This is a genomic window from Burkholderia sp. Bp9143 (assembly GCF_003853645.1).
GTDB lineage: Bacteria > Pseudomonadota > Gammaproteobacteria > Burkholderiales > Burkholderiaceae > Burkholderia.
On sequence record NZ_QTPO01000058.1, the window covers coordinates 1 to 53745 of the forward strand.

At 57.9% G+C, this 53745-nt stretch carries 47 protein-coding genes and 2 pseudogenes; 21 read left to right on the forward strand and 28 right to left on the reverse strand.

The features are described 5' to 3' along the window. Nucleotides 1–470: 470 nt before the first annotated feature. The 9 genes from DIE23_RS32695 to DIE23_RS32735 form a co-directional block, all read right to left on the reverse strand. Entirely contained in the window at nucleotides 471–1625 is a 1155-nt protein-coding gene (locus DIE23_RS32695; protein WP_124616168.1) for an IS110 family transposase, read from the reverse strand. Between the two features lie 105 nt (nucleotides 1626–1730). Further along, entirely contained in the window at nucleotides 1731–4166 is a 2436-nt protein-coding gene (locus DIE23_RS32700) for an RND family transporter (protein WP_221623368.1), read from the reverse strand. A gap of 25 nt (nucleotides 4167–4191) precedes the next feature. Further along, nucleotides 4192–5331 carry a YCF48-related protein gene (locus tag DIE23_RS32705; protein ID WP_260436274.1) on the reverse strand — a complete coding sequence of 380 codons (1140 nt, stop codon included), beginning with the start codon at nucleotides 5329–5331 and terminating at the stop codon, nucleotides 4192–4194. Between the two features lie 996 nt (nucleotides 5332–6327). Continuing rightward, nucleotides 6328–7092: a 2-oxo acid dehydrogenase subunit E2 gene (locus tag DIE23_RS32710; protein WP_124616171.1), complete on the reverse strand. Its 765-nt coding sequence runs from the start codon at nucleotides 7090–7092 to the stop codon at nucleotides 6328–6330. Nucleotides 7093–7105: 13 nt separating this feature from the next. After that, on the reverse strand, nucleotides 7106–7336 hold the full coding sequence (locus DIE23_RS32715; protein ID WP_124616173.1) for a biotin/lipoyl-containing protein: 231 nt from the start codon (nucleotides 7334–7336) through the stop codon (nucleotides 7106–7108). 34 nt (nucleotides 7337–7370) lie between these two features. Then, nucleotides 7371–8354 (reverse strand): alpha-ketoacid dehydrogenase subunit beta, encoded by a 984-nt coding sequence (locus DIE23_RS32720; protein WP_124616175.1) that lies wholly within the window; start codon nucleotides 8352–8354, stop codon nucleotides 7371–7373. Then, nucleotides 8351–9340, reverse strand: coding sequence for a thiamine pyrophosphate-dependent dehydrogenase E1 component subunit alpha (locus DIE23_RS32725; RefSeq protein ID WP_124616177.1), 990 nt, complete (start codon nucleotides 9338–9340; stop codon nucleotides 8351–8353). Before DIE23_RS32725 ends, DIE23_RS32720 begins: the two co-directional genes overlap by 4 nt. Before the next feature lie 762 nt (nucleotides 9341–10102). Further along, a complete protein-coding gene (locus tag DIE23_RS32730; RefSeq protein ID WP_185646583.1) occupies nucleotides 10103–10534 on the reverse strand; it encodes a tyrosine-protein phosphatase in 432 nt (143 codons plus the stop codon). Between the two features lie 169 nt (nucleotides 10535–10703). Further along, nucleotides 10704–11849, reverse strand: coding sequence for a porin (locus DIE23_RS32735; protein ID WP_124616182.1), 1146 nt, complete (start codon nucleotides 11847–11849; stop codon nucleotides 10704–10706). 367 nt (nucleotides 11850–12216) lie between these two features. Here DIE23_RS32735 and DIE23_RS32740 point away from each other — a divergent pair. Beyond that, nucleotides 12217–12826 (forward strand): annotated as a pseudogene (locus DIE23_RS32740) (transposase). Nucleotides 12827–13614: 788 nt separating this feature from the next. Here DIE23_RS32740 and DIE23_RS40900 read toward each other — a convergent pair. The 9 genes from DIE23_RS40900 to DIE23_RS32775 form a co-directional block, all read right to left on the reverse strand. Next, nucleotides 13615–13851, reverse strand: coding sequence for an amino acid permease C-terminal domain-containing protein (locus DIE23_RS40900; protein ID WP_409364263.1), 237 nt, complete (start codon nucleotides 13849–13851; stop codon nucleotides 13615–13617). Nucleotides 13852–13929: 78 nt separating this feature from the next. Beyond that, nucleotides 13930–14514 (reverse strand): APC family permease, encoded by a 585-nt coding sequence (locus DIE23_RS40905; protein ID WP_409364264.1) that lies wholly within the window; start codon nucleotides 14512–14514, stop codon nucleotides 13930–13932. Nucleotides 14515–14702: 188 nt separating this feature from the next. After that, nucleotides 14703–14939, reverse strand: coding sequence for a hypothetical protein (locus tag DIE23_RS40910; RefSeq protein WP_409364265.1), 237 nt, complete (start codon nucleotides 14937–14939; stop codon nucleotides 14703–14705). A 186-nt stretch (nucleotides 14940–15125) separates the two neighbouring features. Beyond that, nucleotides 15126–16433: a dicarboxylate/amino acid:cation symporter gene (locus DIE23_RS32750; protein ID WP_124616184.1), complete on the reverse strand. Its 1308-nt coding sequence runs from the start codon at nucleotides 16431–16433 to the stop codon at nucleotides 15126–15128. A gap of 303 nt (nucleotides 16434–16736) precedes the next feature. Beyond that, the gene (gene ggt / locus DIE23_RS32755; protein ID WP_124616185.1) at nucleotides 16737–18512 is read right to left on the reverse strand and encodes a gamma-glutamyltransferase; all 1776 of its coding nucleotides are present in this window, start codon (nucleotides 18510–18512) and stop codon (nucleotides 16737–16739) included. A gap of 338 nt (nucleotides 18513–18850) precedes the next feature. Continuing rightward, entirely contained in the window at nucleotides 18851–19873 is a 1023-nt protein-coding gene (locus DIE23_RS32760) for a D-cysteine desulfhydrase family protein (protein ID WP_124616187.1), read from the reverse strand. Nucleotides 19874–20110: 237 nt separating this feature from the next. Beyond that, nucleotides 20111–20488 carry a RidA family protein gene (locus DIE23_RS32765; protein WP_124616189.1) on the reverse strand — a complete coding sequence of 126 codons (378 nt, stop codon included), beginning with the start codon at nucleotides 20486–20488 and terminating at the stop codon, nucleotides 20111–20113. Nucleotides 20489–20648: 160 nt separating this feature from the next. After that, complete coding sequence (locus tag DIE23_RS32770) at nucleotides 20649–21368, reverse strand: aspartate/glutamate racemase family protein (protein ID WP_124616191.1); 720 nt, start codon at nucleotides 21366–21368, stop codon at nucleotides 20649–20651. A gap of 145 nt (nucleotides 21369–21513) precedes the next feature. After that, nucleotides 21514–22215, reverse strand: coding sequence for a glutamine amidotransferase (locus tag DIE23_RS32775; protein WP_221623369.1), 702 nt, complete (start codon nucleotides 22213–22215; stop codon nucleotides 21514–21516). A gap of 154 nt (nucleotides 22216–22369) precedes the next feature. Here DIE23_RS32775 and DIE23_RS32780 point away from each other — a divergent pair, with 154 nt between their 5' ends. Beyond that, nucleotides 22370–23233: a LysR family transcriptional regulator gene (locus DIE23_RS32780; protein WP_124616195.1), complete on the forward strand. Its 864-nt coding sequence runs from the start codon at nucleotides 22370–22372 to the stop codon at nucleotides 23231–23233. Between the two features lie 33 nt (nucleotides 23234–23266). Here DIE23_RS32780 and DIE23_RS39915 read toward each other — a convergent pair whose 3' ends face one another. The 4 genes from DIE23_RS39915 to DIE23_RS32800 form a co-directional block, all read right to left on the reverse strand. After that, on the reverse strand, nucleotides 23267–23602 hold the full coding sequence (locus DIE23_RS39915) for a PDDEXK nuclease domain-containing protein (RefSeq protein ID WP_221623372.1): 336 nt from the start codon (nucleotides 23600–23602) through the stop codon (nucleotides 23267–23269). 518 nt (nucleotides 23603–24120) lie between these two features. Beyond that, nucleotides 24121–24570: a hypothetical protein gene (locus tag DIE23_RS32790; RefSeq protein WP_124616197.1), complete on the reverse strand. Its 450-nt coding sequence runs from the start codon at nucleotides 24568–24570 to the stop codon at nucleotides 24121–24123. Between the two features lie 123 nt (nucleotides 24571–24693). After that, the gene (locus DIE23_RS32795; RefSeq protein ID WP_124616199.1) at nucleotides 24694–24900 is read right to left on the reverse strand and encodes a hypothetical protein; all 207 of its coding nucleotides are present in this window, start codon (nucleotides 24898–24900) and stop codon (nucleotides 24694–24696) included. Nucleotides 24901–24937: 37 nt separating this feature from the next. Then, on the reverse strand, nucleotides 24938–25186 hold the full coding sequence (locus DIE23_RS32800; RefSeq protein WP_124616201.1) for a hypothetical protein: 249 nt from the start codon (nucleotides 25184–25186) through the stop codon (nucleotides 24938–24940). A 506-nt stretch (nucleotides 25187–25692) separates the two neighbouring features. On the opposite strand from DIE23_RS32800, the pseudogene DIE23_RS40490 reads away from it, so the two are divergent. Then, nucleotides 25693–25827: pseudogene (locus DIE23_RS40490) on the forward strand (TetR family transcriptional regulator); the annotation flags it as partial. A 171-nt stretch (nucleotides 25828–25998) separates the two neighbouring features. Here DIE23_RS40490 and DIE23_RS32810 read toward each other — a convergent pair. Genes DIE23_RS32810 through DIE23_RS32815 form a run of 3 tightly spaced genes read right to left on the reverse strand, consistent with a single transcriptional unit; the run spans nucleotide 25999 to nucleotide 28269 of the window. Next, nucleotides 25999–27471, reverse strand: coding sequence for a transposase (locus tag DIE23_RS32810; RefSeq protein WP_260436280.1), 1473 nt, complete (start codon nucleotides 27469–27471; stop codon nucleotides 25999–26001). After that, nucleotides 27419–27631, reverse strand: coding sequence for a hypothetical protein (locus DIE23_RS40495; RefSeq protein ID WP_260436276.1), 213 nt, complete (start codon nucleotides 27629–27631; stop codon nucleotides 27419–27421). Before DIE23_RS40495 ends, DIE23_RS32810 begins: the two co-directional genes overlap by 53 nt. Further along, on the reverse strand, nucleotides 27628–28269 hold the full coding sequence (locus DIE23_RS32815) for a hypothetical protein (RefSeq protein WP_124616205.1): 642 nt from the start codon (nucleotides 28267–28269) through the stop codon (nucleotides 27628–27630). Before DIE23_RS32815 ends, DIE23_RS40495 begins: the two co-directional genes overlap by 4 nt. A 1017-nt stretch (nucleotides 28270–29286) precedes the next feature. Between DIE23_RS32815 and DIE23_RS39770 the strand changes: the two genes are divergently transcribed. The 4 genes from DIE23_RS39770 (at nucleotide 29287) to DIE23_RS32825 (ending at nucleotide 33906) form a co-directional block, all read left to right on the forward strand. Further along, on the forward strand, nucleotides 29287–29454 hold the full coding sequence (locus tag DIE23_RS39770) for a hypothetical protein (protein WP_185646584.1): 168 nt from the start codon (nucleotides 29287–29289) through the stop codon (nucleotides 29452–29454). Between the two features lie 1473 nt (nucleotides 29455–30927). Next, nucleotides 30928–31104, forward strand: coding sequence for a hypothetical protein (locus DIE23_RS39775; protein ID WP_185646585.1), 177 nt, complete (start codon nucleotides 30928–30930; stop codon nucleotides 31102–31104). A gap of 1064 nt (nucleotides 31105–32168) precedes the next feature. Further along, nucleotides 32169–32840 carry a ParA family protein gene (locus tag DIE23_RS32820; protein ID WP_124616207.1) on the forward strand — a complete coding sequence of 224 codons (672 nt, stop codon included), beginning with the start codon at nucleotides 32169–32171 and terminating at the stop codon, nucleotides 32838–32840. Nucleotide 32841: 1 nt separating this feature from the next. Continuing rightward, nucleotides 32842–33906 (forward strand): ParB/RepB/Spo0J family partition protein, encoded by a 1065-nt coding sequence (locus DIE23_RS32825; protein WP_124616209.1) that lies wholly within the window; start codon nucleotides 32842–32844, stop codon nucleotides 33904–33906. A 165-nt stretch (nucleotides 33907–34071) separates the two neighbouring features. Here DIE23_RS32825 and DIE23_RS32830 read toward each other — a convergent pair whose 3' ends face one another. The 3 genes from DIE23_RS32830 to DIE23_RS32840 form a co-directional block, all read right to left on the reverse strand. Then, nucleotides 34072–35376: a replication initiation protein gene (locus tag DIE23_RS32830; protein WP_260436277.1), complete on the reverse strand. Its 1305-nt coding sequence runs from the start codon at nucleotides 35374–35376 to the stop codon at nucleotides 34072–34074. A 1376-nt stretch (nucleotides 35377–36752) separates the two neighbouring features. Further along, the gene (locus DIE23_RS32835; protein ID WP_124616213.1) at nucleotides 36753–37316 is read right to left on the reverse strand and encodes a hypothetical protein; all 564 of its coding nucleotides are present in this window, start codon (nucleotides 37314–37316) and stop codon (nucleotides 36753–36755) included. 216 nt (nucleotides 37317–37532) lie between these two features. Next, nucleotides 37533–38081 carry a hypothetical protein gene (locus tag DIE23_RS32840; protein WP_124616214.1) on the reverse strand — a complete coding sequence of 183 codons (549 nt, stop codon included), beginning with the start codon at nucleotides 38079–38081 and terminating at the stop codon, nucleotides 37533–37535. Nucleotides 38082–38364: 283 nt separating this feature from the next. On the opposite strand from DIE23_RS32840, the gene DIE23_RS32845 reads away from it, so the two are divergent. Genes DIE23_RS32845 through DIE23_RS32910 form a run of 14 tightly spaced genes read left to right on the forward strand, consistent with a single transcriptional unit; the run spans nucleotide 38365 to nucleotide 53021 of the window. Continuing rightward, entirely contained in the window at nucleotides 38365–39081 is a 717-nt protein-coding gene (locus tag DIE23_RS32845; protein ID WP_124616216.1) for a type IV secretion system protein, read from the forward strand. Beyond that, nucleotides 39078–39959: a TrbG/VirB9 family P-type conjugative transfer protein gene (locus tag DIE23_RS32850; RefSeq protein ID WP_124616218.1), complete on the forward strand. Its 882-nt coding sequence runs from the start codon at nucleotides 39078–39080 to the stop codon at nucleotides 39957–39959. The genes DIE23_RS32845 and DIE23_RS32850 overlap by 4 nt, the downstream gene beginning before the upstream one ends. A gap of 9 nt (nucleotides 39960–39968) precedes the next feature. Next, nucleotides 39969–41228 (forward strand): TrbI/VirB10 family protein, encoded by a 1260-nt coding sequence (locus DIE23_RS32855; protein ID WP_124616220.1) that lies wholly within the window; start codon nucleotides 39969–39971, stop codon nucleotides 41226–41228. Continuing rightward, nucleotides 41225–42034 carry a transglycosylase SLT domain-containing protein gene (locus DIE23_RS32860; protein ID WP_124616222.1) on the forward strand — a complete coding sequence of 270 codons (810 nt, stop codon included), beginning with the start codon at nucleotides 41225–41227 and terminating at the stop codon, nucleotides 42032–42034. The genes DIE23_RS32855 and DIE23_RS32860 overlap by 4 nt, the downstream gene beginning before the upstream one ends. After that, a complete protein-coding gene (locus DIE23_RS32865; protein WP_124616224.1) occupies nucleotides 42031–43335 on the forward strand; it encodes a TrbG/VirB9 family P-type conjugative transfer protein in 1305 nt (434 codons plus the stop codon). Before DIE23_RS32860 ends, DIE23_RS32865 begins: the two co-directional genes overlap by 4 nt. After that, nucleotides 43332–43754 (forward strand): lytic transglycosylase domain-containing protein, encoded by a 423-nt coding sequence (locus DIE23_RS32870; protein ID WP_124616226.1) that lies wholly within the window; start codon nucleotides 43332–43334, stop codon nucleotides 43752–43754. Before DIE23_RS32865 ends, DIE23_RS32870 begins: the two co-directional genes overlap by 4 nt. Before the next feature lie 2 nt (nucleotides 43755–43756). Next, nucleotides 43757–44278 carry a TcpQ domain-containing protein gene (locus tag DIE23_RS32875; RefSeq protein WP_124616228.1) on the forward strand — a complete coding sequence of 174 codons (522 nt, stop codon included), beginning with the start codon at nucleotides 43757–43759 and terminating at the stop codon, nucleotides 44276–44278. 5 nt (nucleotides 44279–44283) lie between these two features. Beyond that, nucleotides 44284–45894, forward strand: coding sequence for a type II secretory pathway protein (locus DIE23_RS32880; RefSeq protein ID WP_124616230.1), 1611 nt, complete (start codon nucleotides 44284–44286; stop codon nucleotides 45892–45894). 4 nt (nucleotides 45895–45898) lie between these two features. Then, a complete protein-coding gene (locus tag DIE23_RS32885) occupies nucleotides 45899–47230 on the forward strand; it encodes a type 4b pilus protein PilO2 (RefSeq protein WP_124616247.1) in 1332 nt (443 codons plus the stop codon). Continuing rightward, nucleotides 47223–47801 carry a hypothetical protein gene (locus tag DIE23_RS32890; RefSeq protein WP_260436278.1) on the forward strand — a complete coding sequence of 193 codons (579 nt, stop codon included), beginning with the start codon at nucleotides 47223–47225 and terminating at the stop codon, nucleotides 47799–47801. Before DIE23_RS32885 ends, DIE23_RS32890 begins: the two co-directional genes overlap by 8 nt. After that, nucleotides 47798–50065, forward strand: coding sequence for an ATPase, T2SS/T4P/T4SS family (locus DIE23_RS32895; protein WP_124616234.1), 2268 nt, complete (start codon nucleotides 47798–47800; stop codon nucleotides 50063–50065). Before DIE23_RS32890 ends, DIE23_RS32895 begins: the two co-directional genes overlap by 4 nt. After that, nucleotides 50062–51195: a type II secretion system protein gene (locus tag DIE23_RS32900; protein WP_124616236.1), complete on the forward strand. Its 1134-nt coding sequence runs from the start codon at nucleotides 50062–50064 to the stop codon at nucleotides 51193–51195. The genes DIE23_RS32895 and DIE23_RS32900 overlap by 4 nt, the downstream gene beginning before the upstream one ends. A gap of 8 nt (nucleotides 51196–51203) precedes the next feature. Next, a complete protein-coding gene (locus DIE23_RS32905) occupies nucleotides 51204–51797 on the forward strand; it encodes a type 4 pilus major pilin (protein ID WP_124616237.1) in 594 nt (197 codons plus the stop codon). Between the two features lie 9 nt (nucleotides 51798–51806). Next, nucleotides 51807–53021: a hypothetical protein gene (locus DIE23_RS32910; RefSeq protein WP_124616239.1), complete on the forward strand. Its 1215-nt coding sequence runs from the start codon at nucleotides 51807–51809 to the stop codon at nucleotides 53019–53021. Nucleotides 53022–53745: the final 724 nt, after the last annotated feature.

Consider the following 53745-nt stretch of genomic DNA (forward strand, 5'->3'; position numbering starts at 1 on the left):
CCCTGCAATTCTCACAACCTCATTTGGCGTTCGGAACCACGCCACATAAGGCGCTCACGATTGTTCATGGTCGACTACCAAGCAAGCGCTCATTGCGCTGGCACGGCGACGCTGCGACGTCCTGTTCGCCATGCCGCGCGACGGCACCATTTACCAACCCAAGTCAGCCCCTTCTATGAGCGAGCCGCTGTCAAGATCGCATTTGCCAGCATATTCACGTGTCTGCGTGCGTCTGGTCTGAAGTCGCCGTTGCGCTCGTGAGACGAACCAGCATCTCACCACCTTCTATCCGCTGGTGTGTCGCCAGCCTTATCCTGTATGCGCGTTACGCCGGAATCTTTTCCGGGAGCATGCCCCATCTAAAACATCGGTTACGTCATTAACCCAGGGGCTGAACGGGCATGTTCCCTTCAAACCGTCATACGTCCGTTTCGCGGGGGCGTGATTGCCTTCTTGCGATATCTCGTTGGTCACACTGGCTTCAGTTGCGCGCCTTCAGGGATTGACCCGTCCTTCAGGTAGCGCCACAGCGCAATCGCAAGACGTCGCGCCACCGCGACGATCGCAATGCGCCGAGCGCGCCGGTTCGGTCCCGTGCCCTGGGTGCGTTGGTTGAACCACTGCGTCAGCGCGCTGCCGGGCTGGTAACGCAGCCAGGTCCACGCCATCTCGACCAATAACGCGCGCACCCGCCGGTTGCCCTGTTTGCTGATGCCTTGATCGACCTGGCTTTCACCACTGTCGTAGGGCTGCGGCACCAGCCCGACGCACGCGCCGACTTCACGGCGGTTGTTGAAGTCCCGCCAGAACAGCTCGAGGGCGAGGCGTGACGCGCCTATTTCGCCAATCCCCTGCAGACGCGCCAGCGCATCGCAACGCTGGCGCGCGAGTGCTGGTACGTTCGTCTGTCGTGTCTTCTCCAGCGCCGCAAGTTGCTGTTCGACAAGTGCCAGCCGTTCGCACTCGCGCAGCAGCCGCTTCCGCAATTCCGGCGGCAGCGGCGCGCCGTCGTGGCAGCGCACCTCGTCGCGCTCGAGCCGGCCGGCGAAGGCCCGATGATCGACCGCATCCCAGCAGCCGAGCGTGGCCAGCAGCTTGCGCATCCGGTCGCGGTGCTGCAAGACTTCCTTCTGCAATTGCCCGCGCTCGCGCATCAATTGGCGCGATGCCTCATCCTGCGGCGACGGCACGCGCACCACGTGCATGCGGTCGCGCTCGCCGCGCAGCCACGCACGCAGGTTGAAGACGAGCTTGATGACATCGAGCCGGTCGGTCTCGGCGCGTCGCTGATGGCGTTCGACCGGAATGCTGGCCGGATCGACAACGTAGCAGTCGATGTGTCGGGAATGCAGCGCGCGACAGATCCAGAACGCGTCTTGCCCAGCCTCATAGCTCATGGCGATCCGTACGTCTGCCGGCAACGACCACTTCTCTTTGTGCGCGTCGATCAGGTCCAGCACTGCCTGCAGACGCGTCGCGGCCTGCGGCTGTGCGACCGTGTGCACGGACGGCTTCTCGCGCCGACCGTCGTGAAGCGCGACTTTCCATTTGGCCGCTGCCAGTTCCAGCGACACTGCCAGCACCAGTTCGTCACCACTACCCGTGTACACCTGATCGGTACGCATGATGTTCTCCTCTGAGCAAACCCCAGCACGCCAATTTTAGGCGTCAGCTTGTCGAGGCCTTCGCTTCATAGGATCTAACGCTTGACGAAGGACATAGCCCCCCCCTTACAAACTAACTGCTCCAGACAATTTTCGATGGCCAACATTCCTTAGCAGGAAGTATGACAGCGCTGGAATGAGTACAAGTGCGCTTACCATGTTCCAGAGGAACATAAATGTAAGCAAGATGCCCATGTCCGCCTGAAACTTAATTGGAGACCAAGCCCAAGTCACCACGCCTGCAGCAAGCGTCACACCCACTAGACCCACAACCTTTCCAGTAAATCCGACGGCGACTTTGTATGCTTGTTTCAAGGTAGCGCCACGCCGTTGATACGCAAGCTGGACACTGAGGAGATAGAGAGCGTAATCGACACCGATACCCACCCCAAGCGCCACGACCGGCAGAGTTGCGACTTTTACACCAACTCCAAGGCCAGCCATAACGGCTTCCGCGAGAAGAGAAGTCAAAGCCAACGGGAGTACCGCCACAACTATCGCACGCCAACTCCGGAATGTAATCGCACAAAGCAAGATCACCGCACCATATACATAAAGCAACATTGTACGGTTGGCCTGCTTAACAACAATGTTCGTCGCAGCCGCCACCCCCGCACTCCCTGCCGCGAGCATAAACTTGCGGTCCGCCGTATCGTGCTTTGCGGCGAAAGCACCGGCAGCGTTAGTAACTCGATTCAGCGTCTCCGCTCTATGATCCGACAAGTAAGCAATTACAGGAATCAACGAGCAATCCTCGTTTAGATACTCGGAATTCCATCCCAACGCACTGTTGATCTGTGGATCAATAAGTCCCTGACTCTCGCTAATCGTCATCCATTTCGGGTTTCCTTCGAACGATCCCATCGTATAAGAACGCACCGTGTCGGCGAGCGACACCGTCCGTTGAACGCCAGGCACCTGAGCGAGAGTCCACGCCAATCGATCGGTCTCGATAAGATTCTCGTAAGAGCTACATTTGTTCGACGACGTCTTCACCATAACTGCAAACTCGTCGCTCGATACGCCATAGTGGCCGGTGAGGAATGCATTATCCAAATTATAGCGAGAATTCGGTCGCAGCTCCGGAGCGCCAGGGTCAAGGTCGCCCACCTTCAGACCTAGGCTACCGGCATAGCCAACGACTGCGAGAACTATTGCTACGACAACTGCCCCAATCGCCCACGGCTTTTCGGTAAATCGATCGAGAAAGTTCCAAATATGTCCAGCTCCCTTACCGCCTGCCTCCTTCATGTCCTGCCGAAGCGAACGCTTCGCCGCCGACTTGCTGACACCTACATATGAAAGCAACACAGGCAGCAAAATGAGGTTCGTGAAGATCAGAATTCCAACGCCGAGACTAGCCGTAATTGCAAGCTCTCGAATAATTGGAATATCTATAATAGTTAGGACAGCAAATCCTACTGCGTCAGCAATCAAGGCGGTCATACCGGCGAGGAATAGGCGACGATAGGTATAGCGAGCTGCCACCCACCGATGAGTTCCGCGCCCCACATCCAGCATAATGCCATTCATCTTCTGTGCACCATGGGATACGCCAATGGCAAACACCAGAAACGGCACCAGGATAGAAAACGGATCGATACTGATTTCCAGAATAGCAACTATGCCAAGTTGCCATACGACGGCGATAAGTGAGCACACGACCACAAGAATCGTGCTGCGTGCACAACGCGTGAACAGATAAATAATGATACTTGCGATAGCAGCAGCAGCAAGAAAAAAGTACATGACCTTCGCTAGACCGCCGATCAGATCGCCCACCAATTTGGCAAATCCGACGATATGAATTCGAACAACAGATTTTCCGTCAGCCCCAGTCTTGCTGTATTTTGCTCGAATATTCTCCAGTGCGGAAGATAACGCTTGATAGTCGACCGGTTTTCCTTGAGAATCTGCCGCCAAAAGTGGAACAACAATCATGCTCGATTTATAGTCGTTGGCCACCAGGCTACCCACCAATCCGGCCCGTGCGATGTTGATACGCAACTGGTCGATCGACGCCGCTGATCCATTGAACTTGTCGGGCAGAACAGGGCCGCCAGCAAAACCCTCTTCGGTTACCTCTGTCCAGCGTACGACCGGGCTGAAAATCGACTTCATCCAGGTGCGATTCACCCCAGGCAGTAAAAAAACCTCATCGTTAATTTTGCCCAAAGCGTCAAGATATGCGGGGTCAAAGATGTCGCCCCGCGGGTTCTCCACTGCGATCCGCACGGTGTCGCCCAACCCCCGCAACTCGCGTCGGTTTTCCAAGAAATTCTTGATATAGGATTGACCACGCGGCAGCATCGAATCGTAACTGGCGCTAACGACCAGTTTCGGCAATTGCATCGCGAACAATACCGTGAGAAATATACAGCCAGTTATCACCCACAGTCGATTGTTGAAAATCAACCTTTCCAGAATATTTCCGGATTTCTGGTCGAATTCCTTAGGATCGGAAATCACATCCATAATTTCCGATTGTTCCATCGCCATCATGGTAAAACCTCCTTGCCGGATTCATTCAATTCTGTGCCGCGGGCTTGCGACCAAGAGGCTGCGGCAAGCGTTCCACCCGTATTCCCTCAGAACCCACCAGCGCAACCTTGCCGTCGGGATCCTCGCTTACTCCAAAGTAGGACATTGGTCGCGACAGCACGACGGAGTGAAAGCTCTTCCCTCCATCACGGCTTATCAGAGCAATCCCCGCCTGATTGACTAGAAGCACGCCACCATTTCCAAGCGAAATTCCGCCGGTGATACCTGCCTCACTCGGTAGTCCAATTTTCTCCCAAGTCTTGCCATTGTCTGCACTGCGAAACAAACTTCCCCTCATGCCGTACACGAAGCTGTTGTCGCCTGATCTTAGCGAGCCAAATAGCGTTCCCTTGTATGTGGTTGGCTTCGGCTCAAAAATCTGATGCGCCTGATTGAGCACCCAGACCATCCCTTGCTCGCCCGTCAGCACGATGTGTCCGCTTTCTCCGCGCACCGAGTAGAAATGGAACTCGCGCGGGTTATTCGTCCGCTCCATCCAAGGCGTCCAAGTCTCTCCACCATCTTCGGTGCGAAATATGCGATTGAAAGCGCCAACTACATAACCGGTAGTGCTGCTCTCGAAATACACGTCGAGCATCGCCTGCGTACTTCCGTCCGTTGACAGCGCCTTGGCCTGTTCGTAAGCGCGCTCAACTTCCGCAGAAGGCCTTGAGGAGGCAATTGCTTGGTAATAGCTGACCGCGAGCGCCGAGAGCCGCCTGCCATCCATCTGCCTAACCCATGTCGCTCCACCATCACTAGTATGAATAATGACGCCACCGTGCCCCACGGCCCATCCCTGCTTCGGCGTTGGAAATGAAACAGCAACCAGATCCTCACTGACCGGCACGCTTGCTTGCCTCCAGGTCCTTCCATCGTCGTCGGACAGCACAACGTTTCCACGGAGCCCAACCGCAACGATGCGTTGCCCTGCGCGCGCCACACCCAGGAGCGGCGAATGTGCAGATAGTGTGCTTGGCAATGCCGGAGTCTCGACTGGCGACTGAAACGCGTGTGCCGGCGGCGTCGCTAGAATGAGTGACAGCAGCACTCCGAAATAAATACGCCTCACAACATGACCAGATCCGTATCGAGAAAATTCACGCACGCCTTTTAAGATTGACACGGCACGCCTCCTCCTTGGTTCTATATGCACTTTCGAGAGGGTCTTATTGGAAGTAACGATGTCGAATACCGTATCGATGCGCGTACTTTCGTTGACCCAAAATGCGGATGTTGCGTTTAACTCAGGTCTCCGCACCGTCTCGCGTCTCCAGACTGTATGCTGGCATATGATACTCATGTAGTCAATGTCCGTTTCGCGTCCTAAACGCCCCAATAGCGAGCGAGCGATAGTCAACCAAAGGGACCGTACCGGCGCTTTGGCGCCAGATCCTTCTCGAGAATTTTTTGCAGGCAGCCGTATTTGTTCATAACAACCACAGCGCTTCGATGGCCCCGCAGAGAGAGGAATGGCATGCATTCATACCATTCTCGCGTCTCGCCCGGTGCCTTCTCGTAAGAGAAGGCACGGGACAAGGCGCTCGCCAGGTGCGAACGTGCAATATTGGAGGGTGTTGTTCAGTGCGATGCGGCGATGACTCTAGCGAGATTGTCGAGGTACGTCCGACAGCACTGACGAACCTCACCAGTCAGCGAACTCGCTCCTATCGAGAAGTGTCTCAGCTTTACGGTCGCCGACCTTCGCCCCGCGACGACGCAGATGCAAGGAAGCGCCAGATTCAGCATACCCGGCCCTAAGCTTTTGGACGGCCTCGATTGTGCGGGCGGCGGGAAGCTGCAGGGCCAACCTATAACCCAAGATTGACTTGCCCCCCCTTTCCCTTAGAGGACATTTGCGCTGACACCGGGGGAGTGCGCCGCGACGCGAAAGCCGAGCGCTAACGGCTGGCTTGACACTTTCGCGCCACCTCAATCGCTTTCGGTCGAGGCGCAATTATGTTCCGAGTGTGTAATTTTCCAGCAGCAAATTTTCCGGTAAGACGACTAGTGAGCTACCGTCGAATGCACGATCGACAAAATCTCTGACAATCAGGAAGATTCCCGCTCAAGCAAGCCCTCCGGGATTTTGCCTGATCGGTACCACCACCGTGTGGCCCTATCACTGCAACGCTCGCCAATCGGCAAGAACCTGCCCGAGATCCGCAGTGAATCGTGCAGCGTCGGCGCCATTGATCACCCGATGGTCGTAGCTCAACGACACCGGCAATACCAAACGCCACTGCACGGTGCCCCCCTCCCCCCTGAAAGGCTTCCATTGCGCGCGGGTCACCCCGAGAATTGCCAATTCCGGCGCGTTGATGATTGGCGTAAACGATGTGCCGCCGATATGGCCGAGCGACGAAATTGTCATGCATCCGCCAACCATATCGTTCATGGGTAACCCACGACCACGCGCCTTTTGGGCTAGCGCCTCGATCTCCTGCGCAAGTTCCACAAGATTTTTCTTGTTGCAGTCGCGAACCACTGCGACGACCAAGCCATTTGGCGTGTCTACAGCCACCCCAACGTGAAAATACTTTTTGTAGATAAGATTCTCGCTACTCGCGTCCAGCGAAGCGTTGAACCGCGGGTAGCGAGCGAGTAATCCAGCCAGCGCCTTCATCAGAAAAGGCAGCAGCGTGAGCTTTTGACCTGCCTGTTCGGACAATTGCCGACGCGCGGCATCGACGTCGGTAATGTCAATTTCGTCCTGATGCGTAACGTGGGGGATAGTGCTCCAGTTACGCGAGAGATAGCCAGCGGCAAGCTTCTGGATGCGTGACAGTGGAACGGTTTCGCCGATCTCGCCAAATTCCCGAAAGTCCACCGTTGGCCACGCTGGCAACGATGGTTTGGCCGGGGGCGTGCTGCTGCGATCATCCATACAGGAGGCCTCGTCAGACAATTTCGCCGAGCACATCGCCGACCTTATATACCTGCCCGGTCTCCGCGATGATCTTTAGGGTACCCGTGCCCGGCGACTCGACTTCTTGCGCCGATTTATCGCTTTCTAGCACATACAGCGGTTGACCTGAGGATACGCTTGCACCGTCAGGTACGAGCCATTCTGCCAACGTACCCTCTTCCATAGAAAAACCGATCTTGGGAAAGAGAATTTCAGTAGCCAAAAGAGAACCCCTGTAAAAGTGATTTCAAATAGGTTTAGGCCAACGTTTGACGAATTGCTGCCTCGATCTGACTTTGACTTGGCACGAAGGCCGTCTCCAACGGCTTAGAGAACGGTACTGCACAAAAAGCCGAACCAAGGCGCTGGACCGGGGCGCGGAGTTGACCGTGCAGCGACTCATGAATACGCGCGGAAACTTCCGCGCCCACCCCAAAGTTCCTGGTACCTTCATGTACGATGACCGCACGCCCCGTCTTCGATACCGAAGCGAAGATGGACTTTTCGTCCAGCGGCGAAATCGTGCGCAAGTCCAGCACCTCAACGCTAATACCTTCCGTGGCAAGCTTTTCGGCCACTGCCAGGGCGTCAAATACCTGACGGCTGTATGTGATTACCGAAACGTCACTACCTTCTCGCACGACTTTGGCCTGACCCAGCGGAATCCGAACGCCGCGCTCCGGTACCGCGCCCGGTGCGTAATACAGCGGCAGGTTTTCGATAAACAAACATGGGTCCGGATCGTCGATACACGAAAGCATGAGGCCGTAGGCATCGGCAGGAGTGGAAGGAATCACGACCTTCAGGCCGGCTGTGTGACAAAACCAAGCCTCCAGGAAGTCGGCATGTTGCCCACCTGTGCTGAACCCCGCGCCGGTCATCGTGCGAATCACCATCGGTACGTGCGTCTGACCACCCGACATGAAACGCAGCTTGGCAGCATGGTTCACGATCATATCCATCGCCACAGCCGTGAAATTCATGAGCATGATTTCGGCCACCGGTTTCATACCGGCAATCGCCGCCCCAATGGCTGCACCGATGATGGCTTGCTCAGAAATTGGCGTGGAGCGTACACGCGCGTTGCCATACTTGGTCGACAGCCCTTTGGTGACGCCGAGCACACCGCCCTCCTGGTCGTCGGCGACGTCTTCGCCGAAGACCAGAACGCTTGCGTCGGATGCCAGCGCGTCGTCCAGCGCCATGTTCACAGCTTGAATCAGATTGATCTTGGTGCTCATGCGGTCAACTCCTCGGCATACACATCACGGCGCAGCTCGGCCACTTCCGGATATGGGCTATCCAGTGCAAATTGAAGCGCCTCATCAATCTCCTTCTCGATTGAGGCCTCCATCGCGACCAGATCAGCCTCGCTAGCGTGGCCATGGCTGATCAACTCGGCACGCAATTTGGGTACAGGATCGTTCGCCATGCGTGCTGCCTTTTCGGCCTTGTCCATGTAGTTGTCCGCATCTCCGAAGATGTGACCAAAGAAGCGGAAGGTCATCGCCTCGATCAGTGTCGGACCTTGTGCCGCTCGAGCGCGTGCGATGGCCTCGCCCGCGGCCTGCCACATAGCTAAAGGGTCGTTACCGTCGACTTGGACGCCAGGCATGCCGTAGCCAGCCGCACGATCCGCGATGCTGCTCACGGACGTGCCCAGCTCATACTTCGTGTGCTCAGCGTATCCATTGTTCTGGCAAATGAAGACCACTGGCAGTTTCCACAACGACGCCATATTCAGTGCTTCGTGGAAGGCACCGATATTGCTGGCACCATCGCCGAAATAAGCGATCGAGACGGCCTGACTACCGCGCACCTGTGCCGCCAATGCCAAGCCGTTAGCAATCGGCATGCTACTGCCAACAATGCCGGTCGTGACCATAACGCCATGCGACGGATCAGTGACATGCATCGGCCCGCCCTTGCCTTTGGACGTACCAGTTATCTTGCCGGCCAACTCGGCCCACAGCCGCTTGGGCGGCACGCCTTTCGCCAACATGTCATGGATGCCTCGATAGATCGTGCAGATCGTGTCTTCATCCGTCAAGTGAACGGAAGTAGCAGCCGGAATGATCTCTTGACCACGCGGCGAGTAGTACGGCATCACGAGTTGGCCTGATTTGATCACCGACCGAAAGCGCTCGTCATTTTGTTTGATCAGCGTCGCGCGGCGATATATCTCCAGCAGCGTCTCACCGCTTGGGTATGTCATAGAATCGGCCATACGGTCTCCTTTGCTCGAGCCTTTTGAGGGTCGTCGTCGTCGATGCTTAACACATCGGCGTTCGAACATTGAGCAACAGCACGGGCGGCAGCAAATGTCCTGGGCCGACGCACCGAGCAACGCTCTATCTTGATTCATATCGTATGCTAGCGGCCAAATATGCGTGTTGTCCACACTTTGCAGGTGATTTTTTTCGAGGGTTTTCCCGAATACGCAATCGAACTATTCGTGCCATCGTGTTGAGATGCCGAGCGCTGCATATGGCGAGTGGATTGATCTCACCTCGTACGTTACCTTACGTTTTAATCTTGCCGCGCTAGGTGCTATGAGCTTTCGTCTCAGCCACCACGTCCATGTGGTTGAACTTGTTGCGGTACCGCTAAAAAAGGAGCAACGCGGAGTTGTAGAGCAGTGTCCGCCCCCCTCACTGACACTTGGGCTCTCGACTATTCGGAGCTTATCGAAGACATAGGAGAAAACCCACTGCAAAGTGGGGACAAGATTCGGCTCAGGCAAAGCTCCGATCAACGTAACGAAGCCGTGGCTCGCTGGCAGCAACACTACAATTGGCATCGCGCGCCGCAAGCTCCGCGCCATAGTGACCATTGTCCAAACTACCTTCATCGAGAAGCAGCCCCTTGACGCATCACGGTTTGCTTCCGTCTGCATCAACCACCATAGATGCGAGTCGCACACGTCGCTTAGTGAACACCGCTGTCGAAATGCGACGTGACGCGTGACCGGCATGCGGCAACCGCCGAGTTACCCTTCCAGCAAACGTGAGCCTCTCGTTTCAATCATCTCGGAATCGATGCCAGTTGCCGTCAGACAGACCTCTAGTGGACCATACTCATCGCCGATCGCGGAAAGGACCGCGTCGAGATATGAGGTTCGGGCGGCAGCTAACTCCGACACCAACCCCGGACTGGGTTCGGCCCTTGACATGCGGGCCAGCAAGTCCGGAATACGCGCATCGAGTGTCGAGAATTCAGTGAAGTTTTCGGTGAATATGTGGTCTGTGAAGGCGTCCTCGCGAAATACGTCCAGTATCAGAAGGATCAAAGCTGCCAATGCTTCCGTTCGGCCCTTTCCAGCCGTGCAGTTAATGACCACGGTTAGACCATCACAGCTCGCTAAACGTAAAAACATCCACAAGAGTGAAGTTACAAAACTCTCGGAGATTCGGCGTTCCATCCAACCGAATTCTGTCATCAAGAATTGATATCTCTCCCGCTGCCTCAGCAGCAATAGTGCGCTCGGTGCAAAACGATAGCGTAATGGATAGTTTTCCTGAATTCTTTAAGCATGCAGGCGGGACGCCCATTTAAAGAAAACGCCCCACCTAGGGAGGTTCCTATAGCTCTTAGAACAATTGACGGATACCGGCCACCGCCGCGATTTGTGATCGCGTCGAGGACGGTGCACCAGTGAAAGGAATCCAAGCATTTAGGCGATTCGATGCGAACTGGTAGAATGCGTCCGCATAAAAGTTGGTGCGCTTCGAAAGAAAGTAATGCACACCCGCGCTCGTCTGCCAATAATTGCCCGAACTCGAACCCTGTGTTGCGTGTGTGTATGCCTGTGCGACCACACCCAGCAGGAACGGGGTGAACGAATAGCGAACGCTACCCTCGATGTTTTGAAATCCCAGACTGCCAGTCCCGCCGCCGTTGCCGGTGGCACCGGAAAAAAGCGAGCCAGTCATAGGTCGTTTAAACACCGTACGGGTGTACATCAGGCCAAGCGTAGCCGGCCCAAGGACATAAGTACCACCTCCGCCCCATTGCTGGACCGACGCCGCTGTCGCAAGCGCTGCCGCAGCGGAGGAGTTATAAAAATTATCCGCAGGTATAGCACCATTTGAATCCCCCTTAAAAGCAGCAGCATCAAGACGTACGTAACCTGCCGCGAACTGCACATTACCACCCGTGAAACTGGCACCAAGGCTATAGGACCGGTTCCGGGAAAAATTTGTAGAATTCGAAAATGCGTACATTGCCTCAGCCTGAAATCCGGAATATACACGGGTCGCGTACTTTATGCTGTTGTCAGTCCGAAACGTATTATTGAGATTGTCATTATCCAAAGGATGCGCCCCGAATCCAGCAATGTTCGTGCTCGCGGCAATCTGAAGCGGCGCCAGAAAATCCTGCATCGGATTGTACTGGCGCCCCATTGAGAGCATACCGAATCGCTTGGATGACAATCCAACCCAGGCTTGACGACCAAATTCTCGACCACCCTGACTGAGGGCGCCATTCATAATATTGAAGCCGTTTTCCAATTGCGAAATGACGCTCAATCCACCGCCAAGGTCTTCGACCATCTTAAAACCCCAGCGCGGCCCTTGTTGATTTCCGCTGGCAGCCTGCAACAAAGACCGATGACCCTGATTGTTGACGTACAAAATACCTGCGTCGACAATTCCATATAATGAAACACTACTTTGCGCATGAACACTTGCGCCAAACACACAGAACGACGTGATCGCAAGAATCGATTTCTTCATTTGACGATCTCCAGAACTTATATTATAAATTCCCTACCCCAACATAAACAGCCAACCGCATATCACCCAAACACATGATATTATTTCTCATTTGTAGTGATATTTATTAAGCCCATTAATTTTCTCACGCACAGCACCACCGATTAATAACACTTATATCGACACAAAATGAAAGGTCGCTCCGGCAACCAGATTTACTCAGAATCAGACCAGGCAAGCCCCGCCACCATCTTATCTGTCGCGCCACTGCTTATTCGAAAGTCAAATTCAACACACCGCGACTTACTGAACGGAAGACTGATCGATGTGGAAAAACAAGGTCTACCAATGGTTTCTATGGGTTGCTTACATTCGGTGAAATATGTCTATGCCTTGTATTTCGCGCGAGCACACCAAGACGATTTGCATATTCCCGAGCGACGAGCTATGGGCACGAATCGAATCCATATTGTCGAGGTGATCTGGGGCGAATGCCGGCCGACAATCGCTCGTTTATTGAAGCGGTTCTTTGGGTTGGCCGAAACGGTTGCCCATGGCTCGATCTACCGCTGAAATTCAGACGATAGCAAACGGTGTACATGCGCTTTTCCGGATGGCGTCACAATGCAGTGTGGGAGAGCGTGACCCGCGCCGCGGCCGGACAGACCAAGATCGAGCATGTGTTGATCGACACGACCATCGTGCGCGTGCACCAGTATTCATGCGGTGCTCGACGGAAAACGATCCACAAGCGCTCGATCGCTCGCGAGGCGGACTGACGACCGATCTGCTTCCGGCCGTCGATGCCGCGCGGTTGGCACGAAGGTTGTCATCCCGCCTCGCTCGAATCGAACAACCAAGTGTCGAAATAGCCGAGTGCTGCGCCGGCCTCGAAACATCGTCGAGCGCTTCTTCAAGCGAATCAAAAATTTTCGTCTTGTGCCACTCTTTACGAAAAGCTCTCGGGCAACTACCTTGCTTTTGCATCGCTTGCTTGAGCATTCGGGACGCTGGTGAGAATGTGAAAAGATCCTACGGTGTGTGACAGTCAGCGTGCCAAGCAGCCGCGTTTTGAGCATGTCGGCAATGGTGTCGAGGTCCTCTTGAAAGTAGACAGACAGATCGGAATCTTCGTGGAGATGCCGACGCCGGTCGTCGCTGCGCGAGTGCGACAAACGCTTACTGCACTTCTGGCCCACAAAGTCGATTAGTTCGTGGCGCAACCAGCGGTGCGACTGAATATAGATAGCGTTGCAAGCCGTTTCGTGAGACATGTGCTCGCTCGTCATGAAATCTATCGGATTGCAAGATTTCGCACTTCGATTTGTGTCCGTTCGAGATTGGCGCCTCTTGAACCCGATCTCTGAGCAAAACTATGCCCCCAATCGCACAATCAACCCAACATTGCCCCCCCGGCGAGATCCAGGTCCCGCGCTTGAAACACCCTCGCTCGAATAACCAGGCGGCTTTCCCGAAGGTCCAAGCACATGCATCCGCGACTTCATGTCCGTCTCCATGAGGAGCATCGCTTAAGGCATCACCGAATTGTCGTATGCAACACTACCATATCCATCGAAACCAGATGATAGCAATAACCCTAACCGCCTCGCCAAAGACCCCGCCATACTTCTCCTACAGCGATATACGTGCCCAACGCGATATTTGCATTTCCGTACGGACTAGAACATCAACCTCTCATATGCATACTTGCACCACGAAACAGTTTCTGTTGAGGGCGCCTAATTCCGGAAGTGTATATTTCGATGAATTGAGCGGATGAGTAGCCTCAGTTGAGTAGCGAGCGACGCCGCGCGTACGCGAAGTACAGGATGAGTCCGATCACGAGCCAATCCAGAATTGCGATCCAGGTGGTGGCTTGAAGAAAAATGGCCCGCGCGACGCAGAACGCGATCGCAAGCATCGGCACGAGCGGCACAGTCGGACAGCGGAATGCACGAGGCAGATCCAGGCGCGTCTTCCGTAGAATGATGACGGCGATTGAAAACAGGTGGAACGCCGCCAACGTTCCGATGCTGATGAGTTCGATCAGAACGTTAGTCGGTCAAACATCTGCGGCCAACCCAAACAAGATCTCAACGATTCAGGTTGCGAAGAACGGTGTACCGAGAGTCGAATGAACACGCGACAGACGCTTCGGCAGATGGCCCTTCTCGGAACATTGCAATGACAATACGCGCTGACCATATGTCAACACGAGAATGACGGTTGTCATGCCGAGAATCGCACCGAGATAGCCGAAACCGGCTACCTTCACCTGCGTATTGCAGTGCAAGGGACACGGGTCGATCGATACCGAGGCGATGCCGGTCATGATGGCCGACACCGCGACATACAGTACTATGCAAACCGCCAGCGATCCGCCGATGCCGATCGGCAGATTGCGCGCGGGCCGTTTCACTTCCTCGGCTGCTGACGTGACCGCATCGGATCCGATGAGCGCAAAGAACACGAGTGTCGCTGCGCTGAACACACCCGAGTAGCCGAAGGGCGTAAGCGGATGCCAGTTCACTGGTTGAACGCGGTGCGCACTGCACAGAATGAACAACAGCACAATGCCGATCTTCAACCCAATCATCGCATTGTTGAGTCGGGCTGATTCACGCCCGCCGAGCAACAGCAGTGCGGTGAGCACCAGCATGGCGACGAACGCCGGCAGGTTGACCAAGCATCTACGCCTGAAATTTCACCCGGCGCCGCTGACAGTTTAGTGGCCAGGTGTAGCCCGAATCCGCCGAGGAGCGATTGGAAGTATCCTGACCAACCCGCTGACACCGCAGAACTCACAAGACCAAATTCGGGCATCGAGTCCCAACCGATCATCCAAGCGACAAGCTCGCCCATCGTGGCATAACTCTAGGTGTAGATCGAACCGGCCACCGGCACCGACGATGCGAACTCCGCAAAGCACAGGGCCGCAAATCCACGGACCAAGGCTGCGATGACAATCGATTTGCTCAGCGCAGGACCGGCGGTAAGAGCGCCCCTTCCCATCAGAATTAGATCGAATGGCCCGAGTACTTTCTTCAAGCCTTCGGGAGCATGACTAGCGGCAGCCATCGTCGTCAAGTCCTCTGTTCTGAACAAGCTCATCCAACTCCTCCAATTATTCTGATTTGATGGCGCAGTCTGGTCTTCGGGGCTAAAAGCAACCGATATCGGCGGATATTCCCCCCCTGACCACTGCGGCGGGAGCCAATAGGTGCGGGCAAACGCCTGAACTCAGACGCACCATGACAGGCTAGGCATGGACCACGACGTCGCCAGGCGAATCCTCCGTCAGCTGTGGGCCGGATGCGCGAGAGACACCTCGAGCTCCGCATCCGACAGCTTCGCGTTTTCCGCTGCTTCAGACTCCGACATCAGGCCACCCTCCCACTTTGCGACCACAGCGCTCGCAATTGAATTGCCCACTGCGTTGGTGGCCGAGCGCCCCATGTCGAGGAACGTGTCGACGCCGAGAATCAGCAGCAGTCCTGCCTCGGGGATATCGAACTGGTGCAACGTGGCGGCGATAACGACAAGCGATGCGCGAGGCACCCCAGCCATCCCTTTTGACGTGAGCATGAGAATCAGCAGCATCGTGATCTGGGTTCCGAGTGACAGATGAATGTCATACGCCTGCGCGATGAACAGCGAAGCAAACGTGCAGTACATCATCGAACCGTCCAGATTGAATGAATAACCCATCGGCATCACAAAGCTGGAGATTTTTCTCCGTACTCCAAAGCGGTCAAGTGCGTCCAGGATTTTCGGATACGCGGCTTCGGAGCTTGCCGTCGCGAACGACAGAATGAAAGCTTCCTTAATTAGCGCCAGCAACTTGAACACTCGGAATCCGAGGAACAGCAACCCGGCGCCCACGAGTACCGCCCAGAGCAGAAACAAGCTGACGTAGAAGTCACGCATAAAAACCGCGAACTTCAGTAGAATCGACAGTCCATTGACCGCGACAGTAGCCGCCATCGCAGCCAGCACCGCGAGCGGCGCGAGCTTCATGACATAGCCCGTGATCTTGAGCATCACGTGCGACAGCTGGTCGATCGCTGCGACGAGGATCTTGCCCTTGTCGCCAAGCGCTGAAAGCGCGACGCCAAAGAACATCGAGAACACGACAATCTGCAGGATCTCGTTGTTCGCCATTGCTTCCGCAAATGACTTAGGCACCATGTGACCGACGAACTCTTTCAGCGTGAATTTCGACGTCGCAAGATTCGCCGACGCACCGATTTCGGGTAGAGGCAGTCCAAGGTTCGCGCCTGGCTTGAGAAGATTCGCCATCAACAGCCCCAGCAGCAGCGATACTAACGACGCAGTGACAAACCAGCAAAGAGCCTTCGCGAATACCCGTCCGACGGCGGATGCATCGCCCATGTGGGCGATGCCGACAACCAGCGTGGAGAACACGAGTGGACCAATAACCATCTTGATCAGGCGCAAAAACACATCCGTGATGAGGGAAATGTATCCGGCAATCTCTGTGGCGGCCCTCTTATCGGGAAGCCCCGTATAGATCATGTAGCCGATGAGGATACCGACCACCATCGCGATCAGGATCCACGCGGCCGCGGGTAGCTTCTTGTTCATCTTGAAGTCTCCATATCCTGCACACACCTACAGAGAATGAAACGGGTGCATTCCAGGTGTGCCATGGAACCACCATGCGGGTAAACAAGATCCGACGTCGACGAATAGATGCTTGTCAGCGTCGACATCAGAAAATATCGTTTTCTTGAAGAAATGCCGAACAAGCGCGCTATACCTCTACCCGACCTGACTTGCCGACATCCAAGTCAGATATTTGAGGAGATCGCGCGCCTGTGGGCCGCGGTAATGGATGGAACCCACTCGTCCGCACATGCACCGATTCAGCAGCTTCGAATTGGGCGGTCAGTAGCCGACCGCGTTACCTGCAGGACGACGTGCGTCGTTCGCGCCATATATGAATCCTACCCGGACCTTCCCCGACACCGCCGAATCGTTTCCGGACGACGGAGCTACGACACCATTGACATCCGGAAGACCGACCATGATCACCTCAGCCGCACCCCACGGCGTCTGTTCAACCATCTTGTAGCCGGCGTCCTTCAGCAAATTCAGCGTATCGGGCGATAAGCCGTAGGTTTCGTAATAGATCTCATCCGGCAACCACTGATGATGAATTCGCGGTGCGTCGACAGCCTCTTGTGGCGTCATTCCGTAGTCGATGACGTTGAGCGCGGTCTCCAGCGTGATCGTGATAATGCGCGAGCCGCCCGGCGAGCCAATCACGAGGAACACCTTTCCGTTCTTGGTGACAATCGTCGGCGTCATCGATGACAGCGGTCGCTTGCCCGCTTCGATTCCGTTTGTCGTGCCCTGCACAAGTCCGTACATATTCTGCGCACCTGCCTTTACGGAGAAATCGTCCATCTCGTCATTGAGAAAGAACCCCGTTCCAGGTGCGATGACGACGGCGCCAAATCGCCCGTTAACCGTATAAGTTGTCGACACGGCATTGCCAGCGGCATCGACAATTGAGTAATGCGTAGTTTCTGGCCTCTCCCCCGTTCCGATACCGGCATGCACCTCCTGCGAGGGAGTCGCTCTAGCCGTTGCAATCCGTTCGCGAATCTCGGCGGCATAGGTCTTGCTCAGCAGCTTATCGAGGGGATTCTTCACAAATGTGGGATCTCCCAAGTACGTATTGCGATCAACGTACGCCTGCCGCATCGCCTCCGCCATGTAGTGGATTGCCTGTTTCGAATGGAAACCCATTGCATGCATGTCATATCCCTCAAGGATATTCAGGGTCTCGCACATTGTCGTTCCGCCTGAACTCGGCGGCGGCGCAGAGATGAATCTGTAGCCTCGATACGTGCAAGACAGCGGATCAGTTTCATTGGCCTTGTATGCCGCAAAATCTGCCGCAGTGATGATTCCGCCATGCTGCTTTGACGCGGCTTCTACCGCCTCGGGGATACGCCCGTGATAAAACGCCTCAGGACCCTTGGCGGCGATATCCTCCAATGTATGCGCTAGGTCCTTCTGAACGAGTCGGTCGCCTGGTTGCAACGGTGTGCCGTCAGGCCGAAGGAAAATGCGCGCCGCTTCCGGATCATCCTTAAAGTGCTGAACCGTGGTGTCGAGAATGTCGGTGTCTGCACGCGTCAGTACAAAGCCTTCGCGTGCAAGCTTGATCGCGGGAGCCATAACCTGCTTTCGAGTCAGCTTGCCATACTTGCGCTCAGCGAGATCCAACCCCATGACTGTTCCGGGAACGCCTACCGCGAGATAACCATACAAACTCGCATCCTTTTTCACGTTGCCCGCCGCGTCAAGATACATATTCACGCTTGCGGCTGCAGGAGCAGTCTCGCGGAAGTTGATGAATTTGTCGGTACCATCAGCGAGATGGATAGTCATGAACCCACCGCCACCAATGTTTCCGCAGCACGGATTGACAACCGCTTGTGCGTAGCCGACTGCCACTGCAGCGTCAATCGCATTGCCACCCATTTTCATGATGTCGACACCGACCTGCGACGCGAGATGTTGCGACGTCACAACCATTCCATGACGTGCTTCCACAGCTGGCTGCGACGCGGCCAATGAGCCACCAGAGTTCGCGCCACAGATTGTGGCAACAGCAAGAAATACACACTTACAACTGAGTCTCACATTCATATCATCCTCCAATTACCTATTCACACATCATTTATATTTTTTATCTTTCGTATGTATCACTCTCACGCCCGATATAGAGTGAAATCAATTTCCGGCATCAAGGAAACACGAAAACCTTTTCACAAACGCAACCCCTCTAATTACTTCCAATTCAAATAGCAATAGGCGAAGGCGAGCGGCCCAATCAGCGATAACGAAGGGGGCACTGTTAGAACGGTTCGCGTCATCTTCTCGACCAGTTCAGCATTTCTCGTTCGGCGGCGGCGTCGTGGAGCGGCAAAATCCATCACATATACGGAACGGGGCGCTCCCTTTGAGCCAGTCGGAAACGGAATGAATCAGCGATCAGAAAAACTACGCCGATAGGCAAACAGGCCAGGAGTGCCGCCAGTCATCAGGAATAGAACTGAACTCCCCTTCATCAGATCTCCGGTTTGAACCGCATGAATAACGCCTGCAAAAGCCTTGCCGCTATAGACGGGGTCCAGCAACAATCCTTCCGTTCGGGCCATGAGGGTTACCGCCTCGATCATTGCGTCGGTCACAATGCCGTAGCCCGCCCCACGCTGGCTTTCATCGATCCGGACCGACGCGGGCACTACCAAGGAGTTCGAGCCAAGCAGCGCAAGCGTCACCTGCGCCAACTCCACCGTCTTAGGATGAGCCACGTGGCGCGGCGCCAACACTGTGTAGGCGTGAACTCGCGCCGGATCGCGTCTTGCCAAGGCCAGCCCTGCCACCAAACCAGCATGGGTACCGAAACTCCCGCTCGGAATGACGATGTCGGTAAAAATCGTATTTGATTCGACCTCTTGCTCCAGTATTTCCGCAGCGCAAGCGGCATATCCGAGACAGCCGATTGGCGAGGAACCGCCCAAACCGACCACATATGGCTTCCGACCGGCAACCCTGAGTTCGTCAGCACGCTTTGTGGCCACTACCAGGGCGTCGACATCACCCGGCCGTTCGTGGACTTGCGCGCCAAACAATCGGTCTAGAAATATATTGCCGCTGCACAAATAGTCTTCGTCGTCTCGTTTTACGGTATGCGTGAGAACTAGCTCACAGGCTATCCCCGCGTGTGCGGCAGCCGCAGCACTGAGCCGCGCATGATTCGATTGAATACCGCCCGTCGTGATGAAGCTGTCGCATCCTCGATACAATGCATCTCCCAACAGGAATTCAAGTTTCCGCAACTTGTTGCCGCCTCCCCCGATCCCCATCAAATCGTCACGCTTGACATAAATCGCGGCTTCAGTTTGCAACGCGTCCTCAAGTCGCCGCAAACGCTGGATTGGTGTCGGCCCCGCCATCAGCTTTACGCGGCCGAAGCTCTGTAGCGCCCTTCTCAACAATGTCATCCGGTCGTCCACTTAATAAGTACTACGAAATATTTAGCGGTGACCTTTTCGATGACGACTAGTCGACCGGGTACACATCCGTGAAAGGGAACGCAAGAATCGAGCATATTCAGGCGAATCCCGCCCGTGCCCAGTGCCGCGACAAAAAAACCGCTAGTGCCGACAGACGCTGCCGTGACTTTACGACTACAACATGTACTTCGTCCAAGCGGCGAATTCGGGCGTACTGGGATGATGTCAGTCGAGCGCTATCACAGCCTCCACTTCGACACGTGCGCCTTTCGGAATAGCGGAAACCTGATAACAAGCGCGTGCTGGATAGGGATCAATGAAAAAACTTCCGTAGACCTCGTTGACGAGCGGAAATTCGGCAAGATCCGTCAGTAGAACAGTCGTTTTGACGACCTTCTCAAGCGAGCTTCCGGCGGCTTCCGCAATCGCGCGGATATTTGCCAAGCACTGACCAATTTGCTGAGCGGCATCGGTTCCCACGATGGAACCCGTTGCCGGGTCGAGCGGCAGTTGGCCAGACACAAACAGAAGGCCACCAGTGGCGATGGCCTGCGAATATGGGCCGATTGCCGCCGGGGCAAGCGTGGTTTCGATTTTCTTCATTTCGTGCAACTACTGGTTGCGGGATAATGGGATTGCGTCAGGTGCCAACATAAGGGCGACGAATGGAGATCGCATTTTTGTTGGCACATCAGTTCGGGGACATCCGATCCGTAGAATCGACGAGATCAGCTGCCGTTTTCAGAGGTTCTGCTTGCTTTCTTCAAACGGTTCTTGCATCGGAACGCTCCCCAATCGCAAACTCGACCGCGGCGTCGACGTGGATCGCAGTGGAGTCGAAACCAGGGAGGGACAAGTTGTCCGTGTCGAGAATCAGGCAAATTTCGGTACAACCGAAGATCACCGCGTCTGCGCCGTCCGCCTTCGCTCGTTCAATGAGCGAGATCAGTGCCTCGTGGGATCTGTTCAGAACCTTACCAGCGCACAGTTCGTCGAAAATGATGTTGTGAGTAAGCGCGCGCCCATCGGCATCCGGCACCATGACATCGATACCATGCCGCGCCATCCTCGCTGGATAGAAGCCGTTCTCCATCGTATAGCGCGTCGCAAGCAGCAGCGGACGGCGACAGCCAGCGGCTTTCAAGCGACGGGCGGTTTCATCGACAATGTGGATAAACGGCACTTCAACCGAGTCCTCGACAACGTCGGCGACGAGATGCATTGTGACGGCACAAATCATCACGCATTCAGCCCCGGCGCCCTCGAGACCACGTGCAACGTTCGCGAGATACCATCCGGCATCGCCCCACTGACCAGCCTTCTGCATGTCGACAATCTTTTGAAAGTCGACGGAATGCAGAATCAGTTCAGCCGAATGCAAATCGCCCAACCGTTCTCGGACGGCCTCATTAATCTTGCGGTAGTAAACTGCGGAGCCTTCGAAGCTCATGCCGCCAATCAGGCCGATTTTACGCATCTCCATCACCTCAATCCTTTTGTCTGATCAGTGTTTTAGTAAAACGGACGGCAGTTCGCACCGCGTCCCCGCTCGTTCATTCAATCCGCGATCTGCGCACTTGCGCGGGTCAAGGCGAATCTGAGCCGCATATGAAATCTGAGGAATGCCGCTAGCAAGTCGAGTCGACGAAACGTCGGAGCAATCCAGCCGCTTGGTGGGTGTCCTGCAGCGCATCCACCATCGCGTCAGGATTCTTACCCTCTTTCAACAAAGTGCTGGCGCGCCGACGGATGCATGCTGCAGACAGCTCCGGGGTGAACTCGGGATGAAATTGGGTCGAGATGGCATTGGGGCCGTAACGAACAATCTGATGTCGATCGTGGGCCGAGTACGCCAAGGCGCGAGCGCCCGGCGGCAATTCAATGATTGTCTGTGCGTGCGTGAGGTGTGCGGCGAAATGAAGAGGCAACGATTCGAGAAGCGGATCGTCGGCAGCGGTCGGCAATAGGCAAATTGTTTGGCAACCGACTTCAAGCCCATCGGGATGGTAGTCCACACGGCCTCCTAGTGCGTGTGCCATCAGTTGATGACCATAGCACACGCCAAACAGCGGCATATCAATGGACATCGCTTCGCGGATCCACTGCGCCGTTGCCTCGCTCCACGGATGACGGTCAGTCACCATGGACCATGAGCCCGTGATTACCGCAGCGCGGTTGGCATCCGGTCGCGGCAGAGTCTCGCCCTCAAAGACGCGCACCACCTCTACCGTTTCGGCCGAACGCTCCAGCGCGCGGCAAAACCATGTCGGAAGATCACCGAAGGGACCACGAATCTCTTCAGGGGGGGTACCAGCTTGGACAACGATCAAGGATGCAGAAGCCACGATTCAAGAGCAACCATCAACGAAGACGGGAAACAGTCGGCATCGGACTCGGCCCCGCGCCTTCTGGAGGAACGAGACGCAAGTCTAGCTTGACTCCTGAATCACAAAAAATGAATAATGGTGATAGGGGGTTCTCGAAATGAGAAACATAGATCTTGATTCGCTGCAGATCTTCAAGGCTGTTATCGATTTCGGTGGTGTCACCAAGGCAGCTGCACACCTAAACAGGGTGCAATCAAATATCACTACGCGCATCAAGAACCTCGAGGAGCGGCTCGGCGTAACGCTGTTCCAGAGGCAGGGGGGCAAGCTCGTGCCGTCAGCCGAAGGTAGGCTCCTCCTCGGCTATGCGGAACGACTACTACGGCTGTCCACAGAAGCCGAAGCCGCGCTCCGCAGTGGGACTCCGCGCGGCACGCTACGAATCGGCACACTAGAGAGCACGGCTGCAGCCCGCCTGCCGCCGTTCTTGTCGCGCTACCACGAACGCTACCCTGATGTGCAACTAGAGTTGGTCACCGGCACTACGACTGCGCTAATTAGCCGCGTGCATCGCTATGACGTTGAAGCGGCGTTCATCTCCGAGCCCTTCCAACCCGGCGATCTGGAAATGCAGGCGGCGTTTTCCGAAGAGCTAGTGCTCATTGCGCCAGAGAACGCCGATCACATCAAGACGGCGAGGCACCTGCAGCAATGCACGGTCATCGCCTTTGCGACAGGCTGCTCATATCGCAGAATCCTTGAGGACTGGCTTACGGCATGTGAAGTGGTACCCGAGCGAGTGCTGGAACTCGCTTCTTATCATGCAATAGTGGCCTGTGTGGCGGCCGGCTCTGGTATCGCTATCGTCCCGCGCTCTGTGCTGCAGGCTGTACACGCAGAAAGCCAGGTAAAAGTGCTACCGTTACCTCCGAATGTGGCACGGGTGCGTACCTATCTTGTCTGGACCATCGGCCATCATTCGGTGGCATTGGACGCTCTACGTGACGAGCTACCGCGCTAGACGTAGGGCACACTCTGCCATTTCCGTTGCGGGTCACATCCGACTTCGCTCACCTGTCGACGGGCGTCGTATCGAGTTCGTTGATGGACTTAGGTGCCGCAGCCGCGCCGGTTCAACCCTAGTGCGCTCCAGTTTCCTTGCAAACGTGGCTTTGTCCAGAAACACCGTCTGATATTCAGCCGCGTGTTCCTTGTTTGGCAGGTTGTCCAGCCTGTAGTGGGCCTTCGCGGCGCCCCTCTCAGCACACAGGATCAAACCAAGAGCGAGATTGTCCCCGGGCTTTGTCCAGTGCTCACACGCGTAATTGAGATAGGGGTACATCTGTCCGGCGTCTGCATAGCGGAAGCGGCCCACTTTCAGTTCGACGATGAGCCGACATCACGGTCGATGATGAAAGAACACCAAGTCGACATTGAACCAGACGTCATCGATCCGGAGGCATCGCTGTCGACCGATGTTGCGGACGCTGAATTCTGCTAGCAGAGGCGCTGACGACGCCGTTCCTCGGCGTTTCGACGGTAACGTGACACCCTTTTGATCAGACTTTGCATGTTGCCGGTGCTGCGAAATACAAATGGTAAGACCGTTTCAAGAGGGGTACCGTGCTCGCTGCAGTTCTGAATGGCGTTGCCCCTTTTGATCCAGAAATTTCAGGAACTCGCTCAGCAGCAGTTCCCGTGGATTGGACAGCGACGCGTGTCGTGGCCCTGCCAAAGTACATCCCGTGCCTTTTGACGAATTCCCGCAACAACAGTCATGCGGTGCAATCTCCCCGATCGTCGCGTGCTGCTCGAGGTGAATCATGTTCGACCACGCGAACGTCACGCGCTCGCCGATGAAGAGGCCATCGAACTCCACATGTGCCGAAAATCGGTGACGATCGCGCGTCAAAGTCCGCTGCAGAAAATGGCCGTTAGCAAGAGGGGGACTACTTCGTGAATGACAGCGCTGCTGCCGGCCTGGCGCGCGTGCGCTTCGACTGACTCGGCTGCGCCGACTACTACCGCGCCATAGGACGAGTCCGCAATAGGATGACCCTCTCCGCGTTTGAACAGTGCATCACCTTGCTCATACCCGAGGACGGCATAGACGCGAAATCCAAATGCCGTCAAGTTGCTACCGTGCGCCGGTCGAAATGCGTTGACTGAGTTCGCTTCGACGCGCATCGGCTTCGGATCGATATACCGATCCTTTAGCAGCGGGGCGATGAACGCATGCGCGTTCGATCTACAGTTGAGTTGCGGATCGAGCTCGTAGGCGTAGGACGAGATCGGCAGCAGGCCGGGGGCGAGCGCAGTCAGCACCGCTGCCGAGGCATAGATTGCAGAAACCTTCATCAGCCTCTCCGCTAAATCAGCTTGTTCCGCAGTGTGAGCGAACACGATCGTCCAATTTCATGGAACACTCAAGATGACTATTCCGGTCCGCGTGAGGACCCCCTTATATCTCGAGTCATTTACTTAGGATGACGAAGACTCCACGCATAGGTCGCTCTGACATCGAGGCGCATCAGACTCGTCGGCATTCGCCATTGCCGACTCCAATGCCTGCACAAAGCGCTGAAATGCATCCAGGGTTCCGTGGACGCTTTGGTACTCGGTTCGACCGATTCTGCCATCAAGGACGACTAGCATTCCGGCATCCGCCGCCAATTTCAGGATGTTCATTGCGCCCTCCTCCGGTCACCTAAGTATCGACGGTCGCTCACGCCGCAAGCGGGTAAGCGCGCATCGCCGGCGTACTCGTCTTTGCCGGGAACACGTTCCACGAGCCGTCTTCGTGCCGGAAGAAGACGATGGTCAAACCTCCGTCCGCCCGCACCACGCCGATGCGTACGTAGCGCCTTCGATCCGTTCGTGTGCGACCGAATTCCATCACGCGTACCGTCGCCACCGCAGTAGGGCCAAACCACTTGTCGACCAGCGTTCGCAAGCACTTCTCGCCGGAACCCATCTCGCTCTCCTCTGATTGCCGCGCGACCATCGTGCCCCGCCACTTCCTGCTCAAACGTCTTGTCGGTTACCTTACCGTCAAATATAGGTTATACAACCTATATGTAAACCCAAAAATCTCAGTAGTGCGGGTAAACGATATCCACCTCGTCAGCCTTTATCCATAACATGTTTGGTGTGTGGGCGTCTGGGAAAAATCGGTTCTCCAACCTATACTTGAGTAAGGTTGGGTAACCTATTACGTCAGGCGATTCCGGACGCCGCCGGAGCATCCGCGCAGCGGCAACACGCGACGTCCATGAGATGCCGAACCGCAATATTGATTGTTGGCCCGCCGGGCAAGCGCGCCACCACGGTCCGCTGCCGGACGCTCACTTTGTGCCAAAAGCGAAATAGTCAGCGCCTCAGAACGGAGTGCACGTGAAAAAACTGACCCTCACTTCCGAAGCGATATTTGATCCGCAAACCGCCGCACCAGTGCGACGGCGCGGCAATCGCGAAAGCCGAGTGCCCGAGATCATCGATGTATCGATAAACGTGCTGATTGCCGCAGGGTACGCAGGGTACACGATTAACCGCGTGGCCAACGATGCGGGCATTCGTCTGAGCACGCTACAGCACTACTTTTCAACCCGGGAAGCACTGTTGCGCGCCACAATCGAGGAGATTGCAAGCCGCTACTTCGAACGCTTTCGAGGGTTTGCCGAGAACAGAAACCGCTCCCCGCAGGCGCGGCTCGAATCGATCATCGACGACGCTTTCGCCGACTTTGTCAAACCGGGATTGGTAGCAGGCATCATCGAAAGTTGGGGATTAGCACAACACGAGCCATTCGCGCGCGATGTCGTCACGGAGGTACAGAAGCGGTTCACGAGGCTCTTTGCACTGCTTATCGGCGAGATCAATCCGGAACTGTCGATTGGAGAGCGGGAATTGCGCGGCGCATTGATCGTGTCCAGTTGCCAAGGCCTCGCTATTTTCCTTCGCTGGAGCGAAGACAATGCTGGGCAATTGCATGCGTTCCGCAAAGCCATCAAGGTCGTATGGAGTGGCATCAGCAACGCAGGCGAGTGAGTGTGCGCGGGCCAGCGGGGTACGTCCGCCCAGGCCGCCATGCGGCTCGCCATTGTAGTCGGCGAGAACCACGTCGATAACATCCTCGAGCTCGTCAAGCGTCATCATCAGAGATGTTTTCTCGCCGACATCGTCGAGCGCACGTTCGACTGCGCGTGGATCCCTGCCCGTGGTCGCCGGCAACCTGTGTGCGAAGTGCATCGCGATGCGGTCGAAAAAACGCTCGATCAACGCGCGTTCGTTCTTCTGGCCAAGCGGCCCGTTGTCGGTTGTGCAGCCGATGACCCGTGTCAGGCGCTCGAGCGTCGCCTTCGCGAAATGCGCCTTCGCTGCATCAAAGCGGAACGTGCCCCAGCATGCCCACGCGGTTCCAGGAATCACCTCCGACGGGAACCCGCCGCCGGACCTGACCGTCAGCTCAGGAATCTTCGAAGCGCGCGGTGTATGTGGCGACAAACTCGCCTGCAGGGCTACGGCAACGTCGTCCTTGTTGTACTCGCGGCCCAGCGCAAGCGCATAACCAATCACTGCGCGCGTCGCCACGTCGAGGAGCAGCAGAATCCAGATCCTGTGCAGCACAAGGAGTGTTTCGAAGCCGAATGGGTCATCGATGCGAAGCGTCAGACGCATGTCGATCTTGTGACCGTCGAATTCGACGGCCTCATATGGACGGGTGACGGGTTTGCGCACGACTTGAGGATCGTCGATCCACCGATGACCGATTTGCTGGGCGCCTGCCGCCCGTGCCGCCGCGTCGAATTTCCGGTTCGCGAGCGTGCCGGCGTAGCTGGCAAGCGATCGCTCACCGAGGTATTTCTGGTTGAATGGATATTCGTTTGCCTGAATGCCCGCCTGCCGGCATTGCGCACGAAAACCTCCGTGTAGCCGCCACAGGTGCCGATGCACTTCGGTTAGCTCCGCGTGCTTCCTGCTGCGCTCGGCGACCTTGCGTTCTATCCAGCGCGCGACATCCGGATAACGGTGCAGCAACTGGGTAAAGGCGCCGCTGGCGTTGCTTGCGACACCGTCCCGGGATGGCTTGACCATCGAACGGCGATCATATGATCGCGTGTGCTGATAAGGGATAAGTGCGCGGCAGCCAAATATACGGCCGTCCTCGTGCTGCGTGATGCATCGCTCGAAGATGCGATACAGGTCGTTAAAGCCGACGCCGGTTTCCCCAGCTGATTTCCCGCAAAGATGAATGCCCATCAACAAACAGCGTCATCGCCCGGATGCGGCGCCTCAGCAGGTTGCGCCCGTCTTCAGAAAGCGCACTGTCGTCCGCACCGGGCCATTGCCCGATATCGGTCAGTTCCGGCGGAATGGAGCGGCGATTGAACCGCAATGTACCAAAGGTGATCTGCTTCATGGCAGTTCCAGATAGGTATGCGGCCCGAGCAGCTCGAGTGCAAGAGTTGGACATCGCACCTCACCACACAGCACCAGTCTGAAGACCGCCGAGCGAACGAGCATTGGGTCAACGAACTCGAGCCGCCGCTCAAGTTCGTTCAGAGTCAGGCCGTAACGACATCCGGTCAGCACGCATTGCATCAGCTGCCCGACAGGAATCGAATGAGTGGCTGCGAGGTGATGCAGCATTGTCATCCTGTTCTCGCGCAGCGCCGGCGAATCGTCGAGATGATGTGGATGAATCAGGTCGAGCTGCAACGAAGACGCCCTACTCCACATCTCGAATGCCGGAAACAGGCTGCCTCCCAGCGCAGCCGCAGTCGACTCCGCGGAACGCAACACAACGCACAATTTCTCGCCATCGGGCGTGCGGACCCAAAAGTCGACGGGCCGTGAAGGATTCGCGTCTGGAATACACAGGGGCTGCTCGCAGTATACGAGCACGTGAGGATCCGATTCCAGGCGGAGCCACAGATCCAGCGCGTGCCGCCCGAACAGAGTCAGCCGGCGGCCGATCTTTGGCCCGAACAAATCATATCGGTGCGCGCCGTATGGACGGGTGCTGTTGACCGCACGCACGAAACTTGGTCGGCTCATGGCCAAGGTTCCGGTTTTGCCCAATAATCATGTTTTAGGACAAAAGCATCCGGCCACCCGCCCCTGACCGCCGCGCGATTGAAATTTGGCACACAGATCGCCACTACAAAATACGTATCATTTGATACACCCCGTCGTGTTTGTATCTGTGCAAGTCGATACGCGCCGGCTTTTCTGTCCTCGGGCGCCACACGTTGTGAAACAACAGAGAAAAATCCCGCCAAATCGTCGCAATCCCTTGCTGGGATTGGATTTCAGGCTTGTGACAGTTTCTCCCCCAGTGTTTCACGGAATGGCTCGCCGATCGGTACCCATAACACGTGACGTTTCAGACTTTCTCTTCCGTCCCTCGACATTTCTGACTTTCGCTTCTATGGGCCACGAAGCGAAAGTTATGACGGGACTGACATGAACCCTCGCTGCGCCAACAACCTGGCACCCGAAAGTGCTGCAACTTTCCCTTCAGCCCACGACTCCCACGAACGTCAGCACTTCGTTCGCACTCTGGCTACGCGCAGTGCGAAGACGCAGCTCGATAATCCTGCGCTCGCCGCTGCAAACCAACGAACGAATCAAGCCAGATGCCCAGCAAGCCCCGATCAGTTGCCAGGAAAGACTACACGCAGAATTGCTGAGTTGGCTCCACCGGTGCGCCAGTCTGCAAGCATCGTCTTGCGCCGTCTGCGCGCCATGTGGCGCCGTAAGGCGCAAAATATGGGGTCCCATGGACACGACTGTTAGTTGCGTAATGTCGTACCTACTAAGGAACGCCATCGACGTCCGGATCTCGAGTCGGACGCGAATGCGCTCCCGTCGGAGCGCAGACAGCCATGCGTTTGCTCGTCTTTGCCCGCATCACCGGACTGTCAGCGCCTTCGCAACCGCCAGAACCCAACGCTATGTTTATGCCGAAGTCGGGACCATTTACTTGCTGCGCGTGGTCGGCAAAATCGCGACGGAACGCTTCCCTCCCCCTTCGTCCCGGTAGTTCTCGAACCCATCGTCGATTACCTCGACATGCGCGGCTTGCGCGAACCACTGATCTGCACGGTCGGCATTCCGCTATCAGCACTGCTCGATAAGCACAGCATCGGCCACTTACGCATGGAAGCGACTGAAAGCGGCGGATGCGCCGACGCGACGCTTGCCGCTCTTCGCTCGCCAGGTGAGGCCGATCCATCCTGACATGTACAAGGTGCGACATTTCTTCGCCATGGCAAACGCCGCGGCTTGCACAATGACTCGCAGCACGCCCGCACAGTCAGCGCAACGAGCATCCATTCGCTCCAGCATAAGTCCGTCTCGCACGCCCTATCCCACGGCATGAGTCTCTAGAGTGCTCGGATTTTTACAGGCTACAACTCACTCGACACCACTTCGACCTATGCGACCGCGAAGATTAGCCGGTAGGTCTGCGAGGCCGAGAAATGCCTTCGAGTGGCTACCATCTGAGACAAATTCTGTTCTCGCGCCACGAAGTATGTTGCGGCCGCCCCTGCTCTATGGGCGAGTGGTATAGAAATTGGAAAGATAAAAAATAAAATTAATTATAAAGTCCGAGTGCCAGTGTAATGGCTCCCTGCAGCTGAGTTTCCACGTGGAAACTTTGATTGGTCACGACACTCGTCAACACTGTCGCGGTGGTGCGACTTTCGGCCGGCCTGGTCAAATCTCGCAGATCAATTCATGATGCTTTCAACCTTGCATACTCGCAATTGATCTACATCGCGCGTTTTTGAGAGCAGCGAAAAAACTTCCGAATAGAGGCCACCGTCGCGCGGACTTCTCCCGACTCTATTCCAGTGTGCAGCGCGTCAGATCGGCCGTCACATCCTCTTTCGGCAATACCGCCTGAGCATCGCGATCGTCGTCCGCGAGTAACGATTGCGCCCGCCGGGCGGTATCGTTACTCGCTTCGTGACTCTATCGCACCCGAGTAACGGCGACGGCCGTTACTCCGTCGCGATTGTCATCGTTACCGCTGTCACGCTTACCTTCGAGAGAATTGATGGGCCCGTCGCTTACTACTTGCTGCCTCACGACAATACCGATTTCGTTTTGGAGAAGCTGACCGAAGTCCGGATCCGTCGGTGCAATTGTCCATGACAGGCTCCCAATTCCCTCGAAAATCAGTCCCAACCGCCAGACAAAGGTTGAGCGCGGACGTGCGCGCCGATCAGACAGGCTAAGCGTATCGTCCCGGGATCAGCAGCGGTAGCGGCGCGATTGGCGCTTATCTCCGTTTGCTCCGCTGCCAGGGCATCGGCAAGGCGTTGCACACGCTCAGGTTGTGATACCTCGACATTCAGCGCTACCAAACGTGTCGACGCCGCGGTGCGTCAGTGACGCAAACGGCCGCAGCTCTGGTGGCAATGTTGCGAATCAATCAATGCCAGTTCGCGCTGCCTCAACGCTTTGTCACTGGCAATTTTCGTCGGGTCTCGACCCTGCAACTGGGTCAACAATACGCTGCGAGGACCTTTGATCGTCGACGCACGGAGTTGTCCTGCATGATTCTGAGCGAGAAGAAAGACGCTAGCGTGGCCATATGCTGTCGCAGCCAGACAAAGCACGCAAAATAATAACGCAGCACCTCTGAGGAACCCGCCTGGAGGTCTCGACATCGCCGGCAACAGATGCGCACCAAGAAGAAGCACGATGCCGGCCGGTACCGATGCGGCCTTCTCGATGGCTGTTCCATCTCAATATATCACCACAACAGTGGTGGCTATGATCGACGTAAATGTAGCCGTAACTGCAACGAAATTGGCAACATTTCGGCGTCGTCTCGCTGCAGCGATGCTGTCGCTATTGCAGGGGCCGAAGTGGTTTTGAGTGAATACGTTCAAGATCAGATGCTCATCATTGTCTTCCGTCCATGCCGAAGCATGCAGATATCCAGAGTCGTCGAGCCGGGTCCGTCGCGAGCGAAAGACACCGCACCAACTAGCGCAAACCGTCATTGCATGGAGCGGAGACGTAACGAACGTTGACCGCGCCGAACCGTGTGGCAATGCGATCAGACCAAGGAGTCACGCCGGCCATTGAAGACATAACCCACCGGTGCAATCCGATATGAACAGCATTTGGCTGAGCCCACAGAAAGCCCATGCGCAGTGAAAGCAGAAGAATCAGGGTGAGTTTCCACGTGGAAACCTAGCTGGATTCCGAACGAGTGGCCGGCCCGAACGAGACGATGACCCGTATTAAATGTGGCCGGGGGGTACTTATCCAACCAAAAATCCGCGATGTTTCCACGTGGAAACCCACACGAAGACCGAGAGTGGCTGCACTCAAACGCATCGAGCACCTGCGTTCAAGCCGACCGGAAGCACCCACCCAACCGAACACGCCGGCGGTTTCCACGTGGAAACCGCCCCACAAGTAGAACGTTCTGCGTAGACGAAAACTTGCCGCACCCCCCCCTCGATTGCTGCATGTGTGTCCATGTCACGCCGCAGTCGCATCAGCAATCTCGCAACAGCTCACCCCTCAGGGAATTCTAGAAGAGCTAGACCGATCGACGCGACCTGGAGCATAGATTTCCGTGGAAGGTGCGGCACTCCAATACACGCAGGAGTCACCAAATTTCGAAAGTTGCGGAACGTTAGGCACCACGCGAGATCAATAGCATCACCGAATACAGCGATCGGAAATCAGTTTCCACGTGGAAACCCGACCATTCCAGAGCGATCGCCGGGAACGATCATGGCGCCATTTTCTCAATCAATCCGTGACCAGAGCTATTGCAAGCGAGCTGAACTCTCGCGATGCGCTTGAAGATCTTCCCGAAGAAATACAAATGTCACCGTGACTGCAACGAAATATTTTCAATATTTTTATTGCGTTTTACGCCAAATTAATTTATTTTGGCGATCATCTTTTACAGAGAGGTCGACATGGGAATAGTCATTGCCGTTGCCAACCAGAAGGGCGGGAGCGGGAAAACCACGATCACCCTCAACCTGGCAGGCGCGTACTGCGACGACGCCCCCGACCTGCGCGTCCTCGTGATCGACGCCGATTCCCAGAGCTCAGCCGTTCGAGCGACCGGAGCCGGTGATGTTCCATATCCCTTCACCGTAGTGAACATGGCCGCGGCGGGATCGAATCTCAGCCGCGAGATCAAGCGAATGGCGCAGGATTATGACCTTGTCCTCGTTGACTGTCCGCCCAGCGTTCACGACAAGAACACCGAGATTGCAATCGCCGCTTCAGACTTCGTGCTTGTCCCCATGGATGCCTCGGCTCTTGACGCGTGGAGCACGATCGGCATGCTGCAGCTGGTCCGCCGAACGATCGGTAGCGACCCGAAGGGATGCGGCATTGTGTTCAATCGCGTGAATACCAAGACTACCGGCTATGCGGAAGTCCGTGCCGCGATGGGTGAGGACAATCCGTATCCGATTCTCGAAAGTACGATCGCCCTGCGCGAAATCTACAAAACTTCGATTGGCATCGGAGCGACGGTCTTCTCCGTGAAGGGGCAGCGAACTGCCAAGCAAGCCAAAGAGGAGATCATGGCCGTTGCAAGGGAAATTCTGGGTATCAAGGGCCTGCTGGAGGCGTGAAATGTCGAACAAGGATCAAGTTAATAAACCGAAGCAGGGACTCTTGGGTGCCTCCATTCGCAAGGGCATTGCCAACGAAAAAGCTGATGTGGACGGACGCCTCGATGCGACTGGCGTGACCTCCGTAGAGGAGCGAGCCCCTGCGCCTGCCGGTGCAGCCTTGTCGGGTGATCCGCTCGCGAGCACGTATGGCAGCCGAACTAACGCGTCCGCTGTATTACCTCGCGTGCGGATTCTGCTGAATGAACTCGTTTCGAACCCGTTCAATCCGCGTGAGTTCTATAGTCCGATCGCAATCGATGACCTGGCTGTCCGAATGAGGAGGGAAGGGCAGCATGTCGCGATCACCGTCACACGCAATCATCGCTTTCCCGGCAAGTACGTGATTGTCGATGGTGAATTCCGTTTCCGCGCAAAAAAGAGCCTTGGCGAGCAGTCAATCGATGCAGAGATCGTCCCTGATCTGTCCGACAAGGATCTCTATCTCATGGCAAGCAGCATCAACAAGAATCGAACCAAACAAACCGTGTTCGATGATGCCGTTGCATGGGAACGCCTGCTTGAACAAGATATCTTTGAGAGCCAGGAAGCGCTCGCGGAACACCTCAGTATCAACAAGTCGCTGGTTTCGAAAACGCTACACGTCGGCAAACTGCCGAAGCACTTTCTTCAACAATTGGCGAATGCGGAAGAGGTTGGCCTCGCCCATGCCTATAACATCAAACTCATCCTCGAACGTGCCGACCACGCTACGGCCGAGTCCATCCTCGAGCGAGTACTCGCCGGGGAGTACTCGGTACGTCGACTCGAGGAGTATGTGAAGAAGCTCGATGGCACTTCGCCTCCACGCGCCGCGAAAACGCACTACAGCAGCAACGTCCCTTTCCATACGACAAGCGGCCGGGACATCGGTGCGCTCAAGCGTTATCGCGATGGACGTACCGAACTGAAACTAACGAGTCTCAACGAAGATCAGCAGGCCATCCTCGTCGCACAATTGGAGAAAGTCGTGCGCGATTTCGTCGCGACCCACCTCGCTGAAGAGCAGGCGGGGGAGAGCACCTAACGGAACAATGCCGCACAAACACCTGATTCGTGCGTTTGTGCATACAGACACAAGGCTGGCCAGCTAAGAACTGGCCTCTTCCCTTTAGGGCAGCGCGACAGTTCGCATAATTGGCATTTCGCAAAACGAACAAATCGCCGCGCTACTCGCATGCCGGAACCCGGCTTACGCGATTCGCTTGCCGCCCTGAAGCACGAAGCTCAAGAGGTCGGCGTCCGTGGGCTCTCCCCAAACAGCAGTGGCAAGCCACCCGAAGAAAGCCGCTTCTGCCGATTTCTTCACCTTCTTGGAATCTGACAGCCGGAGGACCTCTGATGGCTGCTGCTCGTTGTACTGCGATACATACTTCTCCTGCTCCGCGGCATCCAATTCGTTGAAGAAGCCACGAATCTGCTCGGTCCGATGAGCCGCATACTGAGCGTGCAGTTTGACCTTCAACTCATCACCTGACTCGATAGGTGCTTTCGGCGGCTTTTCAGCGGGTGTCGACGTATTGGCCACTTCCCAGCCACCCTCAACGGCCTTTCGGAAATATGCCCCAACTTGAGCGACAGGCTCGACGCCAGTTTTCTTAACGCGTTGCTCGGTGTAATCGATCGCTTTACGGATCGCATCGTTACTATGTGTCGATGCGAGCTTGCGTGCCTCGGCCAGAGGAATTCCAAGCTTCGTCATGCCGCCAACGAGATCCAGATCCGCCTCCTGCGTGATTTCAGGCTTGCGCTTGGGCGTGATCGAAAACTGGACAGCCGCAATCGCGCGCCCATTCTTAAATTCCGCCATCTCAATCTCGTGGTCAGAGACCTCGTTGATCTCGACGAGCGCTGGCTGAAGGACACGGCTCTTGAAAATCTTGTACTGCGAGTATGAGCCTTCCCGCCAGTCGAGGCCCAGTAGCAGATCCCTAATGGATTCGACGCTAAGCTTGGGAGTCCGGCCGACTCCTTCGTAGCGAACCACGTTTTCCCAAAGGGTTAGAGCATGCCCACGCTTAAACGACCGTGCGATCCGCATGTCGATACGCGCATAGGTCTGCGGGTTCATCAACAGTTCGCGCATGTTGTCCGAGAACTGGTACTTCAGCGTCGAGCCCGACATCTTTGCGCCGGCAATCAGACCACTCGCGTTCCACTCGGACTTCCCGGACAGATGGTCCCAGTTGACCACAAAGCCAACTAACGAGTTGACTGTCGCTTTAACGTAGTCGCGGTTCTTTGTGTTCAGGCCGACGTCCTCTATCAAATCCAAGATCTGGTATTCGAACCATACACGTTCACCCTGCTTGTTTTGCTCGATGGCGTTCTTGATCAGGGCGTTGAACATCTTGCCTTGCTGCAGCGAAATCGCCCCGGATTGCGGCGCGACATGTACTGCGGGAACCGCTTTCCTGAAAGGCTCCGGTAGATCCGCCAACGGGAACAGCGTGATCTGACTCGCGTCGGTGGGGACGGTGATTTTCTTTTTTGGCACGTCAAGTCCGGAGCCAAGATGAACGAAAGGTAACAATACCCTGTTCCGCATTCACCTTCAAGCGCTCAGGAGATGCGCCTCTCCTAGAGGATGCGCCTCTACAAGTCCATCAGAACCATAGCCATGCACCATTCTCGTAAGATCACTGGCTTCCTTGCTAAGCCAATAGAAATCTATTTAATAATCAATACACTATTTGGGAGTGAGGACACACTCACTTTGAACCAGAGAACCATGGACGTTGACCTTCGATCGCGAAAGGCCCTCAAAATCACGCAGCATTCGCCTGCTGTTTGAACCATAGATATGCACCTTAAGCCTGCTTTTGATCGCCTAGATCTACAAGCCCCGGCCCAGGAGCCATGAACAGTCTTCGTTTCGAGGGCTAGTTGGGTACCATAAACATGTACCTGCGTCGGTCAATGACGAACAAAAACTCTTTAAAATCATTTATTTGTATATATAATTTCAAGTAATACCTCAGATGCATGAGGAACCATAGACGGCCACCAAACACCACCGGGCGAAGTCAGCACGGGCACCCTCGGCGGATGGACCATACAAATGCACCCATGCCCCATATCCATTTACCTCTGGAACCATAGGTATGACCTGTAGGAACCATATCCTTCGACCTGTAGAACCACAGGAATGTACCCAAGGAACCATAACGATAGACCCGATCCTCTTGAAAGCCTTATCGGGTAAGGATTTCGTCCGACGTAAACGTAGTTAAAGGGTTGAAAGTGTTTATCGAAAACACGTAAACGTCCCAGTGCTCCCAGATAGAGAACCAGAGCCTTTTACCCTGGGGGCGGGCTAATACTCAGAAGCCTGGATTTTTTCACCCATGGTGCGCGACTGATGCACGGACCATAGACGTTTACCCATCGAACGCAGTTTGGGTACGGGACCATAGACGTTCACCCACTGAGCGTGGCTGGCATACGGAACCATAGACGTTCACCCAAGAGCGCGGCTGGCATGCGGAACCATAGACGTTCACCCACTGAGCGCCGCTGGCGTACCGAACCATAGACGTTCACCCAATGAGAGTGGCTGGCGTCCGGAACCATAGACGTTCACCCAGGAGCTCGGCTGGTGTATGGAACCATAGACGTTCACCCATTGAGCGTGGCTAGCCTACTGAACCATAGATGTTCACCCGTTGTGTCCCGCCAATATATGGATCCATTGACGCTCACCTACCGAGCCTAGCCAATGTGTGGAACCAGCCATTGCCTCACTGACTCGGAGTGACGTCGCAGCCGCTGCAGTCCGATCGTAGAACCACAAACGTGAACCTTAAGATTCAGTCGAACCACAGGCGCAAACCAATCGCTCGTGCACCGGATACTCCCTCTCGCGATGCTTCGTCAACGTTTCAGCAGCGACGGAAGGAAAGTGTTGACAAGGATTTCCAGATCCCGGAGATATGGGACGATTCGATCAATGTTCGGCGAGTCCATTCGCACATACCGCCTACCATGACCTCGACAGACTGACAGGTTCACCGAGAACGTATCCTCATTCCGAGCGCTTTCAACCTGACCATTCCCCGACAACAATATTGACCTCACAACGTCGGGCGATGAGCCCAGCGGCACGGATCGAGCACGGCTCGTCACCAACTGCTTACCGCGCTGTCGAATCAACTTCGAGATTGCACCGGCAGTCTCGAACGTGACGTGATCTTCGTCACTGAACGATCGAAGAACTGGTGCGGGAAGCAAAGCAGCCGCGATTGATCGGGAGACCTTCGACGGTGAGACTTTGAGATCGTTAGAAAGCGCCGCTTGCGTCAGCCACAGCTTCCGTTCCAGGGCCGCCAGATAGAACCGTCCCATTCTCACCGGTGAGGCGCAAGTGGCCGCAAGCGCTTTATGCGCTGCGATCGCTGTATTCAGATCCGGGAAGTTTGAAATTTCGACTTTGTCCATGCTGAGTCACGTTGGAAAATTGCAAGCACGATGAAGATCGAGCCGTCGTCTGGGCCGTACTAAGGTAGCCTGCTTTGTCGCGACTAGCTTTCTGCCGCTCAACCGGTTGAGGGGGGTGCTTCAAATACCCCCTTGCAGGCCATTGAATTAACAATGCATTTCGCACGACGTCGTTCTGTGGCGTGCGAAATTTCTGCAATACAAGCTATCGAGCCGTTATGAGCGGCTCACCGCACATATCTTTCGTGCCGACGTGTCGATCGCCTCGGAGAACTCGGCGAAGCGGCTCAGGATCCGCGCCATAGCTCTCGGTTCGACGTCGAGCTTCAAATACCTCCCGGTGGCCGCGACCGAGACCGATACGAGGCGGCCACCGTGTACGTTCGCGCTTTCATCGGCGAGCGCAGCGAGGACTACCGCAATCGGGAGCGTTCTGCCGTCGACAATCTTCTCGGCATTTCGGCAGACAACGTCGTTGCCGAGCGAAGTCAAGAGTTTTGCGAGCGTCTCGGCGACACGGAAGGTAACTCGGTCGGAACCGCCCAATGCGGTAATAACAGGCTCAGGCAAGGTAGATGCGCGTAGGGCCTTCGATACAACTCCGGTCGACGTAGAGAACAACCGGGCAAGTTCAACTTGATTCGAGCAGATTCCATCGTCAAGGGTCGTTCGATAGAACCGGCCCAGCTCTACAGGCGAAACACCACCCTTGCGAAGCGTCGAATGGATCTCCATTGCAGCTGCTTGCTGATCTTCGCGTTCCATGTCGATTCGGATCAAGTTATTGGAGGCCAACGCTCATCTGCCGTGAAATTTGTGAAACGACTCGCAAACAGTCTATTGCACTTCGATGCGACGGAAAGGATCAAAAGAGGGGTGTTTTTGCACATCATTTCGGGCTGCCCCCCTCAACCGGTTGACGTGCGCGTATCGAATTCGCGGTGAGATTGCGGGCAAGTAAAAAGGTCTCCCAAATCGCACCTCTTTTGCCGCGTTGCGCTGCTGGCCCGGCTGTTCCAATTGAACCGGCCCAATTGGAATCTCCGCGATGCGTTTCCCTCGACTCTTCCCACGAAGCAAGAAGCAGGTCGCCTTGTCGCCTGCGCCGGGCTTCTACTCGAACGAAGATCCTGAGCAGATCATCTTCGATCAGTCCACGCGCCTGCGCGTGGAGGCCAACCACTGGAAGACCTTCTGCTTCCTCCTCGCGATCGTAGCGGGCGGCGCCGTGTACACCCGCAATCCTGCGCCTTCCGTGGTCAAGGCTTACGGTGTTTCGTCAGATGCCGGCGGCAACCCCATCGTGACGCAACTGACCTCGTACAAGCCAGACGACCAGGCAAAGCGGAAGGCCCTGCGCGAAACCGTCGAACGCTGGTTCACGATTGAGCCGGTGTTGACCGATGACATCCAGTCGTCGCGCATGGCCAGGAACATCAACGCGGTCAAGCAGCAGATGACTGGCAACGCCCGCAATCAGTTTGCTGACTGGTTGAAGCAGGATGCGCCGTTCCAGCAAATCACGACGAACCCGAAGCTCGTACGTGAGTCCCGCGTGACCAACGTGTCCCTCCTCGAGGACTCCACGGCGATCATTGAATTCACCACGTTCACCACCCAGACACCGTCCGACAAGCCCGTAGTTGTGCGTTACGCCCTCACGGTGCGCTACCAGATCGTTGCGCCGACACAAGAGGACGCACTCGGTAACAACCCATTCGGGGTCTATTACCCGTTCTGGACACTGCAGAAGACCGCCGCATGAAACGACTCCGTACCCTTGCTGCGTGCGGCGCGTTCGCGATGGTCGCGACGGCCAGCGCTCTTGCCGCAAAGCCCGCGTCGCCAGTGCTCCCGCCGACCCCGAACTTCGATCTTGCGACGATCATCGGCGATCCGATGAGTCCGGTGAATCCATACAACTCGGGCACCGATCCGATCACCATGCCCGGCGATGCGCGCATGGCCGTGTTTCCGTACAGCCGCGACCAGATCTTCCGCGTCATGACGGCACCGCTCAAGGTGACAACGATCGAGCTCGCGCGCGGCGAGGTGCTGACCGCGGAGCCCGCGCTCGGTGACTCCATCCAATGGATGATCGATACCGACGGCGCGAATCACGTTTTCGTGAAGCCGACCAAACCCGGCCTCGTGAACACGCTGCATTTGACCACCAACTTGCGCGAGTACGACATGACGCTCGTGTCATCGCCGGTCGGCGGCCTGTTCTATCAGTCAGTCCGCTTCAACTATCCGAATTCGCTGATGGCGAAAGTCCGTGCGCGCGAGGGCGGCGGCAGTGATGGCGCGGAAGGCAGCCTGCCAGGTGTCGCTTCGCAAACCGACTCCGGCCCGATCGGCGTGACGCCCGACAAGCTGAATTTCGAGTACACCGTGTCCGGATCCGGCGTGATCAAGCCAGAAACCGTGTTCGACGACGGCAAGTTCGTCTGGATTCGCTTACCGCAAAACGCGCCGTTCGCGGTGCCCACGGTAAGAGGGGGCGGAGACATCGTCAGCCCCAACTTTATCCGGCGTGGGCCGTACATCGTTGTCCAGCAGCTGGCGGATGAAATCACGCTGACGCGCGCGGGTGAAGTGGTCACGATCAAGCGTGGCCGCCGCAGCCTGTTCGGATTCTGAGCGCGCAACATGGCCAAACAGACCGACACGTTGTCGCCGGAACAAGCCTCGCTCGTCAAGGGCAAGGTTCCGCGTAACGCCCTGATCGCGGTGGGCAGCATCGCTGCCATCGCTATTGGCGCGATCGGCTTCTACTACCAGACGCAGGACAGTCGGAAGGCAGACGAAGAGGCGCTTCGGCTCAAGAAGGAGCGCGCGGCGGAGGGCATCGACAAGAGCAATCGTCCGGAAGACGTCGACAAGATCATTGCCGATCAGCAGGCCGCTGCGCGACGCGCAGCCTCCGAAGCGGCAGCGCGTGCCGCTTCCGCGCCGGTCGCCGACAAGAAGCCGAATCTCTCGGCGGATTCGCTCGTTCCGGATCAAGGAAACACGGACCTCAAGGCGAAAACGGCTGAGGACAATATCTACGCGTCGCCGATTTTCAAGGATGGCCTGAAAACGCCAGCCGCCAATGCCCAGCAGCAACAGCAAATGCCGAATGGTGTTATGACACCGCAGCAGATGATGCAGCAAGCGGCCGCGCAAGAGGCAGCGACGAACGCCGCGATCGCACAGGCTACGGCCGCTGCCAAAGGGGGGCAAGCAGCCGGTGCCATGACGACGCAGCAACGCGATAACGAATTCATGCACAACGTCGCCTTGCAAAGCGAGAACGGTCGAGATTTTCCGCGTACGGGCTTCGTCGGCCAGTCGCGCGGTTGTACGTTGTCGCCACCTGCCAAAATCCCCGTGTTGTCGGCCGAGGCGCTCAACTCCGATCGTCCCGGCACGGCTTCGCTCGTCGTCGAGCGCGACGTCTATGACAGCCTCACTGGCACCTGCCTCATGATCCCGTGGGGTACGACCGTTACCGCGCCATACAGCTCGGACGTACAACCCGGTCAGGAATCGATTCTTGTCGCCGGCGCTGAAATGCGCCTGCCGAACGGCAAGCACGTGCCGCTTTACGGCGCGCAGGGTGCCGACGGCAACGGGGCCGCTGGGTTCTCCGGGCATGTCAACAACCACTTCCTCAAGATCTACGGGGCGTCGTTCCTGACCGCCATCCTGCTACGTCGCTTCGATGGGGGCGATTCCTCCACGACCACCGGCCCGCTTGGTGTCACCCAAGTCGGCAGTACGGCCGGGCAGGTCGCCGCGCAGACCACGCAATCCGTGCTGGGCCGCTACCAGAACATCCCGCCCACCATCACCTCCAAGCCGGGCGAGCGCCACTTCATGCTCAAAGTCAACCGCGACATGGTCCTGGAGCCGTACCGCCCATGATGAAGCGACTTCTTTTCATTGCATCGCTCGCGCTAGATGTCGCGAGCGCGCACGCAGCGACCACGATTTCTCAGGTCATCAGTCCGGTGAGCGTCGTGATTTCGAATGGCAAGGCCCGTGAGGTTGTCACGTTGCCCGGCAAGCCGGTGTTCTTCTGCGGCCTCGAACCGTTCATCGAATGGGCGGCGCCGCTGGTCGGGCAACCGGTGCGCAGCGCGCCGGACACGGGCATCACCGTGACGATCGACGGGCGCGAGGTCTCGCTCGAGCAACTGCTCGCCGATCGAGGCTGGTTGCAGCCCCCCGTATTGTCGGACGGTGCACAAGCCGCCGTGACCGAGGGGCGCGGTGGCTGGGCATGTGCGCCGGCCGTGGCACCGTTCGAGCTGCTGCGAACGAGTGTCGATCCGAAGGTGCTGGCGGGCATCGCATTGAACGAATCGGCCTACAACGGCCGGCCCTGGCCGTGGACGCTGAACGTTGCCGGTCAGGGGCTGTTCTTCAAATCCCGGATGGACGCCTACAAGGCGATCGAAATGCTGATCGCGCGGGGTCGTTGCGATTTCGACGTTGGCTTGATGCAAGTGAACTGGTGCTTTCATGGCAAGCGCTTCGCGTCGGCCTGGGACGCGCTCGCACCGGCGACCAATGTGCGCGTGGCCGAGCAGATCCTGAACGACAACTACGAACGCACGGGTTCCGTGGAGAAGGCGATTGCCTATTACCACAGCGCGAACCCGACGCCGGGCCGTGCATATCTCGCGCGATTCGTGCGTCATCTCTCGATGATCGAGGCAAGCCGATGAAGCTCGCGCTCACACGCCTCGTTTGCGCATGCGCCGCGCTCACCTATGGGATCGCTCACGGGGCAAACACCGATCCGTTCGATTTCGATTACGAGATCATGGGCGGCATCGCCGAGCGTCCGGCATTGATCTTCAACGACGGCGCAAAGACGTATATCCAGCCCCGCGCCGGTCAGGTCATCACCGCCGACGGCGGCCACAACGAAGGACCGTATGTGGTGGTCGACGGCACGCCGCAGACAATCAGCTACAAGGTGGCGGGGCGCGCAGCGACCGCGCGCTGGAAGAAGGCGAACACGTTCATCGGCGGCACCGGCACGCTCGCCGCGCTGCACGACGATCAGCCGGCCGGGTTTGACGGCTTTACCAACCGGCTGACGATTATTGGCACGCGCGGTGCGCTCGAGCCCGTTCGCCCTCTGCACACGTCAACGCCGGTGGCGAACGTCGTGAAGGCGCTGGTGCCGCAAGGGTGGACCGGGGCCGCACAAAAGGACGTCGATCTGACGAACGCGGCCACGTTCGACACGCATGACGGCGAAAACTGGCTGCAGGCGCTGGATCGGTTGCTGACGCAGACCGATCTGTACGCCGACGTCGATTTCGGTGCGCGCCACATTCGGTTGCATCGCGACGTGCCGAAGTCCGCTGCACTGAACTATGCGGCGAGCGAGCGCCGGCCCGACGAGGCCGGGCTGGAAGCGGTCGTCGCGAGCGTTTCTGCGCAACCGGCGCCGGTATCGCAGCTGGCCGAACGGTTCAGTGCGCAGGCGATTCGCGATGGCGACGATACGCACACGCAGATTCGATTCGCCGCGCGGCCGGGGAAAGACGTGACCTTCCTGACCCCGGGCGGCAAGTCATTGCACCCGGGCTGGGATCCCACGACGAACGTGATGACGATCGATCGCGCCGAGCGCATCGTCGTGGCTGACGCATCCAATCGCGTCGAAGTCAGCCGCGACGCGAAGACCGTCTACGACTTCGACCAGCCAAACCGTGCGCGGCTCGAAGCCGTGTTCGATCGGGAAGGGCGCACGTACTTCAAGTTCGCGGAATCCGTGGTGAAGGTCGGCGTGACCGACACGCGGCATCTCGGCATGGGCGAGCAGAAGGGCCGCTACTACATGTTCGAAGGCACGGACGACCAGTTCGTCGTCACCGCCGACGGCAATGTGGTCAACGTGAAGCGTCGTCACGAAGTGACCTATCGGGAGGTGCCGTCGGCGGCTCCGGCACCGGCACCGGCAGCGGCAGCGGCACCAAGTATCGCGCAATCGAAGGGAGGGGCGGCATCGTGATCGGCCTTCGTTCGATTCTCGCGTGCGTGCTGTTTGGCGCGGCCGCGGTGTGCCGCGCCGACTGCATCGATGACGCGGCCATGTACCACCGGCTGAACCCGCGGCTGCTGCTCGCGATCGCCCAGCACGAGTCTGGCATGCGTCCCGACGCGATCAACCGCAATTCCAATGGCAGCGAGGACATCGGCCTCATGCAGATCAATTCGTCCTGGCTGCCGAGGCTCGCGCAGTACGGGATTCGTCGCGAACACCTGTTCAACGCCTGCGTGAGCGCGTACGTCGGCGCATGGATCCTCGCCGCGAACATCAAGCAATTTGGGCCGAACTGGAAGGCGGTCGGTGCGTACAACGCGGTCACGCCTTCGAAGCAGCTCGTTTATGCGAGCGCGATCTACCGCCGCCTCATGCAGGGCCAATAACCATGCTGATCACCCACCGATCCCGCGCGCTGACGCGCGCCCTTGTTGCCGCGACCCTGGTCGCGACGACCGTGAATGTCCGCGCAGCAGTCGATCCCGACGGTTGGCAGATCCTGGCTTCCGCACCGAAGGTCACGCCGCAGGCGCCGGCGCCCGGCAATACCCCAGCGAGTCCGTCCTCGGCGCACGCTGCCCCGGCTGGTTCGGCCGACGTCGCCGCCGTGGTTTTGCCCGGCGCCAGCGCGCCATCGACGCCCAGCACGCTGACGTTTTCAGTGACGCCGCAGGACGTGAACCTGCGCGACGCCCTCGATCGTTGGCTGCAGCAGCAGGGCTGGCAGCTCGCGTGGAAGATCGACGACGACTTGCCGCTGGAATTCAACGCGACTTTCACCGGCGACTTCACTTCCGTGCTGCAACAGGTCATGAAGGCGACGAACCACATGCGCACGCCGACGCGCGCGTGCCGCCATACCAATCAAGTCATCCGCGTGATCGTGCGCGCGGGCAATTGCCAGGACTGAGAACCATGCGCATGCACCCATTGAAATCCGCCGTGGCGATTGCAGCCGCCGTGCTGGCCTCGGGCTGTGCGGTGACGCAGCAGGACGTGAACGGCAGCTACGCCGCCGCCCACCGCACGATTTCTGACGCGCTGGCCAAGGGCCCGGAGTCGATGGCACTCGTTGAAGACGTGCCGACCGCGTTCCTCGGCGACCGACTCGTGCCGCTCGCCTACGAGGCCACGCTGCCGGCCGTGTTCCGCGAGAAAAGCGTCACGCTTCCGGCGAACCTCGGCATCAGGCAGATCTCGACGCTGATCTCGACGGCGACAGGTTATCCGGTTCATCTGAGCCCGGATGTCTTCGTCCCGCGTGACTCGCTGGTGCCCAGTCAGGGGGACGGAAAGGCCCAGACCCGCAACGTCGCAGCGAAGACCGAAGAGCCTGTCTATCGGCAGCCCTTCACCGGCAAGGTCGGCCTGTACATGCGCAATATGACCACCGATCTCGGCCTGGACTGGTCGTTCGATGGCGGGTCAATCAACGTGTCCCGATTCGTGACGCGGATGTATCAGATTGCCGCGATCCCCGGCAAAGTCTCGATCAAGTCGACGATGAGCAAAGGCATGGACACGTCGACCGGTAATCAATCGGGTGGCGGCAGCGGCGGCAGTTCGGGCGGCAATACCGGATCGTTCTCTGCGCAGACGTCGACCGGTCGCGAGGGCGACTTCGATCAGATTGCCTCGATCACCGCCGAGATCGACAAACTGAAGTCGCCGATGGGCCGCGTCAGCGTGAACCCGCAGAGTCGCCTCGTGATGGTGTACGACACGAAGGAGGCGGCGGACAACATCGGCAAGCTGTTGCAGCACGAGAACGCAATCTCGACGCGTCAGGTTGCGGTCACGGTGCGCACGATCCAGATTTCGCTGAGCAAGGGCAGTGAGGCGGGCGCGAACGCGGATGTCGTATTCAATGCGATGCATGCAGGTCTCGCGCGCTACGCGATCAGCTTCGCGTCGCCGACGTCGTTGGCAACGGGCGGTGGCTCGGTGGGCGTCTCGGTGTTGCGGCCGGATGCCCCGTTCACTGGCACGAATGCGGCGATCAATGCGATGAACAAGTACGGCCGCACCGTGCAGGACAACACGATGACCAAGATGACCCTCAACGGGCTGCCGGTGTCGGTCGCGTCGTTCCAGAGCGACGACTACCTGCGCTCGACGTCGCCGTCAGCGGGTACGCTGAACGCGACATCAGGTGGTGTTCCGGGCTTGACGCCTGGCACGATCACCACCGGCGATTTCGTCAACGTGCTGCCGGCGGTCAACGACCACAACCAGATCGTGCTCGCGTACTGGGCAGACAGCTCGAAGCTGAACGGCCCCTTCACCAGCGCGGGGGTAGGTTCGGGCCAGACACAGCAACAGATCCAGCTGGCGCACACCATCGGCACTAAGGATGATCAGACGATCGCGTTGTCTGATGGGCAGACGGTTGTCCTGTACGGCGCGATGACGGATCACGCCGACAGCACGACGAATGCGGGCATCGGTGGGCTCACCGGGTCATGGAACAAGTCGAAGACGTTCCAGATCATCATGCTCAAGGCGACGGTCGTTCCGTCGATGTGACGCGATGATGCACATCACGGAACCCCTGCCGACCGACAAGCGCGCGCGGCTCGTCTTCGGCCTCGACTGGCGGGCCTATCCAGTCAAAGGTGGCCGGGCCGAGCGCCGCCGCTACGCAGACGCATTCGGCGCGACACAATTCGTCGAGTACAAGGTCGGCGATGAGCTGATCGGCGGCTTCGCGATGCCCGAGTCGGCCGACGTCAAGGGTGCGCGATTGTATTCGGGCGCGGCACGCGTCGCACTGCATGACCGAATCAAGAACCGGCCCGCGGCATTGGTGCTGCTGCAGGATGGCCTGCGCGTGCACGCCGTGTTCGTGGTGCGCGGCGCGGTGCGCAGCGACGAGGTGTTGTCCCCGGAAACCGCGCAGGCGCGACGTCTCGAGATCGAGCAGGAATGCCTCAAGGGCAACCTGGCGCTCGACACCCTGGGCGCCGGAGACCGGATCGGCGACATCGACGAGCCGTTTCAGGCGAGCGAGCTACTCGCGAACCGCAAGGCCGGCCGCATCACGAAGGTACCGGTCTCCATCCCGGCTGCGATTCCGCTGCTGTTCATCGCGGGCGCGACCATCTTTGGTGGCGTGAAGCTGTTGGACGCGCTGTCGCCGCCGCCTCCGCCGCCGCGCGTACCGACGTATGCGGAACGCTACGCGGCAGCCGTGCGCAGCACGTTCTCTCGCGCGTTGCCGCGTGCTTCGGCACTGGGGCCCGCATTGCTCACGGCGGTTGGCGGCAATGAATCGGTGCGCAAGGGATGGGTCTTCAAGGAAGCGAACTGCCCGACGTCCGGCTATTGCACGATGACGTTCCGGCGGCAGGGCGGGACGTTTGCCGATTTTGAAAGTGCGGCGACCGAGGCAATGCGGCCGGTGACATTCTCGCGCGACGGACTTACGTCGAACGCACGCGGGCCGGCTATTCCGAAGGTTGACGTGCTTTCGGCGAAGGAATCGTCCCAATGGCCGTCTGAACAGACATTCATCGAGGCGGTGCAAACGCCGCCGCAGCGCATGTCATCCCAGCCGTTCGAAATCCGCGCCTACGGCTACACCGTCACGCTTGGAGAAACGCGCCCGCTCATCCCGGCTCCAGTAGCGGGAGAAGGGGGCGGCCACATCGCCCGGATCATCAAGCAGGGCGACTGGACGATCGAGGGCTTTCGATGGCAAGCGCCGTTGCTCGCGAAGCTGCCGCCCAACATGACGCTCGAATCATTCAAGGTCGAACTGCGCCTCAACCAGGGTGCAGGGGCAACGACGAACAGCGATACGGGCGATGCGCCTTATGGCGTCCATTTCACCGCGAAGGGGAAATATTTTGTTCTTGATTAAGCACGCACTCATCGCGGCGGGCGTCGGGCTGGCCGTGACCGCTTATGCGGAACCGGCGACGCCTCGACTGTCCATCGACGACATCGATCAGATGGCGCGGGCCAATGTCGTTCGCCAGTTGTCGGGTGGGGCACCTGGCTCCTCGACGCTGTCGCCGAACATCGGCGGCATGACAACGCCCCAACCCGGCATCGTGGCGAGCGGCGCTGTTGCGTCAGGACCTGCGAAGCCAGCGGCTAAATCGGCCGCCCCGACGCATGCGCGAGCCGAGCCGGTCTCGTTTCTCGGTGCATCTCGCGACGAATCGGGATCCTACGTCTTGTATCTCTTTCAGGACGCGATCTACCCCGCGCGCGTCGGCGCGACGCTGCTCAACGGCTGGAACGTGAAAGCGGTTGATGGCTACGCCGTCACGGTCGCCGAAGGCAAGCACACCTGGAAAGAGCCGATCCGTGCCGCCGCCCCGGTACCGTCCGCGTCGACGAACTCGGTCCGATCGTTGATCGATCTTGCCTCACCTTTGCCGTCTGGCGGCCCGATCCCCGGTACGCCGATCGGGGGTGCACAATGAGCATGTTCACGGATCTCGACTCGCCGGAACCGGCCAAGCGGGGCCTGTTCGGTCGGCTCAAGGGGTTGAAGGCTGGCTTCGTGGACTACTCGGCTGCCTCGATGCCAATCGTGGGCAAGGTTCCCACGGATGCCGACGAACCGCCGCGTTCGTTTGAACCGCGGGAACCCCGGTTCAAGTCGACCAGCAAACCAGTCAATCCCCGTCAGGCGGCTGAAGGTCAGCCGATGACGATGGGAATGCGTCTGAGGATGGCGCAGGCTGAAATCGAGGACGTCACTGCCGTTGACGACGCGCCGATTGCGCCGGCTCGTGATGACGGGCAGCCGAATTGCGCCCCGGAGGTCGCGGGCGCCGATGCTGTTGAAGGCGCTTCGTCGATCAATGTCAATCCGCCGGAGTCGCAGCCGGCCGCCGTCGACACGACAGCGGCTTCGCGCCAAGCCGATCGGGTGGACGCGACCGACCATGTACGCGAGGCTTCGCTCGACGCCGGAGTTCGCGGGGACGAAACCGAGTTGGGACGCCAAACATCCGGTGCCGACGAGCCGCCGACGATTCGTCGCATCGGCGTCGATCTGGTCGACTCCCCCGCGATGGAGCTTGCGAGTGGCCTGCCGCGGTTGGTTTCCGCCGAGGCGCTCACGTTCAAGCGGATACTCTGCCAGCGCGATCCGAACGCAGCGCTCCGGATCACCGATGCGGCGCGCCGCGAGTTCATTGCCGTCGAATTGCAGGCAGGGATCTCGATTGTCGTGACGACGCAGCGCTTCCATGAGAGCCAGCTGTATGCGACCTACCTGAAGGATCTCGCGCGCGCGGATATCGCCGTCCACGAAGAAATGGTCGCGGACGAGGACGTGATCGCGGCCCTCTACGACAAGGAGAGGCAGCGCGCGGCCAACGTGGTTCCCGAGTCGTCCCGCGCGATCGGTACGTTCCGCGATGTGCTGGAGGCCGCGCACGCCTACGACGCGAGTGACGTGCACTGGGAGTACCGGGACTACGCGGACGATGTGGAGCTGCGCCTGCGCGTCGACGGCGATCTCTACTCGTACCGCAAGATGCCAAAGGCACTGGTGCGCCGCGCACTGTCTGCCGCATATCAGGACCTGGTCCAGCGCAATACCAATTCGGGCGAGACGTTCCAGCCGACCGCGCCGCAGTCCGCGATGATTCCGCTCGTGGCACACATGGATATCGTGAACATTCGCTGGCAGAGCGCGCCGCTCGTCGGCGGGTTCGATGTCGCACTGCGCCTGCTCGACGGCAATTTCAAGAACTACAAGGTTCTGCTCCCGGAGGACATGGGACTGGAGCCGAGTCAGCTGGCGATCATCGAGATGCTCGGCAAGGTCAGCGGTGGAGCGACATTCCTGACCGGGGAAACGGGCTCCGGCAAGACGACGCTGCTGCGTGCGCTGTCGTATCTGTTGCCCAATCGGGATCTGAAAAAGCAGTTCGCCGTCAACGAGCCGTCTGAAGTGCCGGCGCCGTGGTTGTCCGATATCTCGCTCCAGCGGCGTTCGGGCGAGACGGACGCAGACGCGAACCGCAAGATCGTGGAAGTGATTCGCACGCTGATGCGCATGGATCCCGACGATCTGACGATCGGCGAGGTGCGCGACGCGGTGCTCGCCGGTCTCGTTGCCGAACTCGCGCTGACGGGCCACCCGGTGCGCGCGACGCTGCACGGCGACAACATCATTGGCGCGGTCATGCGGTTGGTGGGCGGGCGCCTGAACCTGCCGATGGATGAGGTGGCGTCCGGGAAGTTTCTCAATGCCGTCGGTAATCAGAAGCTGATTCCGAAGTTGTGCCCGCACTGCAAGCGGCCGGCGCGCGACGTGCTGTCGCCACGGCAGCTCGCGATGCTCGAGACGAAGTTCGGGCTCGACACGTCGAACATGGCCTGCCGCGACGAAGAGGGGTGCCAGCATTGCCGCCGGCCTGGGTTGCTCACGCGCGCGGGCAAAGTGGCGGCCGGGATCAAGGGGCAGACGCTCGCGATGGAGTTGTATCAACCGACGCCCGAGTTCCTCGATCGCGTGGTCGAGCGGGACTGGCGCGGCGCGGAGCGAGTGTTCCGGACGAGCCGGAAGACCGAGTTCGGCGACGCGGACATGACCGGCAAGACGGTCTACGAGCATGCGCTGTACAAGGCCGCGCGCGGCCTCATCGATCCGCGCTTCATCGACGAATCGATGTGCGCGTTCGAGACATACCGCGTGTTCGCGGATCAAGACGGGGTACTGCCGTCATGATCAAGTCGATCATCTATTCGATGTTCATGGCATTGCCCGCCAGTGAACGGATGAAGCTCGCGACATGGCGCTTCAAGAAGATGCGCGAGATGTTCTATCGGGAAACGCGGCTGGACATCGCAAAGAAAGGGCTGCGCAACAGCGAGACCTTGCTGGAGCGCCTGATGACGCTCGAACAACGCCACCGCGCCCGAAAGAACTGGGTGTGGCCGGTGTTCCAGAAGATCGCGCAGCGCATGCGGGCGGGCGACGATTTCGCGACCGCGATCAAGTCGTTTATTCCGAACGACGAATATGTGTTGCTGGACCTGGCCGGCCAATCGCCGCGCGACGACGCGGCGGTACGCGGGCTCGAATTGGCCGAGATGGCGGCACACGCGAAAGGCGTGCTGGCGGCTACCACGTCGTTGCAGATGGCGTATCCCGCCTTTCTGCTCGTCTATCTGTACGCGATCTGCGTGTTGTTCGGCTCCGAAATTCTTCCGGAAGCGCGCGACGTGAAGCCGCTGGAACAATGGTCTGACGCGGGGCAGATCATCTACGCGATTGATACGTTCTGCGCGCAGTACTGGTGGTTCACGGGTGCCATCGTGGCCGGGCTGGTGGTCGCTTATTTCCACACGCTCAAGCGTTGGGTCGGTCATGTCCGCAACCGGGTCGATGCGATGCCCTTGATGTGGCGCAATCGGCGTGACCTGCGTGCGGCGCTATTGATCGTGTCGTTGGCGGGCCTGTTCGATTCGAACCTCACGTTACGCGCCGCGCTGGACAGGCTGACGAAGTCGGCCGACCCGTGGCTGCGGTGGCATCTGCGCCGCATGAGCGCCCGGCTCACCACGAATCCCGATCAGCCCATGCGCGCGCTGGACACCGGGATCTTCTCGGAGGCGACGATCGACATCATGACCGATGCGGCCGGGCGCGACCAGTTTGTCGAGTCGATCAAGGATCTCGGCCAGAACTCGCTCAACCGCGTGGTCGAGACCGTGCGCCGTAACGCGAAGATCACCCACTACGTGCTGCTTGGCTTTGCCGCGCTTGCGTTTCTCACCCTCGGCCTCGGCTCGTATGTCGCTACCGGTGCGGTGAGCTTCGACAGTGCTCCAACAACTGCTGCGAAATCTTTCTGAGGAAGCCCATGAACAAGAACACGCCGATTCAACGAACGAATCCCTATCCCCGTATCGTCCGCCGCCGCAAGGAGAAGGGCGAGCTGTCGATGATCGAAGCTGCGGCCGTGATGGCCGGCGCGGCACTGCTTGCCTTGATCGTCTATCAGGGGCGAAGTTATGTGATGGATCGCATCCACGCGCATCAGTTCAAGAGCGAGGCTCAACTGTTCCGCAGCGGCATTCAGGACGCGACTTCGGCCGACATCGATTTTTCCGGCGAGTCGCTGACGACGCTTGCGCAAAACCACGCGTTTGATTCGGCAGGGTCGCGGATCAACGTCGCATCGGGGACCTTGACCGGCATCTTCGGTGGTGCGGTGAGCGCGGGACCTGGCATGGTCGCGGTGTCCAACGACGCAATGGTGCTGACGTATCCGGTGCCGGCGACCGTGTGCACACTCGCGGCGGGAGCGATCGCGGGGGCGTACACGATGGTCAAGGTCAACAACACGACGGTCTCCGGTCCATCGACCACGTTCAACGGGACGACGGTGGGACAGGCGTGTGCATCGGCTGGCGCGACGGCGAGCATCGCGATGTACGCGACCCACGACAATTAAGGACCGGCCATGTTCAGCATCATCGAGATGGCGATCGTCCTCGTTGCGATGGCGCTTCTGACCATTCAGGGCATCAAGGACGACGTGGCGAAGCGCCGAACGGCGATGTTGACGGCCGAAGGCCAGAATGAGGCGCTCATTAACGCTGCGCTTGGAAACTGGGTGACGGACAACTACGGTGCACTCGTTGCCCAGCTGGTCGCGCCGGGGCCGACGGCAGTGACGCCGCCGACTTTGGCGCAACTGCAGTCGGGCGGCTATCTGAAGGCCAACTACGCGGCGGGTCCGATCTGGGGCGGAACCTACATGATCCAGATGAGCGTCGGGCCGGCCGGGTGCTCGACGGGTGGATCATCGTGTCAGGTTTCCTATCTGCTTTACCCGTCCAAGCCGGTCACGAAGAAAGGGCAGCCCGATGTCGCGGGCGCAGGTGTCGTCGCGCAGGCAGCCGGTAACGGATTCGGTTTTTCGAAGACGCAGAACGCGTCGACGGTCTATGGGCTGAATGGCGCATGGAATGCATCGAATCCGTTGGCCGGCGCACCGGCTGCCGTCGTGATGGCCACGAATGGACCGACAACGAACGGCAATTCGGTCTACATCCGTCGCGATGGCTCGTTGACCTGGACCGGGGACCAGAACGCCAACGGCGTCAGCATCAACAACCTGAAAAATGTCATGGCGACGGGCAATGTGCAGGGTAAGCAGCTGCTCTCGAACAATAACGGAAGTGCCTCGACGTTCGTGAATGACGGATTGGGCAACACGAACGTCTACCAGAACGGCATGTTGCAGATCCTCAAGAGTGGTACGGCAACCTTCATGCCGCTGCATTCGGGCGACGTGATCGCCGAGGGGACGGTGCGGCCGGCGGCGATTGCCACACCAAGAACGTCGTGTCCGGTCAATGGTGCGGCCGCCCAGAACAGCGACGGCCGTGGGCAATGGCTGTCGTGTCAGGACAACGTGTGGCTGCCGATCGGCGGCACTGCGCTCCGCTACAACTACTACCTCGTCCAGAACGGTTGGGGTGTGCCAGCGCCGCCCTGTTCGGCCGGTGGCACGCCGCAAATTGTCGCGAACCTGCAGAACGTCTATGTCGATTCAACCGCAACCGTGAACGTCACGACGTCAGGTTCGGGCCCGTGGACAGTCTCGATTACGGACGGGAATGGTAGCGGGATTGGCGGTTCAGCCGTTGTTGAGACCTATTGTGCGTATTAGCGGGAGTGAAGGAAATGAAGTTCTTGCTGCGAGTGATGCTCGCATTCGGGTGTTGGCTGGCCATGGTGGCGCACGCTGAGGCCGCGCCGGTGCGCTGCTCTTACGGTTATCAGGACTCGACGTGCACGGCACCGCTCCGAAATGGACCGATCCCGCAACCGCAGTGTTCGACGGGGCCGGGTTGGACTACGGTTTCCGCTTCGGTCTGGCAGGGTTCGCATTGGAGCGCGCCACAGTGCAACTACGTTTCAGCGCCGAATTGTCCGAATGGATACGATACGGTTACGGCCCCGGTGTGGTCCGGATCGAGCTGGACTGCTCCTGTCTGTACTGTACGGGCCCAGACGCCGCCGCCAACACAAAACTGGGCCCAGATTTGCAACCAAGCCGCCGCAGCGCAGGGCTATACGACGCACTTCACCAACAGCATGTTCAACCCATACACGTTCGGAACGGGTGTAGCGACGATGGGGGGTGACGACGGGATGGCGATCGGGCCTCCGTATATTAACGGCGACCTGTCAACAAATCAGTACGACGCAACATGCTTCGTGACGACCGCTAACGGAGCTATCTATCAACTTTGGATTGTGGAGTACGACGGTTACCAGGCCGGCAACTAAGAAAAAAGCGCCCAGTTGGGCGCTTCAGATTGCTGACAAACCCTCGCCAATTGCGAGGGTTTTGTTTTTAATAGCGGGATGCTGAAGACCCCGACGCCCAC

Coding starts and splice junctions, on each gene's coding strand:
- DIE23_RS32825 (WP_124616209.1), top strand. CDS start 32,842: ATGTCGAACAAGGATCAAGTTAATAAACCGAAGCAGGGACTCTTGGGT.
- DIE23_RS32695 (WP_124616168.1), bottom strand. CDS start 1,625: ATGCGTACCGATCAGGTGTACACGGGTAGTGGTGACGAACTGGTGCTG.
- DIE23_RS32730 (WP_185646583.1), bottom strand. CDS start 10,534: ATGGAACGCCGAATCTCCGAGAGTTTTGTAACTTCACTCTTGTGGATG.
- DIE23_RS32815 (WP_124616205.1), bottom strand. CDS start 28,269: ATGAGCCGACCAAGTTTCGTGCGTGCGGTCAACAGCACCCGTCCATAC.
- DIE23_RS32880 (WP_124616230.1), top strand. CDS start 44,284: ATGCGCATGCACCCATTGAAATCCGCCGTGGCGATTGCAGCCGCCGTG.
- DIE23_RS32855 (WP_124616220.1), top strand. CDS start 39,969: ATGGCCAAACAGACCGACACGTTGTCGCCGGAACAAGCCTCGCTCGTC.
- DIE23_RS32875 (WP_124616228.1), top strand. CDS start 43,757: ATGCTGATCACCCACCGATCCCGCGCGCTGACGCGCGCCCTTGTTGCC.
- DIE23_RS32885 (WP_124616247.1), top strand. CDS start 45,899: ATGATGCACATCACGGAACCCCTGCCGACCGACAAGCGCGCGCGGCTC.
- DIE23_RS32900 (WP_124616236.1), top strand. CDS start 50,062: ATGATCAAGTCGATCATCTATTCGATGTTCATGGCATTGCCCGCCAGT.
- DIE23_RS32725 (WP_124616177.1), bottom strand. CDS start 9,340: ATGGCCGATTCTATGACATACCCAAGCGGTGAGACGCTGCTGGAGATA.
- DIE23_RS32710 (WP_124616171.1), bottom strand. CDS start 7,092: ATGGATGATCGCAGCAGCACGCCCCCGGCCAAACCATCGTTGCCAGCG.
- DIE23_RS32850 (WP_124616218.1), top strand. CDS start 39,078: ATGAAACGACTCCGTACCCTTGCTGCGTGCGGCGCGTTCGCGATGGTC.
- DIE23_RS32750 (WP_124616184.1), bottom strand. CDS start 16,433: ATGAACAAGAAGCTACCCGCGGCCGCGTGGATCCTGATCGCGATGGTG.
- DIE23_RS32910 (WP_124616239.1), top strand. CDS start 51,807: ATGTTCAGCATCATCGAGATGGCGATCGTCCTCGTTGCGATGGCGCTT.
- DIE23_RS40495 (WP_260436276.1), bottom strand. CDS start 27,631: ATGAAGCAGATCACCTTTGGTACATTGCGGTTCAATCGCCGCTCCATT.
- DIE23_RS32735 (WP_124616182.1), bottom strand. CDS start 11,849: ATGAAGAAATCGATTCTTGCGATCACGTCGTTCTGTGTGTTTGGCGCA.
- DIE23_RS32790 (WP_124616197.1), bottom strand. CDS start 24,570: ATGAAGGTTTCTGCAATCTATGCCTCGGCAGCGGTGCTGACTGCGCTC.
- DIE23_RS39775 (WP_185646585.1), top strand. CDS start 30,928: ATGCCGGCCGGTACCGATGCGGCCTTCTCGATGGCTGTTCCATCTCAA.
- DIE23_RS39770 (WP_185646584.1), top strand. CDS start 29,287: ATGCGCGGCTTGCGCGAACCACTGATCTGCACGGTCGGCATTCCGCTA.
- DIE23_RS32835 (WP_124616213.1), bottom strand. CDS start 37,316: ATGGACAAAGTCGAAATTTCAAACTTCCCGGATCTGAATACAGCGATC.
- DIE23_RS32895 (WP_124616234.1), top strand. CDS start 47,798: ATGAGCATGTTCACGGATCTCGACTCGCCGGAACCGGCCAAGCGGGGC.
- DIE23_RS32795 (WP_124616199.1), bottom strand. CDS start 24,900: ATGAACATCCTGAAATTGGCGGCGGATGCCGGAATGCTAGTCGTCCTT.
- DIE23_RS32780 (WP_124616195.1), top strand. CDS start 22,370: ATGAGAAACATAGATCTTGATTCGCTGCAGATCTTCAAGGCTGTTATC.
- DIE23_RS32720 (WP_124616175.1), bottom strand. CDS start 8,354: ATGAGCACCAAGATCAATCTGATTCAAGCTGTGAACATGGCGCTGGAC.
- DIE23_RS32845 (WP_124616216.1), top strand. CDS start 38,365: ATGCGTTTCCCTCGACTCTTCCCACGAAGCAAGAAGCAGGTCGCCTTG.
- DIE23_RS32840 (WP_124616214.1), bottom strand. CDS start 38,081: ATGGAACGCGAAGATCAGCAAGCAGCTGCAATGGAGATCCATTCGACG.
- DIE23_RS32905 (WP_124616237.1), top strand. CDS start 51,204: ATGAACAAGAACACGCCGATTCAACGAACGAATCCCTATCCCCGTATC.
- DIE23_RS32760 (WP_124616187.1), bottom strand. CDS start 19,873: ATGACATTGTTGAGAAGGGCGCTACAGAGCTTCGGCCGCGTAAAGCTG.
- DIE23_RS32700 (WP_221623368.1), bottom strand. CDS start 4,166: ATGATGGCGATGGAACAATCGGAAATTATGGATGTGATTTCCGATCCT.
- DIE23_RS32865 (WP_124616224.1), top strand. CDS start 42,031: ATGAAGCTCGCGCTCACACGCCTCGTTTGCGCATGCGCCGCGCTCACC.
- DIE23_RS32770 (WP_124616191.1), bottom strand. CDS start 21,368: ATGGAGATGCGTAAAATCGGCCTGATTGGCGGCATGAGCTTCGAAGGC.
- DIE23_RS40910 (WP_409364265.1), bottom strand. CDS start 14,939: ATGAGCTTGTTCAGAACAGAGGACTTGACGACGATGGCTGCCGCTAGT.
- DIE23_RS32800 (WP_124616201.1), bottom strand. CDS start 25,186: ATGGGTTCCGGCGAGAAGTGCTTGCGAACGCTGGTCGACAAGTGGTTT.
- DIE23_RS32765 (WP_124616189.1), bottom strand. CDS start 20,488: ATGAAGAAAATCGAAACCACGCTTGCCCCGGCGGCAATCGGCCCATAT.
- DIE23_RS32810 (WP_260436280.1), bottom strand. CDS start 27,471: ATGGGCATTCATCTTTGCGGGAAATCAGCTGGGGAAACCGGCGTCGGC.
- DIE23_RS32820 (WP_124616207.1), top strand. CDS start 32,169: ATGGGAATAGTCATTGCCGTTGCCAACCAGAAGGGCGGGAGCGGGAAA.
- DIE23_RS32860 (WP_124616222.1), top strand. CDS start 41,225: ATGATGAAGCGACTTCTTTTCATTGCATCGCTCGCGCTAGATGTCGCG.
- ggt (WP_124616185.1), bottom strand. CDS start 18,512: ATGAATGTGAGACTCAGTTGTAAGTGTGTATTTCTTGCTGTTGCCACA.